Source organism: Bacillus sp. S71 (assembly GCF_016625265.1).
In the GTDB taxonomy this organism is placed as follows: Bacteria; Bacillota; Bacilli; order Bacillales; family Bacillaceae_G; genus Bacillus_A; species Bacillus_A cereus.
This window is the reverse complement of record NZ_JACVUW010000013.1, coordinates 57,672-112,757: the sequence shown is the minus strand read 5'-3', so window position 1 is coordinate 112,757 and position 55,086 is coordinate 57,672. Positions and strand designations below refer to the sequence as shown.

The window sequence follows — 55,086 nt, the reverse complement described above, 5'->3', positions numbered from 1 at the left end:
TTGGCTCGGTAGCTCAGTCGGTAGAGCAGAGGACTGAAAATCCTCGTGTCGGCGGTTCGATTCCGTCCCGAGCCACTCTCAGGATATTAAGTGGGCCCACTTAATATCCTTTTTATTTATGTAATTTTACAAAACTGAGTAGTTATTTTAAAATAGAACGAGGAGCCTCTAGCAGTTGAAGCTAGAGGTTTTTCTATAGATCGTATAGGATTCCGTGTAAAAGTGGATCATACATGAGTCTATGAGAATAGAGGAGAAAATACTTAAACAAAGGATGCGGTCATATAGGACATACTATGTAAACATCAATATGTTTAGGGATTATTGACCATATTTTTATAAGGAGGAAATAGACGATGATGGGAAAGAAAATTTTAGTAGTTGATGATGAAAAGCCGATTGCAGATATTTTGAAGTTTAACCTAGAAAAAGAAGGTTTTGAAATAGTAATGGCGCATGATGGTGATGAAGCAATTGAAAAAGCTAATGAAGAACAACCAGATATGGTTTTATTAGATATTATGCTACCAGGTAAAGATGGCTTAGAGGTTTGTCGTGAAATACGTAAAAGTTCAGAAATGCCGATTATTATGCTTACAGCAAAGGACTCTGAGATTGATAAAGTATTAGGGCTTGAGCTTGGGGCAGATGATTATGTAACGAAGCCATTTAGCACGAGAGAATTACTTGCTCGTGTGAAGGCGAATTTACGCCGTCACCAACAAGGTGGTGCTGCAGAAAAAGAAGAAAATACAGAAATGGTTATTGGACCAATTGTTATTAATCCAAATGCATATAGTGTAACGAAGCGCGAGGAAAATATCGAGCTTACACATCGTGAATTTGAGTTGCTACATTATTTAGCGAAACACTTAGGACAAGTTATGACACGCGAACATTTATTACAAACAGTTTGGGGTTATGACTATTTTGGAGATGTGCGCACAGTAGACGTAACAGTACGTCGTTTGCGTGAAAAAATTGAAGATAATCCAAGCCATCCTACTTTAATTGTAACTAGACGTGGAGTAGGGTATTACTTGCGTGACCCAGAGCAGGAATAGTATATGAAGAAAGTTGGTTTTTTTCAATCTATTCATTTAAAATTTGTGCTTATATATATGCTATTAATATTAATAGCGATGCAAGTTATTGGGGTATATTTTGTAAGGGAATTAGAGAAGAGCCTAGTACAAGGTTTTAGGGATTCTTTAACGCAGCAAACAAACTTATTATCATATAACTTGAAACAAGAATTTAAAAAAAGTTATACAAAAGCAGAAACAGAGTCAACAGATGAAACGATTAAAACTTCTATTCGAAAGTTTGCCTCTGATCAAAAAAAAGTTATACAAGAGGTAAGTGTATTTGATTCGCATAGAAAGTTACTGGCTATTTCAGATGAATCAAAGCAGAATAAGGTGAATAGAACATCAACTGATATAGCTGTTCAGCGAGTGTTGGTGCAAAAAAAGCCAGAAGTGAAAATTGAGAAGGATGGTAGTACAGGCCATCGTGTTCAAGTTATGCTTACTCCGATTCTCGATGATAACGGCAAGGATGCGCTTGGTGTTATATACATCGTTGCATCTATGGAAGATGTATATAAACAAATGAAGGATATAAATCAAATTTTTGCTACGGGAACAGTAATTGCCTTATTAGTAACGGCCGTACTTGGGATTTTATTGGCTCAAACAATTACAAGACCAATTTCAGATATGCGGAGACAAGCAATCGAAATGGCAAAAGGAAATTATTCGAGAAAAGTAAAGGTGCATAGCCATGATGAAATTGGACAACTGGCATTATCCTTCAATAATTTATCAAAAAAATTACAACAAGCTCGTTCTTCTACAGAAAGTGAAAGGCGTAAACTATCATCTGTTTTATCTCATATGACAGATGGAGTAATTGCTACTGACCGAAAAGGGGATATTATTTTACTAAATGACCCTGCGGAAAAGATGTTAAATGTTTCTCGTGAAACAGCGCTTGATCAATCTGTTTTAGAGGTATTAGGGATACAGGAAGAATTTACGCTCGATCATTTATATGAAGAGCCAGATTCTGTTTTATTAGATTTTAGTACGAGAAATGAACCATATATTTTACGTGCTAGTTTCTCTGTTATTCAAAAAGAAACAGGGAAGGCAAATGGTTTAATTGCCGTATTATATGATGTAACAGAGCAGGAGCGTATAGAAAGGGAACGCCGTGAGTTTGTAGCGAATGTCTCTCATGAATTAAGGACGCCATTAACGACGATGCGCAGTTATTTAGAGGCACTTACAGATGGAGCATGGCAGGATCCGAATATTGCGCCACAATTTTTAACGGTTACACAAGAAGAAACAGAAAGAATGATTAGACTTGTAAATGCGTTGTTACAGCTATCTAAACTTGATAGTACAGAGCACCGTTTAATGAAAGAATGGGTCGACTTTACTGATTTCTTTAATAATATTATTGATCGCTTTGAAATGTCTAAAGAACAAAATGTAAGTTTCAAACGATCTTTCTCTAAGAAGTCTAGGTTTATTGATATGGATACTGACAAAATTACTCAAGTGCTGTATAACATTATTTCTAACGCATTAAAGTATTCACCAGAAGGTGGAACAGTAACATATCGCTTACGTGATCGCGGTGATTTATTAGAAATTAGCGTAAGTGACCAAGGAATGGGTATTCCAAAAGAAAACGTTGATAAAATCTTTGAACGTTTTTATCGCGTAGATAAAGCTCGTTCAAGACAAATGGGTGGTACGGGACTTGGATTAGCAATTGCAAAAGAAATGATCGAGGCACATGGTGGCTCTATTTGGGCGAAGAGTGAAGAAGGAAAAGGGACAACTATTTATTTCACGTTACCAATGGCAGCAGATGAAGAGGACGATTGGGAATGAGTATGGAAAACTTTAAAACAATAGTTTTAATTAACCTAGTTGTAATTAGCCTGTTTCTTACTTTTAACCTATGGACGTATGTGCCAGATTCTACATCCATGCAAAATGCAAAATTTGTACAGGGCAATGAAGGAACGAATCAAACTAAAATTTCCGATGTTGTCCGTCCTACTTCTATCATCGTGCATAAAGATAAAAATCATTATGGGAGCAGAAGAGAGGCAGATATAGAATCAATCTATAAGCCTTTGGAAGTAGGGGAACTACATGAGTTTAGAGAGATATCAATCACTAAGGGTGATTTCCTATCCTATGTGCATGGTGAAGGGAAAATTGAACTTGTTTTCCCTACTGATATCCCATTTGATGCAGTTAAATCTATGTTTAACATGAAAGAGAAAAGTACAGATAAGCCTAAACATTTTAATCGTATTCTCCTTGATCCTTCTAGGAGTAAGGATCAAGAAATTAAAATTAACTTTGTTTCTGATGGTGATAACTTTAAAATATATGAGGCAAAATTAAGTGGTGTGTATTTAAAAGATATTGTAAATGCTCAAAATCAATTTATAGTATCAGCAAAGCCCTATTTTGATTATCAAATCAATGATATGAAAAAGTTATTTTTACCAGATGGCACGACAGAGTTAAACAATATAACATATATTTCATCTAATTTAGCAGTTGATACGTTTAAGAATGCTCTGTTTAGTGATCCTCGTTATTTAAGTCCGATTACTGAGATATCGAAAGAAACATTTACAGATGGTATTAGATCCATGGAAATTGAAAACGATCGTCACATGCTAAAGTATAAAAACTCTTCTGTCTTAACTGAGAAAACGATAGATAATTTAATGCTGTTACAAAAAAGCTTTGAATTTGTAAGTGGTCACAGTGGAAGTTTGGATTCATATCGTTTGGACTATATGAATAAAGGAGAGACAGTATTTCGCTTACATGAAGATGGATATTCCGTATTCAATACAGATGGATTAGCTGAATTGAGACAAAAATGGGGATCAGAAGAAGTAATGGAATATGAAAGACCGTTGCTGTCTTTAAATACTAAAGGCATAGAACAGAAAGTTACTCTTCCGTCAGGGCATGTTGTAATAGCATCCCTAGAAAATAATCCAGAGATAAAGAAACAAGTAATTAAGGATATTGGTATTGGATACAAGTTATCACTAGATGGGCAAGTAGTTCGACTACAACCAATTTGGTATGTAAAGCTTGTTGAAGGTGAAACGGGTAAACAGCAAATCTATGAGTGGAGTGAGGGAGGACTAAATGGATTGGGATCGAATTAAAACCATATTTATTGTGACCTTTTTTGTTTTGGACCTCTTTCTCATTTTTCAATTCATTCAAAAGCAAGATAGTAATCAATTGGAGCTTATTGCAGAAACAAAGATAGATCAAGAATTAAAAGCAAATAAAATTACTATAGGGAATATCCCTAAGGAACCGAAGAAAGAGTCATTTATTAGAGCGGAAAATAAAGCCTTTAAAGAAGATGATATACAGTCTTTGAAAAATCAAACGGCGCATATACAAAATATGTACACGATAGAAAGTAAGCTAAAAGAGCCTTTTTTAAATACGAAATCATTATCAAAAGATAAGTATAATGAATTTTTGAAGAACTATGTATTGGATGGACAAAAGTATGAATTTGGAGCGGTGAAAGACTCTAAAATTTATTTCTTCCAAAAATATAAAGATAAGCCTATTTTCTATAATAATCAGGCGATGATTGTTGTGGAATTAAATGAAAAAAATGAACTTGTTTCATATACGCAGACAATGCTAACTGATTTAAAAGAAATGGGCGAAGGTGAAAAAACGAAAGAGCAAGAAATTATTACGGCTCAAACAGCTTTAGAAAATTTGTATTTAAAAAATAAAATTCATGGAAATACACATGTTAAAGAAGCGCAAATTGGTTATGCCACTCTTACCGCATCTACTTCTAATAACCAAGTACTTGCTCCAACGTGGAATTTAAAAACGGAGCAAAAGCAGGACTTCTTTGTGAATGCAATTGAAGGACAAGTTATGGAATTAGGGGAAAAGGAAAATCAAGTGGTTGATGAACATACTGGAGTGAGAAATAATGGGGTTGCATTTTAGCGTACTTGCAAGTGGAAGTACAGGAAATATGCTATACGTAGGAACCGATGAAAAAAAATTACTAGTCGATGCAGGTTTAAGTGGTAAAGCGACAGAGGCTTTATTTAAACAAGCAGAACTGAATATAAATGATGTATCAGGTATTCTTGTAACACATGAGCATAGTGATCATATTAAAGGGTTAGGTGTATTGGCGCGAAAATATGATTTACCCGTTTATGCGAATGAGAAAACATGGAATGCAATGGAACATTTAATAGGAAATATCCCAACTGAGCAAAAATTCATTTTCTCAGTTGGGGATGTGAAAACATTTGGTGATATTGAAGTCGAATCATTTGGAGTTTCTCATGATGCGGCAGAACCGATGTTTTATGCTTTCCATAACAATAATAGGAAATTAGCGCTTATTACAGATACGGGATACGTAAGCGACCGTATGAAGGGCGTTATTAAGGGAGCTAATGCTTTCGTGTTTGAAAGTAATCATGATGTGGAAATGCTTCGTATGGGACGTTACCCATGGAGCATTAAACGACGCATTTTAAGCGACGTTGGGCATGTTTGTAATGAGGATGCTGCATTAGCGATGGCAGATGTAATTACAGATGAGACAAAGCATATTTATTTAGCCCATTTAAGCTTAGATAATAACATGAAAGAACTAGCTCGTATGTCAGTATCACAAGTACTAGAGGAAAAAGGATTTGGAGTGGGTGAATCCTTTGAAATTCACGATACAGATCCAAAAATGCCTACAAAAATTCAATACGTATAATTCTTCATTTTAGTAAACAATAAAGGTGAATATAGTTGTTTTCAGGAAGATGGGTGAACAAATATGTCCTTTATTGATGAAGAAAATTATCGTATGAAACGTGCAGGGAAAAAGAAGCATAAAGGTATAGTTCTTTCTAGTATAGCGGGAACAATTGTAGGAGCTTCTTTATTTGCGTTTGGAGCTCCTTTATTTTCAAATTCTGCTGATACGCTTCCGCAAGCTGAAGCAAGCGGAAGTAATATGGCCGAAGCTCAAGGAATTAAACAGATTAGCTTTGTAGATGCTGTTGATCGTGCATCTGAAGCTGTTGTGGGTGTTATTAACATTCAACGAGATAACTTTTCAGAGGCAGATTCAGAGGCTGGTACAGGATCAGGAGTAATTTATAAAAAGACAGATGGTCAAGCTTATATTGTAACGAATAATCATGTTGTAGCTGGAGCGAATCGTATTGAAGTAAGTCTAAGTGACGGTAAAAAGGTTCCTGGAAAAGTATTAGGAACCGATGTAGTCACAGATTTAGCTGTATTAGAAATAGATGCAAAGCATGTGAAAAAAATAATTGAAATTGGCGATTCTAATACTGTTCGCAGAGGAGAGCCAGTTATTGCGATTGGAAATCCACTTGGACTGCAATTCTCTGGAACTGTTACGCAAGGTATTATTTCAGCTAATGAACGTATTGTCCCTGTAGATTTAGATCAAGATGGACATTATGATTGGCAAGTAGAAGTGTTACAAACAGATGCGGCGATTAACCCAGGGAATAGTGGCGGTGCGCTTGTAAATGCAGCAGGACAATTAATTGGTATTAATTCAATGAAAATTGCTGCAAAAGAAGTAGAAGGAATCGGACTGGCTATTCCAGTGACTAGGGCTGTTCCGATTATGAATGAACTTGAGAAGTATGGAAAAGTAAGAAGACCGTATGTTGGGATTGAACTTAGGTCATTAAATGAAATTCCAAACTATTATTGGTCAAAAACATTACATTTACCAGGTACTGTAACAGAAGGAGTTTGTATTTTGGATGTGAAAAGTCCTTCGCCAGGCGCGGATGCTGGTTTAAGAGAACATGATGTTATTGTGGCAGTAGATGGAAAACCGATTCGCGATATTATTGGATTCCGCACGGCCTTATATGATAAGGAAATTAATGATAAAATGACTCTTACGTTTTATCGTGGTACAAAAAGAGTAACAACAACAGTGAAATTAGGCATTCAAAAGTATTAAAAACAGGAGGGCCTACCTCCTGTTTTCTATTGTAGAAAAGTGAGGTGAAGAAAATGAATTTACCTTGTTGTTTAGAACATGTTGAATTAGCGTTAGATATTATTGTGGATGAGTGTGAAGTTGCACCGGTTATCAACAGTGTGGATAACTCAGAAAAAGAGAAAAAAACATGTGAATTTTGTCAAAATGAGGCGACATATGTTGTATCGAACACAGATTCTCACACAATATGTGGGTAGTGTTTGTGGATATGTGGATAAGTTTTGTGGATAACATGTTTGTAAGGTGGAGGATACGTGTGAATATCTCGATTATTTCAATTGGGAAATTAAAAGAAAAATATTTGAAACAAGGTATAGCAGAATACTTAAAACGATTATCAGCATACGCAAAAGTAGAAGTAATTGAATTGCCAGATGAAAAGGCACCAGAAAATTTAAGTGAAGCAGAAATGTTAATTGTAAAGGAAAAAGAAGGTATACGTATACTGGATAAGATTTCTGATGACACGCATGTGATTGCATTAGCTATAGAAGGAAAGCAAAAGTCATCAGAAGAATTTGCGGTCAGTCTAGATCGCCTTGCTACATATGGAAAGAGTAAAGTCGCATTTGTAATTGGTGGATCACTCGGACTAAGTTCAGAAGTAATGAAGCGTTCAAACGAATCACTTTCTTTTTCAAAGATGACGTTACCACACCAATTAATGCGATTAGTGTTGCTTGAGCAAGTGTATAGAGCGTTTCGGATTAATCGTGGTGAACCTTACCATAAATAAGGTATTCTATGTAAAACAAAGGTAAGACGCTGATATTATCATATTTATTTTATTATGCCTATAACTGGAGGCTATGTGAATGGTAAGTGATCAGACGAGATATTCTAGGCTCGCGAATATAACAAAAATAATAAATACAAAATTAGAACTACGTGAAGTATTACAGCGTGTGACAATGGCGATATCAGAGGAGATTGTTAGGTGCGATGCTGTTGGAATTTATTTACCCCAGGAAGATGGAACATTTAGAGGGTTTGCAGGAAAACCAGAGACCATAAATGGCGTAACGCTCGATACTCAGGTAATTGATCCTGAAGTAGATTTACTGGCAAAAGAAGTTATTGAAACGAAAAAAACCATCTATATTCCTGATACCTCAAAGGATCATCGACCAGATCCGAGACCCGTTGATGCGTTTAAAATTAAGTCCTTATTAGCTCTGCCTATCTCATTTAGGCAAGAGTTATTTGGTCTGGTTTTTTTATTTGATTATGGGATTCCGATGAACTTAACAGATTCAGAAATTCAAAGTGTTGAAGCTTATGTAAATATGGCCGCGGTCGCAATTCAAAACGCAAATAATTTAACACAAAAGGAAAACCTTATTGCTGAGAAGCAGCTGTTACTAAATGTTACCCGTGATTTATCAATGTGTGCCTCAATACAGGAGAGTTTTGATAAATGCTTTTTTTACTTAGATCAGATTTTAGAGAGTAAAAATATGACTGCCCATCTTCTAGATCCGCTAGACAAAACAACGATTAAAACAACGAAATTAAGTAAGGGCTGTGATTGGACAGAAGCGGATTGGACAGAGAAAAGCTATGAAGCCAAGATCCAAGAAGTTATTCAAACAAAAAATATAGATAGTAAGGATTTATTGATGATTCCATTGGTTTCAATGGGAGAAGTATTAGGGGTAATCGTCGTTGGTAAAGAAGGAAAAGCTCACAATTACGATAATTCTCAAATTCAACTAGCAAAATCTATTGTTGATGCCACAGCCCCTACGTTTTCAAATTTGTTATATATGGATAAACTAGAAAGTATAGTGGAAGAGCGAACGGGAGAGCTAGCTGCTGCTAATGAAAAAGTTACAAGTGTGATTGAATGTATTACGGATGGATTCTTTACTTTAAATAATAAATGGGAATTTACGTACGTAAATAAGCACCAATATTTTCCGCAAAGAAAAACAGCAAAAGATGTATTAGGAAAGAATATATGGGATGTTTTCCCGAGTGACATCGACACAGTTATGTATAAGGAATTTCATCGTGCAATGTCAGAGCGAACTACAGTTCATTTCGAATTTCTTTCTACTGCAGATGAATATTGGCACGAAGTTATTGCATACCCGTATGATGATGGTATTTGCTGTATTTTTAAAAACATAACGGAAAAAAAGAAATATGAACAGGAATTGAAAAGATTATCTAACATTGATTTAATAGGGCAAATGGCAGCAGGTATCAGCCATGAAATTAGAAATCCAATGACAACGGTACTAGGATTTTTGCAGTTATTAAAAGAAGAGAATACCTATGAGAAACATAATAAGTACTTTCATTTAATGATTGAAGAACTTAACCGTGCCAATTCTATTATTACTGAATTTCTCTCAATGGGGAATACAAGGAAATTGGATTTACAGATGTTAGATTTAAATTCAATTATCCGCGATATTATTCCTTTAATAAAGGTTGATACGCACAATCAAAATAAGTATATTCAAGTCGATACAAATGACATTCCGGAATTACTTTTAAATCGTAATGAGATACGGCAATTATTAATGAATCTATATCGTAATGGCTTAGAAGCGATGGATACAGGGAAAGTTCTAACCATTAGCACCTACAAGGAAGGTCAAAATTGTGTGGTGCTTGCAGTGCAGGATCAAGGAAAAGGTATTAGGCCTGAAGTATTAGAGAAACTGGGTACGCCATTTTACACGACCAAAGATAATGGAACTGGATTGGGGTTAGGTGTATGTTATGCCATTGCTGCCCGCCATAATGCAAAAATAGAAATTAAAACAGGATCAGAAGGCACTACCTTTTTTGTTAAATTTAATTATGAAAATAATAAAAAATAAGCTTATTTAGAATAGTTATGATGAACCGTATCATAAATAAATTTATTCTTTGCATATAAAAAGGATAAAGAGACCATTGGACAAAAATTACCGATGGTCTTTTAAATATTATTAGATGGTATGTAGATTTCCTAAAATAAGTATGTTTCTATTTCCATAAAAATATGCTGTAATATGAAGAGGAAAAAAGTATAAGTAGTTAGAGAAGTGAGGAATTAAAGGTGAAGAAGTTTAAGAAGTTTTACTTGGAGATTACGAGTGTATGTAATCTTGCGTGTAGCTTTTGTCCGCCGACGGAAAGGCAGAAGCAATTCATTTCTGTAGAGGATTTTGCTAAAAGATTAGACCAAATTAAACCTCACACAGACTACATTTATTTGCACGTGAAGGGTGAGCCGTTGCTCCATCCGAAAATAGATCAACTATTAGACTTAAGTCATGAAAAAGGGTTTAAAGTTAATATTACAACGAACGGAACGTTAATTAATAAGAGAAGGCATAGGCTGTTAAATAAGCCCGCGTTAAGACAAATGAATTTTTCACTGCATAGTTTTGATGGACACCCAGGTTCGCAAGATAAAGAGGGCTATGTAAGGAGTATACTTTCCTTCATTAGGGAAGCGACAAGTCAATCAGATTTAATTGTATCGTTAAGGTTATGGAATTTAACTCAGGATAATAAAACAAATGCTGAAATTCAGAAAAATAGGGAGTTATTATCCATAATTGAAAATGAATTTGATCTATCTTATCAGATTGAAGAGAAGCTTACACCAGGAAAAGGTATAAAAATTGCAGAACGTGTCTTTATTAATCAAGACTATGAATTCCAGTGGCCAGCATTACATGAAGAAGAGGATGATGGGAAAGGATTCTGTCATGGACTTCGTAATCAAGCAGGGATTTTAGCGAATGGGACGGTTATTCCTTGTTGTTTAGATGGTGAAGGGATTATTAACCTTGGAAATATTAATAATGATTCATTTTCTAACATTATAGAAGGTGAAAGAGCAACAAACATTGTCGATGGATTTTCCAAAAGAGTTGCGGTTGAAGAGCTTTGTAGGAAATGTGGATATCGTAAAAGGTTTGGGAAGTAAATATGAAATAAGCCCTCATAAAGCGAGGGCTTATTTTTTATTCTTGATAAGAATGCTCTAATTCATCAATTAATGAACCAACGTAAGAAACAGCTTGACGGATTGCATCTGGTTTTGACATATCTATTCCGGCATGTTTCATTAGTTCAAGTGGTTTCATTGTACCACCAGCGCGAAGCACATCTAACCAGCGATCAATAGCAGGTTGTCCTTCATCTTTAATCATTTGAGCTACTGCAGTAGATGCAGTGAGGCCTGCGGAATATGTGTAAGAATATAGACCCATATAATAATGAGGCTGACGCATCCAAGTTAAGCCCGCACCTTCATCGATTTCTACAGAATCTCCCCAGAATGTCGAAAGGACATTTGTTTTAATTTCAGTTAAAGTTGTAGCTGTAAGGGCCTGTCCTCCTTCTGCTAGAGCATATACTCTACGTTGGTATTCACCCTCAAGTAAATGGGTAACAAAGTTGTGATAATATGTGCCGAGTAGTTGTAGAATGACCCATCTGTGCATCCTCTTATCGTCAGTAGTCGCTAGTAAATGCTGAGCTAATAGTAATTCATTCATAGTTGATGGTGCTTCAACAAAGTACATAGATGGGCGTACGTTCATGATACGTTGGTTTTTATTTGCTAGATAGAAATGACCAGCATGTCCAAATTCATGTGCTAATGTGAAGCATCCACGCATCGTATTTTGCCATGTAATTAAAATATAGGGATGAGAGCCGTATGGACTTGAGCAAAATGCCCCTGTTGATTTGCCTACGTTATCTGCAAGATCTACCCATCTTTCTTTGAATCCTTTTTCGATTATGGAACTATATTCATCGCCTAATACTTTTAAAGAATCTTGAATGAGCGTGGCTGCTTCTTCATAAGTAATCGTCGGATTAAATTCGGGATCTAAAGGTGCATGTAAGTCGCAGAAAAGCATTTGATCGAGTCCTAATGCTTTCTTTTTTAAATCTGCAAAACGGCGCATATGAGGTGCTAATTCTTTATAAATAATATCAAGTTGGTTGTTATACATTTCAAGTGGAACCTTTTGTGGTTCTAATAGCATATGGGTAACGGATTCATATTTACGTAAACGAGAAAGTGTTACTTGTTTTTTTACTTCGGTAGCATATGTTGTCGCAACTGTATTTTTATATCGTTTCAAGGTGGAAACAAATGATGAGTATGCTTTTCTACGTATGTATGCGCTTGGAGAAAATTCATATTTGCTTTCAAATAATGCGAAAGAAACAGGGAGTTCGTTTCCTTGTTCGTCTTGTATAGAAGTGAAATCCATATCTGCCAATTTAGTCATGCCGTAAATTTTGTATGGAGAACTATGAACTTCGCCAAGTGCAGCAAGTGCTTCTTCTGTTTCAGGAGAGAGTGTGTGCTGCCTTTTTTTGAGTATTTCTAGTAACGACTTACGGAAAGGTTCGAGTTTTGTTTCTTCAGTTAAATATTTTTCAATTGTTCCTTCGTCGAATGAGAGGATTTCATTATGAATAAAGGATAGTGCAGTATGTACTTTCGTCCATAAAGCAGAAATTTTGGAAGAGTTCGCTTGAATAACTGGATTTGTACGATCAGTAGATTCTTTTAAATTTGCATATGAGTACAGTTTTGTTAACTTCATTAAAAGCTCTTCTTCTAAAAGTAGGCAATTTAATAAAGTTGTGGAGTTAGTATGTAAACGTCCTTTAAATGCATCAAGTTTCTGTATATCATTTTCTAATATGTTTAATGCGGTATGCCACTCATCATTGGACTTATACAAATCAGACAAATCCCATTTTAGTTCGTTAGGTACTTCCGCACGAACAAGACGATTCTCAATTATAGTTTTCATGTCTTATATCCTCCTTATTAAAAGCATCTAAAAATATGATACTAGAAAATTCAGTAAAATAAAAATATTTAACATTTTTATATATAAAAAAGAAGGAGAAGCAATTCTATGCTTCTCCTTCTTTTTAATTTTAAGAATTAATATACTTTGTCACCATTAAAAATTGAGTTTTTCACGACAACATAATCTACAGTACGAATAGCATCTAGTTTTGTTCCACCAGCGTAAGAGATAGAAGATTGAAGATCTTGTTCCATTTCGATTAACGTATCTTCTAAAGAACCTTTATGCTCAACGAACATTTTCTTACCTTCAACGTTTTTCTTCTCACCCTTTTGGAATTCAGAAGCAGAACCGAAGTATTCTTTATAAAGTTTGCCATCTCTTTCAATTGTTTCCCCTGGAGACTCTTCGTGACCAGCGAATAGAGAACCGATCATGACCATAGTTGCCCCAAATCGAATAGATTTAGCTACGTCGCCGTGTGTACGAATACCACCATCAGCGATAATTGGCTTACTTGCAGCTTTTGCACACCAACGAAGTGCAGCTAGCTGCCAACCACCAGTTCCGAAGCCTGTTTTAATTTTAGTAATACAAACTTTACCAGGTCCAATACCAACTTTTGTTGCATCGGCACCAGCATTTTCTAATTCTCTTACCGCTTCGGGAGTTCCAACGTTTCCAGCGATAACGAAGCTCTCTGGTAAATGTTTTTTAATATGTTGAATCATGTTAATCACAGCATTAGAATGACCGTGTGCGATATCAATCGTGATATATTCAGGTGTAAGTTGCTCAGCAGCTAATTGTTGTACGAATTCATACTCGTCCTCTTTTACACCAACGCTGATAGAAGCGATTAATCCACGTGATTGCATATCTCTAATGAATGAGATTCGTTTCTCTGGTTGGAAACGATGCATGATATAGAAGTAATTGTTTTCAGCTAAATAAGTTGCGATTCTTTCATCAATAATCGTTTGCATATTTGCAGGCACGACAGGTAATTTAAATTTATGTTTTCCTAAAGTGACAGTTGTATCACATTCAGAGCGGCTATTTACAATACATTTTGCAGGAATTAATTGAATATCTTCATAGTCGAATACGTTTTCCATCATTTACACCCCTAAAATACGAATATTTTATTTTTATTAATCAAAAATGTTCGTCCATAGGATAATTTACATTATTTTTATTAAGAAGTCAAAGGATTTCTTAACATTTTTTTAAAAAGTAGATTTTATATCTGAAAAAAAACGTTAAAAACGAATTTAAAACGTTTTTTTAATTGTATTGTTCGTTTATGAAAAAAGGTTGAAAAATTTAGATAATTATACAAGGTTGTATGTATTCTTTTTATTTTTTGGTAGGGTGAGGGTACTATGAAAGGGTTAATGCTAACAATACGAGCAAAAGATGTCAGCAATTAGTTGAACAATATATGAAATGATAAGGTTTATTTCTATATAAAAAGATGAATCTGATATGATCCACCTTTTTATGTGAGGTTTCAAGTATAATAAGTAGGGTGATAGTAACGTATACAAAAGATAAAAAAGAAAATAATACAGAATAAAATGAGGTTAATATATGAGTAAAAAAAGTTTTTCTGATTATAAATTAAGTAAGGAAATTGTAAGGGCGCTTACTGGGTTAGGATATGATCATCCAACAGAAGTACAAGGTGAGGTTATTCCAGTCGCATTACAAAAGAAGGATCTTGTTGTGAAGTCCCAGACTGGAAGTGGAAAAACAGCTTCATTTGGTATTCCGCTTTGTGAAATGGTGGAGTGGGAAGAGAATAAACCACAAGCATTAGTTTTAACACCGACGAGAGAGCTTGCGGTACAGGTAAAAGAAGATATTACAAATATAGGTCGATTCAAAAGGATTAAGGCTGCGGCAGTTTATGGGAAATCTCCATTTGCACGTCAAAAATTAGAATTAAAGCAAAAGACACATATTGTAGTTGGGACTCCTGGTCGTGTGTTGGATCATATTGAAAAGGGTACCCTTTCTTTAGAGTGTTTGAAGTATTTAGTTATTGATGAAGCAGATGAGATGCTAAATATGGGCTTTATCGATCAAGTAGAGGCAATTATTGATGAATTACCTATAAAAAGAATGACAATGCTATTCTCAGCAACACTTCCAGAAGATGTTGAAAAATTGTCTCGTACATATATGAATTCACCAACTCATATCGAAATTAAAGCAGCTGGGATTACAACGGATAAAATTGAACATACTCTTTTTGAGGTGATAGAAGACGAGAAGCTTTCACTACTTAAAGATGTAACAACGATTGAGAATCCTGATAGTTGTATTATTTTCTGCCGTACACAAGAAAATGTAGATCATGTATATAGACAGTTAAAACGAGCTAACTATCCTTGCGACAAAATACATGGTGGTATGGTACAAGAAGATCGTTTTGAAGTCATGGATGATTTTAGAAAAGGGAAATTCCGTTATTTAGTAGCAACAGACGTGGCTGCGAGAGGAATTGATATTGATAATATTACACATGTTATTAATTATGATATTCCACTTGAAAAAGAAAGCTATGTACATCGTACTGGAAGAACGGGGCGAGCTGGAAATAGTGGAAAAGCTATTACATTTATAACACCATATGAAAATAGATTTTTAGAAGAGATTGAGGAGTATATTGGTTTTGAAATTCCAAAGGCAATTGGACCTTCAAAAGAAGAAGTTATGAAAGAGAAAGCTGCATTTGAAGAAAAGATATATGCTAAACCAATTATAAAGAAAGATAAAAATGCGGACATAAACAAAGGCATTATGAAGCTGTACTTTAATGGCGGGAAGAAAAAGAAAATTAGAGCGGTAGATTTCGTCGGGACAATTGCTAAAATTAAAGGTGTTACAGCAGAAGATATAGGCATTATTACGATACAAGATAACGTTTCTTACGTTGAAATATTAAATGGAAAAGGACCACTGGTTTTAAAGGTTATGAGAAATACAACGATAAAAGGTAAACAATTAAAAGTTCATGAGGCAATTAAATAAATGAAAATATCCACTTTAAAGGTGGATATTTTTTTGGGGCTTACTTATAGAGTGGATAATGTGAATGGACTTTAACCAATACGTGATTGACGATTGTTTTTTTGTATGTTAGTATTTTTAATTGGTTTTTTCTACCGTTTAATAGGAAAATTGGTAATTCATTTAGGAGTATATTTTTATATAAGTAAATCAATTTTATTTTAATTGTTGTAAGCTATAAAAAATAAGGACGGTGTTTATGAAATGAATTTTACTCAAGATAGGTGGAGTTTTAAATGGCTTCATTTTTATTTGATGGTAGTAGTTGTTGCATCTCTTTTATTACGAATATATTTAGCATTTCATTTAGAAGGATATGAACGAGATCAACTATTTTTCGTGGATTGGATGAACACGGTAGGTAAATATGGATTAGGTGATGTGTATGCACATGGGGATTTAGTAAACTACCCTCCGTTTTTCTTAGCTCTTTTAGGTATTTATGGAGTGATATTGTCATTTTTTAATATATCCGTGGATGCTGCTGGTGTTTTAATTCGAGTCCCATCAATTGCATTTGAAGTAGTGGCTATAATTATTTTTGCTATAGCTTCTAAAAGGATAGAAAATTCGATTGTGAGAGCAGCATTAGTGACATTTTTTGCATTTAGTCCAGCAGTTATAGTGGATGGGACTATTTGGGGTCAAGTAGACATGTTACATAGTATATTGATGGTTAGTTCTATTTTATTGCTAATGTATAAGCCAACTTGGTCTGGTGCTATTTACGCTATAGCGTTACTAGCTAAATTTCAATCAATCGTAATTGCGCCTGTATTTGCTATGTATTTCCTAAAAATCATTTTTGAAAAAAGAGAAGGTAAGCAATTAATTAAATTTATAATAGGGTTCTGTATCCCGTTATTAATATTCGGCCTTTATTTCGCAGCACATGGAACATTTATTACTATGTTGACACAAGCATATTTAAATGCGGTGGGTACTTTCCCAACGGTAACTGTATTTGCTATGAATATTTGGTATTACGCGATTGGTACGGATCCTAATACGGTAGATACTATTCAAGTTTTACCACATATTACATTGAAAACAGTTGGATTAATACTCTTGTCTATTGCAGCGGCATTAACTTGTTTATATGTCTTTTTCCATCGCCATATGAATACGGCAGTTCTATTAAAAGCAGCGACTTTTATAAGTTTTGCATTCTTTATGTTACCTACGCAAATGCATGAGAGATATGCTTTCCCAGCATTAGTATTTGTCATCTTTTTATTGCTATATGAAATGAAGTGGACAGGAATAGCTTTAGGATTAACGTTAACAATCTTTTTAAATCTAGTAATGGTTCTGTATGCAGGCTCTAATACGAATATGGGAATGTTTATCGTTACTATTAATGTTTTTATTTTCTATGCTATGTGTAAATTATTAGTAAAAGAGTATTGTGATCGCTTTGAATTACTAATAAAGAAACAGTAAAAATTATAATTTTAGAGAGAAGTACATTTTGCCAGTATGCAAAATGTACTTTTTTAGTTTGAAAGAGTAAAATTCCAATAGAAAAATAAACATGAGAGGATACTTAGAAAATATAATTTCTAAAATACTACAATCATTCGGATAGTTATTAGGACTCTTTTAAATCATCAATCAACTTCTCAGCTAAGCGTCTGTACATATTACTCATCGACACAAATGATGTTAGTAATAAAAATTTCTCTAGGTTCGGATTTTCTAAGGAAGAAATCTCACTTACTTCTGAAACACGGTTATTTACGTCTTGTGTAAAGTTTTCAACGTTGTTTTCGGTAAGGGTAAGATAATCTTTATATAGCGTATTTAATTCGAAGGAATCATCGCCTAATAAGGATTCATTTATATTTTCTAAGGAGCTTTTTATGTCATTAATGGAAAGGGCCCCTTTTAATTGATAAATTAGGCTAATTAAAATCATATGCTCTTTTGAGTATTTTTTATTTTTGATTGGAATAAACAGTTTCCCTTTTGCATAATTGTTAATCATTGTTTTTGTTAATACTTTTTCATCATCGTTTCTTGTTGTATCCGCATAAGTATTTTCAAATAGTTGGACAACCTGGTCTACATACAAGTCGACATTTGGAATATCCTCAAGCGTAATATTTTTTTCTAAATGTAATGTTTCAAGCAATTTATTTATATTTTTCACGTAGAACCCCTCACTTTTATAACTTAGTGGAGCATAAAGTTAAATTTATCTCTAAATATGGTATTACGAAACAAATGAATTGTAAATGTTGACCTCTAATAATAATGCGTATATAATTACATGTAGTTATCGAAACTACATGTAATTATATGAGGGGTGTTTATATGAATGCTTATATAAGGGAACCGGTTAATGCTTTTACCCACTTGGGGGGAGCTGTATTATCATTTATTGCATTATTAGCTATGCTTGTAAAAGTTTCTATTAAGATGCCATCTTTTGCGGCAATTACAGCTGTTATTTTGTTTGGCATCGGAATGATGGTTCTGTATACAGCATCAGCTGTATATCATAGTGTGGTAGCCAGTGAACGAGTTATTTATTTCTTTCGAAAGCTTGATCACTCTATGATTTTTATATTAATTGCAGGTACATATGCACCATTTTGTTTAATTACATTACATTCCGCAAACGGTTTATTATTATTTTGTTTAGTTTATGCAACGGCCATTTGTGGTATTGTTTTTAAAATGTTTTGGTTTAGTTGCCCGAGATGGTTATCAACAGCAATTTATATTACAATGGGCTGGTTAATTGTTCTGTTCTTTGCACCGTTAGCTGCTAACTTAAGTGCAGGAGGTATCGTGCTTCTAGTACTTGGAGGCATTCTTTATACAATTGGTGGATTTATTTATGGAACAAAGCCAAAATGGTTAGAGTTTAAACATATAGGGCATCATGAAATTTTTCATGTTTTTGTATTATTAGGTAGTCTTGCGCATTTTCTAAGTGTATATTGTTACGTAATTTAATAAAAAAACGCCGCATAATAAAAATTATGTGGCGTTTTTTTGTTACCTGATTAGAATCGTATATGTTATAAAATCATTATGGGATAAAATGTAAGTTTCTGTGTTCGCATGTTAAACATAGGATAAGAAATATGTGATATACTTTGAGAAGTTTATAATGAATGAAATATGGAGGACTATAATTATGGCAATACTTGTAACAGGTGGAGCAGGATATATTGGTAGTCATACATGCGTAGAATTACTAAATAGCGGTTACGAAGTTATAGTAGTGGATAACCTTTCGAATAGCTCGGTAGAATCTATAAATCGAGTGAAAGAAATAACAGGAAAACAATTTAAGTTTTATAAAGAAGATGTTTTAAATCATGAAGTGCTTGACGCAATTTTTGAAGAAAATGCAATTGACGCAGTTATTCACTTTGCAGGATTTAAAGCTGTAGGGGAGTCAGTAGCGATTCCATTAACATATTATCATAACAACATTACAAGCACGTTAGTGCTATGTGAAGTAATGCAGAAACATAATGTTAAGAAGATGATCTTTAGTTCATCTGCAACTGTATATGGTATCCCGGAAACGTCACCGATTACGGAGGAGTTTCCATTAAGTGCAACAAATCCATATGGTCAAACGAAATTAATGATTGAGCAAATTATGCGTGATGTAGCATTTGCAGATGCAGAATGGAGTATCGCGTTACTTCGTTATTTCAATCCATTTGGTGCACACGAGAGTGGGCGTATTGGAGAAGATCCAAATGGAATTCCAAATAACTTAATGCCATACGTAACGCAAGTAGCAGTAGGTAAGTTAAAAGAATTAAGTGTATTCGGAAATGACTATCCAACGAAAGATGGAACGGGAGTCCGTGATTACATTCATGTTGTGGACTTAGCAAATGGTCACGTAAAGGCGCTTGAGAAAGTACTGAATACAACAGGAGTAGATGCTTATAACCTAGGCACAGGCATGGGCTATAGTGTACTAGAGATGGTTAAAGCGTTTGAAAAAGTTTCGGGCAAGAAAGTTCCTTATAAAATTACAGAGCGTCGCCCAGGTGACGTGGCAGTGTGTTTTGCTGATGCATCTAAAGCGAAGCGTGAATTAGGCTGGGAGGCAACACGCGGATTAGAAGAGATGTGTGCAGATTCTTGGAAATGGCAATCAAATAATAAAAATGGCTATTTAGAAGTTTAATGATGAATAAAAAAATGACCTTTGCATAAAAGCAAGAGGTCATTTTTTATTAAGTTTATTAGCGAACCTAGAAAAGAACGTTTGCTGTTTTAAATGATATGATTTTACAATATCTTATGCTAGAAGATAGTAGAATGAGATAGAGGAATGTATTATTTTATTAATTTTTTATAGAAATTGAAAGCGTATTATTGAAAAGTATTCCAACACTTGTATCATTGCTAGAGTCCGTTTATAATCAAGGAATCCTATTTCATATTTTGATAGGATTATTTATTATTGAAAGCGTTTTAAGTTTCCTCTTTTTTGAGGTAGGAGGTCTGACTTATTCAGATGAAAAATTATGTATGTAGTTTTAAATGGGAAGAAAAATAATATCAGTATCACTTTATAGTGTGGGGAGGTTAAAAGTGTGAAAGGTAAAGATTTTCACACGAATATATATGGGTTATATAGGATTATTACTTTCAGGGGCAGCTTTATTTTTAAATAGTCTTGTTATATTAGGGAAAGCAGAGATGAAAAGTGCGGGTGTTTTTAATTTATTTGTGGGTGCACTACAAATTATTATTCCGTTTTATTTGATCATGATTTCTGACCAAAGCAATTGGACAGTGTATTCATATGCGGCTACTTTCTTATTTGGATTAACTTATTTATATGTAGGTGTTACTTTTATAAAAGGAATGGATAGTAGTGGTCTAGGATGGTTTTGTATTTGGGTAGCAATTATTGCTTTATTCTATATGGTTGTTTCATTTGTTCAATTCCATGATGTTGTTAATGCATTAACGTGGTTTATGTGGGCATTACTTTGGTATTTATTCTTTGTATTAAATACACAAAAGAAGAACATCAATCAATATCTTGGAAGGATTGCCTTCGTACAATCATGGGTAACATTGACTTTACCTTCACTATTTTATTTTATGGGAGTATGGGGAGAGGGATTCGTATATGAACTATGGGTTTATGTATCAGTAATTTCTATTTTGTACTTCTGTTATTGTATTTATAAATATCGAGTACGTTAATATATGATCTGCATAAAAGCATGGAATCGTTAAACTGATTTCATGCTTTTTTATATATTAGCGTTTTATAATAAAAGAGGTGGTATCTCATAAATCATGAAAATGGGGATGATGAAATTGAAGAAAGTGTTGGTGCTAGGAGGAACAAGGTTTTTTGGTAAACATTTAGTAGAGTACCTTTTGCAAGCTGGACACGATGTAACAATTGCCACAAGGGGAGTTACTGAAGATTCTTTTGGTAGCGCAGTAAAAAGAATAATTGTCGATAGAGAAGATAGAAAGCTACTAGAAGAGCGTCTAGAAGGAAAAAGTTATGATATTGTATACGATAATTTATGCTATAGTTCAAATGCAGCGAAAATGGTATGTGAAGTTTTGAAAGGAAAAACAAAGAAGTATATTATGACATCTTCAATGGCTGTCTATGAACCTGCATTAAGTTTGTTAGAAGAGGACTTTAATCCATACGAATATGCAATTACATATGGAGATAGAAATGATTTTAATTATAGTGAAGGAAAGCGATTAGCCGAAGCGGTTTTATTTCAATATGCAACATTCCCAGTCGTTGCAGTGCGTTTTCCAGTTGTTATTGGAGAAAATGACTATACGAAAAGGTTACAATTTTACGTTGAATGTGTTGTGAACCAAAAACCTATCGTTGTGGATCATGTAGATGGAACTTTGTCATTTATACATGAAAAAGAGGCAGGAGAGTTTCTAGCTTGGTGCGGAATGGAAAATGTGAAAGGACCAATTAACGCCTGTAGTAACGGGGTAGTTTCTACGGAAGAAATTATTCATTTCATAGAAGAGAAGACGGGAATAAAAGCACTCATCCAGGAAGCTGGAGAAAATATAGCTCCTTATAATGAGGTAACTAACTGTACGTTACATAATGGAAAGGCTCGTAAATTTGGATTTTTGTTCCGAGAGCTGAAACTAGAAATAAAAAATGTTTTAAAACATTATATAAATACAATGAAGTAATCATAAATCCCCCGGTGGCAATCCGGGGGATTCTGGAGGATTTCGACAATACTGATTTTACATTACCAAATTTACCTTATACATACGACTAATGTTTTTGTGATTGAATTGCTTGTAAATACTTCTCGTTTACTTGGTCCCAGTTTACTGTATGCCACCAATTGGTAACAAACTCTGGGCGCCGATTTTGATACTTTAAATAATAAGCATGTTCCCATACATCAATTACGAGTAAGGGGATTTTCCCTTCTTGCAAAGGCGTATCTTGATTTGGTGTACTCATAACAGAGAGTTCCTCACCGTCAAGAACAAGCCATCCATAGCCACTTCCAAAACGACTAATAGCTGCTTTGGAAAGTTGATCTTTTAAGTTGTCAAAGGTATTGAAATAATAATCAATTACTTTTGCAACGTCTCCATTAGGCTCACCGCCACCTCGTGGGCTCATCACTTCCCAAAAAAGACTATGACAATAGTGACCACCACCGTTATTTCTTACAGCTGTAACAATTTCCTTCGGTAAAGCATCTAAATTACATAGCAATTCTTCTAAAGATTTATTATGTAATTCAGTATAATTTTCTAAAGTAGCATTTAAATTGTTTACGTATGTCGCATGGTGCTTTCCATGATGAATGGAAAGTGTATTGCTATCGATATGTGGCTCTAGTTCATCATAGTCATATGAAAGCTTTGGCAATTGAAATGAAGACATAACATTACCTCCTTTCTATTTAAAAAGTTGGTCTAGGTAAAAATACTTTACCTGAGTCAAAAATACACCCATTTTCCATATAAGTCAATAGTAAGTCTGTTAATTTTCTGAAAAATATTACAATAAAAGTAACACTCTCAATTTCATTTGTGACTCCTATCCTTTTTGCTTATACTGTAAAGTAGCAAGGTTTTGTTGAAATAGAAGGAGATTGTTTATGAGTAAAACGAAACAATTAATAGAGGAAGCAAGTAATTTTATTACGATTTGTTATAAGGAGCTTCATAAAGAACAATTGATAGAAGAACGTATAAAAGAAATTCAAATTGAGATAGAGAAGACAGGGACATATGAGCATACATTTGAAGAACTTGTTCATGGTTCACGAATGGCATGGCGTAACAGTAATAGATGTATTGGAAGACTATTTTGGAGTAAGATGCACATATTAGATGCGCGCGAAGTAAATGATGAAGAGGGTGTATATAATGCATTAATTCATCATATTAAATATGCAACGAACGATGGAAAAGTTAAACCAACCATTACGATTTTTAAGCAATATCAAGGTGAGGAAAATAATATACGAATTTATAATCACCAATTGATTCGATATGCAGGATATAAAACAGAAATGGGAGTGATCGGTGACTCGCATTCCGCTACATTTACGGACTTTTGTCAGGAGCTTGGCTGGCAAGGAGAAGGTACGAATTTCGATGTATTGCCACTTGTATTTTCTATAAACGGGAAGGCGCCTACATATAAAGAAATTCCGAGGAAAGAAGTAAAAGAAGTGCCAATTGAACACCCAGAATACCCTATTTCATCACTTGGAGCAAAATGGTATGGGGTTCCAATGATTTCAGATATGCGCTTAGAAATTGGCGGTATTTCTTATACAGCCGCTCCGTTCAATGGATGGTATATGGGAACAGAAATTGGGGCGCGCAACTTAGCGGATCATGATCGTTATAATTTACTTCCGGCTGTTGCGGAGATGATGGATTTAGATACATCGAGAAACGGTACGTTATGGAAGGATAAGGCGCTAATTGAGTTGAATATTGCCGTACTACACTCTTTTAAAAAACAAGGAGTTAGTATTGTTGATCATCATACTGCTGCACAACAATTTCAGCAATTTGAGAAGCAAGAAGCTGCTTGTGGTCGTGTTGTAACAGGTAATTGGGTGTGGCTTATTCCACCATTATCTCCAGCTACCACTCATATTTATCATAAACCGTATCCGAATGAAATTTTGAAGCCAAATTTCTTTCATAAATAATATTTAGTGCAGTTTTTTTCTGCAAAATATATTTTTTTTAATTACTGTTATGTAGCAAATGGAAGCCTTTACTCTCGGTTATTTTTGGAAGAGGATTTTTGAACCAAGGAGTTCCTTATGTTATAATCAAATTTCTGTTTCGAAGACCTTATAGAAATATAAGGTCTTTTGTTTTGCTTTTTTATGTAAGAGAAAGAGATTTTTTTCTTTTTAATAAGGGATTTGGCATATTTTTAGGGACAACATAAGTATGTGGGAAGTCGATAAAATGTTATGCATATATAATTATTGTGTTTTGGGTTTAAACAATAAAACATAATAAAGTTGTTTTTTTAGATTGCTGAGGAAGGAGGAAGTGTAAATGAGGATGAAGAGTCGAAAAACTGATTGGCCTGTGTTTATTATTAGCGGTGGTTCACTTTTATTATTTGTAATTGCAGTTTTTTTGAACAAGGATTATGTAGAGAGTGCGATTAATAACAGTTTCGCTTTTTCAATTAAATATTTTGGTGCCTTCTGGCAAGTTTTATTATTAGGTACATTTATTGTTGCGATGTGTATGGCGTTCTCCAAATATGGGAGAGTTAAACTTGGGGGATTAGAAAAACCTGAGATTAGTACGGCAAAATGGCTTGCTATTATTATGTCTACATTACTTGCCGGAGGTGGCGTTTTTTGGGCAGCAGCAGAGCCAATGTACCATTTGATGACGGTGCCACCAATACATGATGGTATATCTGCTGGAACGAAAGAAGCAGTTATGCCTGCTTTAGCACAAAGTTATATGCATTGGGGATTTTTAGCATGGACGATTTTAGGTACAATTAGTGCGGTAGTTATGATGTATGGACATTATCATAAAGGTATGCCGCTAAAACCTCGAACGCTTTTATATCCTATTTTTGGGGAAAAATTAAGAAAGAGCCTGCTTGGAACGATAATTGATGCAGCTGCAATTATTGCAGTAGCTGCAGGTACAATTGGCCCAATTGGATTTTTAGGTTTACAAGCAAGTTATGGGTTACAAGAATTATTTGGAATTTCTGATGTATTTACTACTCAATTAGCAATTATTGTTTGTGTAGTGGCCGTGTCTACCATATCGGCAGTAACAGGTATTGATAAAGGGATTCAAATTATAAGTAATTTAAATGTTAGATTAGCAATTTTGTTAATGGCATTCATATTACTATTTGGGCCAGGTGGATTTATTATTGATTCGTTTGTTTCTTCGTTTGGATTTTATGTAAGTGAGTTTATACCGATGAGCACATACCGTGGTGATACAAGTTGGTTAGGATCTTGGACAATCTTTTTCTGGGGATGGTTTATTGGATACGGACCAATGATGGCAATTTTAGTGAGTCGAATTTCAAGAGGGAGAACGATTCGAGAAATCATCGTTGCAATTGGAATTATCGCACCTATTATTACAACGTTTTGGTTTACTATATTAGGTGGATCAGGTGTGTTTTATGAGTTAATGAATCCTGGTTCTATCTCGGACGCATTAAGTGAATCTGGTATGCCGGCAGCTATGATTGTAATTACAGGACAATTGCCACTTTCTAATATTATTGGACCAGCATTTCTTTTATTAACAATTTTATTTGTAGTGACAACAGGAGATTCAATGGCGTATTCCATTTCAATGGCAGTGACTGGAGACGGAGATCCTAGAATTAGTTTGCGAATTTTTTGGTCGCTTATTATGGGAGCAGTTGCAGCAATTCTTTTATATATGGGTGAAGGAAGTATTAATGCGCTACAATCGTTTATCGTAGTGACGGCAGTTCCGGTATCAATTTTGTTATTCCCGATGCTATGGTTAGCGCCTAAAGTTGCGGGAGAATTAGCATTAAAACAAGGTATTGTAAAAGAAGAAGATAAAACTGCATTCTTATTTCAGAAGGCTAGTAAATCAAAATAAATAAAAACGTAAAAGAGGAAGCATCTTAAATGAGATGCTTCCTCTTTTACGTTTAATCTAATACTTTTCCCTTTGTTTCTGGTACACATAGTAGCATTGTAATTAACCCGATTGGGTAGATGATAAAAATCAGGGACAATGCTCCAAGTAGGTTGCCACCTGTAGCGAGTAAGCCGATAATAACAGGCCCAAATCCAGCTAATCCACGCCCTGTACCGAAAATAAAGTTTTCTGCGGTAGAGCGAGCTTCAGCAGGATAGTTTTCAGCTAAAATTGCCCCAAATCCTCCCATCATTCCATTTGCAAAGAATCCAAGCAATGCACTTCCCCATAATAATAATGTTGAATCTGTGAATAAGAAGAAGTAAATGAGACAGTATACTGTACCGCCAATATAATAAATTGCAAAAGTTTTACGACGACCAATTTTATCAGCTAGAATACCAAAGGTTGCAATTCCAATTAGCATACCGATGGTAGAAATGAACATCCAGCCACTTGCTTTTGCTAATGTATAGTTATATTTATTTGCTAAAATAGTTGGCATCCATGTGAAGATTCCGTAATATCCGAAGTTCTGGATAAATGACATAATAATAAGACCGATTGTTGTGATTGTTACTTTTTTACTGGCAAATAACTTTCGAAGTGGGAATTTTTTTATATGTTTTAGTTGTTCTGCTTCAGTAGGTGTTAATTTACCTGCAGCTTCTTTTTGTAATAGTTCTTTTTTGTAGCGTTGTTTTTGCTCCCATATTTTCGGTTCACTTAAACTTTTACGGACATAGACAGCTAGTAAAGCTGGAATTAATCCAAATAAGAAAACGGCTCTCCATCCAAAATGCGGGACAATAAATGCTGGAAGGAGTGAAGCAACCAGTACACCAAATTGCCATCCAAGTGCAACAACAGATGTCGCTTTAGCGCGCATTTCTTTAGACCATGTTTCTGTTACAATGGCCATTCCGATTCCGAATTCACCACCAACTCCCATTCCAACTAAAAAGCGAAGAATTAATAATTGCCAGTAGTCTGTTGCGAAATAAATGAGTGCGGTTGCTAGTGAAAACAGTAAGATTGTGAAGGCCATTGTACGAATACGTCCAAATAAATCAGCAATAAATCCAAATAAATAAGAACCAATTAACATCCCTATTGTGGTAGCTAATGTTAAGTTTCCACCTTCAACAGGACTTAAGTGAAACTCTTTTAAAATATAGACAAGTACGAAAGATAATAGCAACATATCTAAACCTTCTGCTGCATATCCTAGCGCAGAACCAAATAATGTTTTATATCTTTTCGCTTTCGTCTCCTCTGTTATTTGTTGTACATCAGTAGTGACGTTCATTATTACTCCTCCTTATTTTCTACAGTCGCTATGGAAGAATAACAAAAGGCCTTCTCACCTGATATGATGAGAAGGCCAAAAAAGCATACGTATCCCTAAGAAAAGAACATACGTATATTGTATTCCGACTTCCTTCTCAACCTCACGGGGTTGGGTTAAAGGACTGTATTATATTACTTTATTTTTAGCACTCTTCTATTGTATTGTCAAATAAAGAGGAAGTTATTATGTGTAAAATATTTCAAAAAACATTTCGTTCTTCTTGACGCCGACTTCATTATTTTCCCATAATAAAACTAACTAAATAAAAAGGAATGAATCAAAGATGCTAAATTTAGTACTCATGATGATTGAACGAGTCGGACTTATAGTTATTTTAGGATTTTTACTCTCTCATATTAAAACTTTCAGACGTCTCCTTCATAAACAGGATGGCTATGTAGATAAGCTTAAGCTTATTTGTATTTTTTCGGTATTTACAATTGTAAGCAATTACACTGGGATTGAAATAGCAGGAAATACGATTATGAATGAAAATTGGTTACAAGGTGTTTCTTCGTCAAGTACAATTGCGAATACGCGTATTATGGGTGTTGGTATTAGTGGCTTACTTGGTGGCCCTATCGTAGGGGTTGGAGTAGGGTTTATTGCTGGTATTCATCGTTATATGCTTGGTGGTACGACAGCGCTAAGCTGCGCAATCTCTTCTATTTTAGCGGGGATTATAACGGGTTATATCGGATATATTTTCAAAAAATATAATCGTACAATTACTCCTAAGTTTTCAGCAGTTTTAAGTGTTTTTATCGTATCTTTAGAAATGGTTATGATTTTATTAATTATAGAGGATGGAATTAGCGTTGTGAAAACAATAGCGATACCGATGATTCTTGTAAATAGTTTTGGAAGTTTTATTTTACTTTCTATGATACAAGCTATTTTGCGTCAGGAGGAGAATGCAAAAGCACTTCAGACTCATAAAGTATTGCGTATTGCTGATAAAACGTTACCGTATTTTCGTCAAGGTTTAACAGAAGAATCGTGTAAGCATGTGGCACAAATTATTCACCGCTTTACAGGAACGGATGCGGTATCTTTAACAGATACAGAGAAAATATTAGCGCACGTTGGATTAGCATCAGATCACCATATTCCTTCACATAGTTTAATAACTGGTTTATCAAAAGAGGTTTTACATACAGGGCAAATAATGAAGGCGAAATCACGTGAGGTTATTAATTGCCAACATGAAAGCTGTCCCTTACAAGCCGCTATTGTTATTCCACTAACTTCACATGGAAATACGATAGGTACATTAAAACTGTATTTCAAAAATTCTAACCAGTTAAGTCGCGTTGAAGAAGAATTAGCAGAGGGGTTAGCAAAGATATTCTCCACGCAGTTAGAGTTAGGAGAAGCTGAGTTGCAAAGTAAATTACTTCAAGATGCGGAGATAAAAGCATTACAAGCACAAATTAACCCGCACTTTTTATTTAATGCGATTAATACAGTATCAGCTTTATGCCGAACAGATGTAGAAAAAGCAAGGAAGTTATTATTACAGCTGAGTGTGTATTTTCGTTGTAATTTGCAAGGGGCACGTCAGTTATTGATTCCACTAGAGCAAGAATTAAACCACGTACAGGCATACTTATCATTAGAACAAGCAAGGTTCCCAAATAAGTATGAGGTAAAGATGTATATTGAGGATGAGCTAAAGACAACTTTAGTACCACCATTTGTTCTTCAACTATTGGTTGAAAATGCACTGCGACATGCTTTTCCGAAGAAGCAACCAATATGCGAAGTGGAAGTGCATGTTTTTGAAAAAGAGGGTATGGTTCACTTTGAAGTAAAAGATAATGGACAGGGAATTGAGGAAGAACGTTTAGAACAATTAGGAAAGATGGTAGTTTCATCAAAGAAAGGGACTGGAACAGCTTTATATAATATTAATGAACGTCTTATTGGGTTATTTGGGAAAGAAACGATGCTTCATATCGAAAGTGAATTAAATAAAGGGACGGAGATTACCTTTATTATTCCAAAAAAAGTAGGGGAGGAAGAGCCGGGTGTTAAAAGTATTAGTAGTTGACGATGAAATGTTAGCACGTGATGAACTAAAGTATTTATTAGAGAGAACGAAAGAAGTTGAGATAGTTGGTGAGGCTGATTGTGTGGAAGACGCATTAGAAGAACTAATGCAAAGTAGACCAGATATTGTGTTTTTAGATATTCAATTATCCGATGATAACGGATTTGAAATCGCGAATATATTAAAGAAGATGAAAAATCCACCTGCAATTGTATTTGCTACTGCCTATGATCAATATGCGCTGCAAGCATTTGAAGTAGATGCGTTAGACTACATTTTAAAACCATTTGATGAAGAACGTATTGTGCAAACATTAAAGAAGTATAAAAAACAAAAACAAGCGCAAATAGAAACGAAGCACGAAATAAAGGGGACAGATGTAGCAGCAGAGATGCATAAATTAGCATTACCAATTGAAGAATCAATCGTACTTGTGAATATTGAAGACATTATATATGTAGGGCTTGTAGATGGGAAAGTAACAGTAAAAACAATGAGGGAAACGTATGTAACACATGATACACTTGTAATTTTAGAGAAGAAGTTACCACAAGCAAGCTTCATGCGCATCCATCGTAGCTTTATTGCGAATATTAATCATATTACTGAAATTCAGCCATGGTTCAATTCTACTTATAATTTAATCATGAAAGAAGGATCGAAAGTACCTGTTAGCCGTACATATGCAAAAGAACTCAAGAAGCTGCTTCGTATTTAAGAAGCAGCTTTTGTATTTCATCCTTTTATATTTGTAACTGATTCTGTATATTTGACGTTCTGTTATGTAAACGCTTACTTTAGTGTTTATATCCTATACAATAAAGGTACCAAATCGAAAGAGGTGGCCAAAATGAGTACGAAAAAAGTATATAGTTTCTTATCACAAGCATTTATATTCTCAGCTATTATGTTAATTTCAAATATTATTGCAACGCATTTACCAATTCCAATGCCTTCATCGGTAATCGGGTTAGTTATTTTATTTAGTCTATTATGTTTAAAAGTAATTAAATTGGAGCAAGTTGAATCACTTGGAACAGCTTTAACCGGCATTATCGGATTCCTTTTCGTCCCATCAGGTATTTCAGTTATTAATTCTCTTGGTGTAATGGGGCAATACTTTGTACAAATTTTAACTGTAATTGTTGTAGCAACAGTTATTTTACTCGCTGTAACAGGATTATTTGCACAATTCATTTTAGGAAAAGATGAAAAAGAAACAGAAGATACAAAAGAATTGAAAATAGTAAATAAAGGACGCAAGCACGGAAAGGTTGCGTAACCATTGAATTTATATATTGTTAGGAGGTAATGAACATGGCAAGCACAATGACTCCATATTTCGGAATCGTCGTTTCATTAATCGCATACGGAATCGGAACATTATTATTCAAGCATTCAAAAGGGTTCTTCCTATTTACACCATTATTCGTAGCGATGGTATTAGGGATTGTCTTTCTAAAGGTAGGTAACTTTACTTTTGAAGAATATAATACTGGTGGAAAAATGATTAGTTTCTTCTTAGAGCCAGCAACAATTGCATTCGCTATCCCACTATATAAACAAGTTGATAAGTTGAAAAAATATTGGTGGCAAATTTTATCAGCTATCGTGGTTGGATCTATTTGTTCAGTAATTGTCGTGTTCATTGTTGCAAAAGCAATCGGTTTAGATACAGCAGTAATGAATTCAATGCTACCACAAGCAGCAACAACAGCAATTGCGTTACCAATTTCAGAAAGTATTGGTGGTATTCCTGCAATTACATCGTTTGCGGTTATTTTCAACGCAGTTATCGTATACGCATTAGGAGCATTATTCTTAAAAACATTTAGAGTGAAGCATCCGATTGCAAAAGGTTTAGCACTTGGAACAGCGGGCCATGCATTAGGAGTTGCAGTAGGAATTGAAATGGGTGAGGTAGAGGCAGCGATGGCAAGTATCGCTGTAACGGTAGTTGGGGTTGTAACAGTAGTTGTCATCCCGATGTTCATGCCATTCATTGGATAGTAAAACTTACTTAAAAAATAAGAAAAGCAAGCTATTTGTAGGACAGATTTCTACTGATAGCTTGCTTTTTATGTTACAGTAGTGGTAAGACCTATTTAAAAAAATGTAAGTTTCCTTAAATCTTCATTAATACTATGTAGAATACGTTTTGAATTAGGTCATTGTATTGTAAAATAAGAAGTAAGCTACTATATACCTGTTAAGGTAGGCATATAATGAGTTTATAAAAATCTTAATATGAATGAATAATTAAAAGTAGAAAAGAGAGAGAAATCTACTTATTAACGTTTTAGTTTATAGGACAGGAGAGAGTATTCGTCGATTATGCAAATAAAAAACCTGTTTCAAAGCAAAGGATTTCAGAGGTTACTCGTATTAGTAATACTTGCTCTCGTGTTATACGGGCTGCAAAGTATGTTGAATTTAATATTAATTACGTTTATTCTCACGTATTTAATGGATCGATTCCAAAAGTTTATTTCCCGCAAATTAGATCATTTCATGCCTATTAATCGAAAAATTATTATAGCATTTCTATATGTAATGTTAATTGGTGGAATTGCTATTACGCTATTTAAATATTTACCAGTATTAACGATACAAATTTCACAATTGATTTACCAATTCAATGTATTTTTAAGAAACCCACCAGATAGTGAATTAATTAAGTATGCAGTTAATGCTGTCAATCATATGGAGCTTTCTAAATATGTAGGACAAGGCGTAGACATTTTGTATAAATCAATTACGAATGTTGGTAAATTTGGTCTTCAAGTTTTACTTTCTTTAATTTTGAGTTTGTTTTTCTTACTAGAAAAATCTCGTATTGTTGGTTTTACTGCAAAGTTTAAAGAAAGCAGGCTTGCAATTTTCTATACTGAAATTGAGTACTTTGGTAAGAAATTTGCACGTTCATTCGGAAAAGTAATCGAAGCACAATTTTTAATTGCAGTTGTTAACTGTGTTTTATCCGTGATTGCACTATGGATATTAGGATTCCCGCAATTATTAGGTTTAGCATTAATGATTTTCTTGCTTGGATTAATTCCAGTAGCGGGGGTTATCATTTCGTTATTCCCACTTTGTATGATTGCTTACAATATTGGCGGTATTATGTACGTTGTTTATATTTTAGTTATCGTAACAGTGATTCATGCGCTTGAAAGTTACGTATTAAATCCGAAGTTTATGTCGCAAAAAACAAATTTACCGATTTTCTATACTTTTATGGTATTAATTTTCTCAGAGCACTTCTTAGGTGTATGGGGACTGATTATCGGTATTCCAATCTTCATTTTCTTACTAGATGTTTTAGACGTGACAAGTGATGAAATTGAGAAGGATGTTGGAACAAAATAAAGTGAAGTAGAGAAAAAGCATCGATGTTCGATGCTTTTTCTTTTATAACATTATGTTTCTTATGCCATACTGTAAGGAGAATATAGAATAGGGGTGAAGTAATGGCTGTAAATGAAAAGGTAGAATTGGCTACATTTGCTGGAGGGTGTTTCTGGTGTATGGTTTCTCCATTTGAAGAGATGGAGGGAATTATACAGGTTGTTTCAGGTTATACAGGCGGTCATAAAGAGGACCCAACGTATAAAGAAGTGTGCTCAGAAACAACAGGACATTATGAAGCAGTACAAATTACATTTGATGCAAATAAAATGCCGTATGAGGAATTGTTAAATATATATTGGAGACAAATTGATCCGACTGATATTGGGGGACAATTCCACGACCGCGGGCAGTCTTATGAAACGGTGATTTTTTATCATAATGAAGAACAACATAAAAAAGCTGAGGCCTCAAAAGAAGAGCTTGAGCAGAGTGGACGCTTTTCAAAACCAATTGCGACAAAAATACTACCAGCAGCTACATTTTATCCAGCTGAAGAATATCACCAAGGATATCATAAGAAAAACACATTCCGCTATGAGTTATATCGTAAAGGCTCAGGACGAGATGCTTTTATTAAGCAACATTGGCCAAAGGATAATGCTCATTTAAAAGAAAAACTCAATGAGATGCAGTTTTATGTAACACAGGAAAATGGTACAGAACCACCATTTCGAAATGAGTATTGGAACCATAAAGAGGAAGGTCTTTATGTAGACATCGTTTCAGGTGAGCCGCTGTTTACTTCTCTAGACAAATTTGATAGTGGATGTGGATGGCCTAGTTTTACAAAACCAGTTATGTCAGCAAGTGTGAAAGAAAAGATGGATGTGAGTCATAATATGACACGTACAGAAGTGAGAAGTAAAGAAGGAGACTCACATCTTGGGCACGTATTTCCAGACGGTCCAGGACCAAATGGCCTTCGTTACTGTATTAATTCCGCAGCTCTTCGATTTATTCCAAAAGAGGAATTAGAGAAAGAAGGCTATGGCGATTTCCTAATCTTGTTTGGAAATAAAAAATAACCTCGCAGTTAGCGAGGTTATTTTTTTGTTATTTTGCTTTTTTCTTTTTGAACTTGCTTAATACTTCATAAACGATTGGAACAATAAGAAGTGTTAATAACGTTGAACTTGTTAATCCACCAATTACTGTTACACCAAGTCCTTTAGAAATTAAGCCACTACCTTCAAATCCTAATGCAAGCGGGATAAGAGCACCGATTGTTGCAATTGCAGTCATTAAAATTGGACGAAGGCGTGTTGCACCAGCTTCTAATAAAGCTTCACGTGTTGATAGACCTTCATTTTCTTTATGAATAACGCGGTCGATAAGCACGATTGCGTTTGTTACAACGATACCGATTAACATAAGCGCACCAATCATTGCAGATACACTTAATGTTTCACCAGAGATTAATAAGGCAACAAGAGCCCCAATAATTGTGAATGGTAGCGAGAATAAAATTGCGAATGGTGCAAGAGCACCGCCAAATGTAACGACAAGAACGAAGTATACAATGGCAATCGCAGCTAACATCGCTAAGCCCAGTTGTTTGAATGATTCTTCAATATCTTTAGTAACACCGCCCATAGAAACATCTACACCGGAAGGAAGATCCATTTTATCTACTTCTTTTTGGACTGCAGCAGATGCTTTTGAAACGTCATCAGATGTTAGTTTTGCACTAACCTCTGCATAAACACGTCCATCTCGGTGTGTTACTGTATTCGATGTTTCACCTTCTTTTACAGTCATAACATCTTTCACAGCTACTTCATTACCAAGTGGTGTTGTAATTTTGCGATTTGTTAAGTCATTGATTGTTTCATAATTTTGTTTTTCAGCTTCTACATATACATTGATATCTTTACCGTCTTTTTTAATTGTTGTCAGAACAGGGCGATCATGTTGATTAGAAAGTCCCATTCCAATTTGAGCAGCCGTTAAGCCCATTTTACTTAGCTTTTCTTGATCTGCGACTAAAGTGTACTCTGCATATGTTTTTGCAATACTAGAATCTATATCTTTTAAGTCTTTATTTTTCTTCATGATATTTTGAATATCTTTTACGACAGGCTTAATGTCTTCTGAGCTATCTCCGTAAACGTATAGTTTAATTTCATTACTACCGCCACTTGCTCCGAAGTCTTGGTTTTTCCATTCGCCTTTGCCAGACATCTTCTGTAAATCTTTAACGACTTGTTCTTTCTCTTTTTCGAAGTTTTTCGTGTCGTTATCATATTGCACGAAGAACATTGCTTGGTTTGATTGACCAGGACTCATTGGATTCTCTCCACCTAATGAGAACTGAATTGTTTTGACGTCTTTATTATCTTGGAAGTGCTTCTCAGCTTTTGTTGCAATTTTTTCAACGTCTTCTAACGTTTGACCTGGTTCAGGATTATATGTTGCAATAATCATTTTTTCTTCTTCAGAAGGTAAGAAACTTACACCGATAACTGGTACAAGTGCAAGACTACCAACCAATAGAAGGACAGCGATACTTGATGTAATAATTTTGTGATTTAAAGCCCATGCAAGTATGCGTTTATAACCATTTGCTAATTTGCTTGGTTTTTCTTCATGATGTACTTCTTTTTCCCTCATACTCTCTTTCTTAAATAAAGAGTGAGCTAGCATCGGTACGATTGTAACAGCTACTAGTAATGATGCTAATAAAGCGAAGACGATAGTTAAGGCAAATGGTAAGAACATTTCACCAATCATACCTTTTACTAGTCCAAGTGGTAAAAATACAGCAATTGTTACAATGGTAGAAGACATAATTGGGATAAACATTTCTTTCGTAGCTTCACGAATTAAATCTTTTCCGCGCAATTTCTCTTCTGATAACGACATACGTCGGTAAATATTTTCAATAACAACAATTGAGTCATCGACAACGCGGCCTATAGCAACGGTCATTGCTCCAAGTGTCATAATGTTAAGCGTAATATCCATTTGCTTTATGACTAAAACAGCAATTAATAAAGAAAGTGGTATTGAAACGACAGAGATTAACGTTGTTCGAATATTTCGTAGGAACAGCATAATAATAACAATCGCAAAGATAGCACCGAAAATTGCTTTGCTTAGCATTGTTTCAACTGATTTTTCAATAGGTGCACCTTGGTCGAATGTTGAAATGATCTCTAAATCTTTATATTTTTTCTCAAGATCTTTTACTTTATCTTTTACTGCATTTACAACATCAACTGTATTTGCATCAGAGGCCTTCACAATTTGAATTCCAATTGCTTCTTTTCCATTTGTTCGAGAAATGGATTCTGCTTTCCCAATTTCTTTAATGTCAGCAATTTCGTCTAATGTAACTGTTGGAATCCCGTTCATAGCAGCTGGATTCATTTGCGGCGTTTGTGCACCAGCGCCAGCATTTTGACTACCTTGACCGTTAGGTGAGGAAGGTATAGCTGGAATTTTAAGTTCTTTTAATGCTTTAATCGTTGTAATATTGCCATCTACAACAACTGATTTTTCCGTGTCTTTAAATGTGTATAAGCCAAGTGGTAAAGATACATCCGATCCCTTAATCACATTTTTTACAGTATCTTCACTTAGTCCTAGTTCTTTCATTTTATCTTTCTTGAAGACAAGCTGTACTTCATCTACTTGTTGGCCAGCAATTTGGACAGATGCAACACCATCAAGTCCTTTTAATCCTGGTACAACATTTTTTTCTACATTTTCAGTTAAGGTAGCTAAAGATTCATTCTTGCTTGCTACGCTTAACGAAATAACTGGGAAAGCATTGAAGTTTACTCGTGAAACTTTAGGATCTTTAACACCTTCTGGGAGTTTTACATTTGTGAGAGCTTCTTTAATTTCTGTTTCTGCTTTTTCCATATTTTTATCAAAATCGTATTCTACTTGAATAGAAGATGCGTTTTGAAAAGATGATGAGCTTACAACGTTAACACCGCTTAAATTTTGTAGTTGTTCTTCCATCGGCTTTGAAACTTTATCAGCTACTTCTTCTGGTGTAGCACCAGGATAGACCGTAGTTACTGTTACAATCGGTGTTGTAATATCAGGAATTGTTTCCAGCTTCATATTGAGTCCAGAGTAGATCCCTGCAATAGTAACAATAATGGTTAGTAGCCAAACTGCGAACTTATTTTTTAACGAGAAATTGATGATTTTGTTCATGTTTGCGCTCCCTTTATATTGTATTGACCAACTGGTCAGTCTAATACATAATATAACTGACCAGTTGGTCAATCGTCAATAAAAAGAGATGGTATAATACATTTATAATAAGATGCGAGATTAAATTTAGGAGAGAAGATATGAAAGAAAAAGAGCGTTTAATTATAGAAGCGGCTATGAAGTTATTTGCGACTAAGGGTGTAAATGCAACGTCGGTACAAGAAATCGTCACCACTTGTGGTATTTCAAAGGGAGCTTTTTATTTGTACTTTAAATCGAAAGATGAGCTTTTATTAGCGACGCTTCGATATTATTATGAAAAAATCCAAAAGAAAATGCTGGATATTGAAAAAGAGTCTTTACTACCACGTGAAAAATTTGAAAAGCAATTATACTTTCAGTTTACTGATGTGCAAAAACATAAAGAGTTTATTATTATGCATGCAAGAGAAAATGCCATTCCGTTTAATAAAGAAGTGGAAGAATTTATGATGCGGATGAAGTTAGAGTCTCATGCATTTTATCGGAATAGTTTATTGTCCATTTATGGTGAAAAGGTTATGCCATATTTATTGGATTTAGTAATTATGGTAGAAGGTATATGCCGTGGGTATTTAGAATTAATTATTTTACAAGCACTAGAAATTGATTTGTCCTATGTATCGATATTTATTTTAAAAAGGATAGATCATTTAGTAGATGGGCTCATAGAATCTTTGGAAGAACCTGTTCTACACGAAGAAGGGCTTGGGGAGTTTGTTTGTAAATCAGAGCTTATTAAGGAGCAAGTTAAAGAACGTTTTTTAAAAGAAATCATTGTGTTTAAGCGAACATTAGCTGATCAATTAGAAGATGATGAATTGCTTGTTACATTAGATGTTTTAGAGTCAGAAATGAGGTCAAACCCTAGAATTCCAGTCATTCAAGGGATGTTATCTAACTTAGAGGTATATCCAAATTTAAAGGAATTTCGCTTGCGGATTATGGAGTATTACAATATAAAAAGGTAACAATGATGGCTTTCATTGTTACCTTTTTATTATATATTCACTATTTCTTTTTTCTGTACAGTCTCTTCTTTTTCAAGGTTAATTGTTTCTTTCACGATATAAATTGGACGGTTTTTACTTTCGTCATAAATACGAGCAATATATTGACCGACGATTCCAAGGCCAAGTAACTGAATACCGCTAAAGAATGTAATAGCGACCATAATAGATGCCCAACCTGTTTGCGTACCAGAGCCAATAATTTTCACAGTAATTGTATATACTAAGACAATTATTGAAATGAGAACTGATAATAAGCCTAAAGTCATAACTATACGTAACGGTTTTGTTGAAAACGCAATAATGCCATCAGACGCAAATTTAATCATTTTCTTCAATGGGTATTTTGTTTCACCAGCAAAGCGCTCGTCACGTTCATATTCAACATACGTTTGGCGGAAGCCAACCCAAGACATCATCCCACGAATGAAACGATTGCGCTCAGTCATTTGATTGAAAACATCAGCTACTTTACGATCGATGATTCGGAAATCACCAGTATCTTTTGGGATATCGATATCGGACATGTAATTTAAGAATTTATAGAAATACTTAGCTGTTAAAAGTTTAAACCAAGTTTCACCTTTACGTTGTTTACGTTTTGCATAAACAACTTCATATCCTTCTTCCCATTTTGCAATAAGTTCAGGAATAACTTCAGGTGGATCTTGTAAGTCTGCATCTATAATTACAATAGCATCACCTTTTGCAGCAGCAATACCAGCTGTAACGGCTACTTGATGTCCAAAGTTACGCGCGAAATTAACGATTTTTGTACGGTAATCATTTGATGCAATCTCAGATAAGATTTCCATTGTACGGTCTGTGCTACCGTCGTTTACAAAGACAAACTCGTAATTAATATCATTTTGAAGCATAACGGACTTTAAACGGTTATAACATTCCTGCGCTACTTCTTCCTCGAAGTACATAGGAACTACAACCGAAATTAATTTTTGCATGTTATATCCTCCGTAGTTTTAATAAGTTGTTTAAGTTTAATTAGTAGCCTTTTCAGTTTGGTTGAATGTCCAAATTTTATTAAGGACAAAATTGATAACCATTCCGACACCAATTGCGAAAATCTGTGCAATTAGCGCATTAAAGGCAAGTTTATCTACTAATATAAATAAACATAATGTATTAAAAGCCAATACAATTAAATTTACAGTTAGAAATTTAAAGAACATTGACGTGCTTTTATTATTAGGTTTAAACACCCAATTTTTATTCCAATAGTAGCTATTGGCAACACCAATTAAATAGGCAATGGTATTCGCAATAAGGTAGTTCATCCCAAATTTTAATAATATCCAAAAGCTAATAATTGTAATGAGCGTATTAAAGATTCCTACTAAACCAAACTTTAAGAGTTTCTCCATAATATTATCCTCATTTTTATAAAATATATAAATTTAGGTGGTATAGGAAAAAAGATACCAGTAGATAGTATAACATATTTTTGAACTTCATATTATTTATTTATAAGAAAGTATCTCCAAGGTTGAAAAGGAGGTACTTTGCACTTAATTTCTTTTGAATTTTCGAACGTATTGAAAACATACGTATATCCCATAACTTTGTATTATGCTGAAACTTGGTATTATGAAATACCTGTATCTAGTTTGGTATTCAATTAATAGATGAATTAATACATATCCAACAATTAGTAGTAAGAATAATGTGTAATGAAGATTGTCTTGTTTTGTTACTATAAGGTAAAGAATCGCTATTATTCCGAAGAACATCGCAGCTGTATACATATAGCGCTCATATAGAATAGCATTCTCTTTTAAATCTTGCATCCCATCCAGAATTTCAAAGTTAGATGTATATAAGCTCCATGATGGTGAAGAATCGGTATCACCCCACATAAGTGCAAACTTCTCTTCAAATAATGATATAACCTTGTCCTTGTCAGCTAATCGTTCTTTAATAATTTTCTTTTCTTCTAAAGTGCGTTCTTCGCCAACCTCTAGAGACATAATATGGCCTGCGTCTTCATGGGAATACCCACCCTTTGTTTCATGGTTAAGACCGACTACAAATTTCCAAAGAGGATCGCGATTCGATAATGGATATTGTGTAATTCCAGAGGAGATAAATGCAAAGCTTATCATGTAGTGAACTAAGTAGAAAACAATAAAAATCCCACATAATTTCTTAAAAGAATTGAAAATGATTTTTTTAGGTTTCCCCAGCATTCCATGTAGGAAGATGTAAATAGCGACAGCAATTAAAATTAACATACCAAGTGGTCGCATAATGTCCCCTAAAGATAATAAGATACCAATAAAAATCCACATGTATTTACTTTGCAATCCTTTAGTTACTAATAAATAAAATCCAAAGTAAAAGAAGAAAGTAGCTAGATGTTGATTTGTTAACACAGAACTTAGCATAATACTTGGAATATATAATGCATACATCAATCCAGCGATACGTCCGGACCATTCATTAAATGTTTTCGCAGTGATTTTATAAACAAATATTGTAGTTCCCGTACAAAATAGGACATTTAAAAATTGTAAAGCGAATATTCCTTCTCCAAAAATCTTTATAATGAGCGCTTCATACATCGTAAATCCAAGTTGATACACCCACGAAGTGAAATATGTAGTATGTGTAAAACTAAAATCACCGTGGGCAGCTTGAATAGCGCTATTATACATTATTGCAAAATCTGATAAAGGTACGCTTGGTATTTGTAGAATCCAAATTAAGCGAACGATAAAAGCTAATAAAGTAAGTGAAATCACGAATGTTAGCGATGACATATATTTATTTATTAAGCACGCTACTATAAGAAAAACGAGCCCAATTCCAATCATAATAGGAAGACTTACTGAATTTGGAATGTCTAGTTTATCGCTAATTGTGAGATATGATTCCCACGTAATCCATGACAAGATAATGAGACATAGTATTAATAAAGATTTAGTCAAAAAAGAATTGATTCTATTAAATGCTGTAATCGGCATTAAATTTATACACTCCTTCAAATCAATTATATTTTAGTAGTTGAGAATATTCTATTCTTGGTATGTAGAGTATCACCTAAAAGAATACCATGATTAGTTTACTTATCAAAATACGCCCGGGGCTATATAGGAGATGTATTTTATATTTTTATTAGGACGGAATATAAAAATACATTTTTCTTACATAGAAATTAATATGTAAGAAAAATGTAGTGGAAAGTTATGAATTGTGTTGCGACCATTCTTCAACATTCCAAACTTTTGTTATCCAATCTTCATAAAAGTCTGGTTCATGACACACTAAAAGAATTGTTCCTTTGTAAGCTCTCATCGCTTTCTTCAATTCTTCTTTTGCTGTAACATCAAGGTGATTTGTTGGCTCGTCAAATAGTAACCAGTTGCTCTCTTCCCCCATTAGCTTACATAAACGGACTTTCGCTTGTTCGCCACCACTTAATTGGCTTAGAGGACGAGAAATATGTTCGTTTTTTAAACCGCACTTTGCCAACATTGCACGTATTTGATGTTGGTCTAGGCTAGGGAACGTGTTCCAAACATCATCAATCGGTGTTATATTATCAGCTTTCACTTCTTGTTCGAAGTATGATGGGTTTAAGAAATCACCAAGGCTTGTTTTTCCGCTTAAGGGTTTGATTTTACCTAAAATCGTCTTTAATAGTGTAGACTTACCTACGCCATTACATCCGACGATTGCAATTTTTTCACCGCGTTCAATTGTCATTGTTAGTTTTGGTAATAACGGGTGTGTATATCCAATTTCTACATTTTCTCCTTCAAAGACGAATCGGCTACTTGCGCGACTTTCTTTAAACGAGAATTCAGGTTTAATCGCCGTCTCAGGACGATCGATACGTTCCATACGATCGAGTTGTTTTTGACGACTTTTTGCACGACCTGTCGTTGAGTAGCGCGCTTTATTCTTCGCAATAAAATCTTCTTGTTTTTTTATAAATTCTTTTTGTTTTTCATAAGCATTAATATGTTGGTTTTTATTAATTTCCGCTAGCTCTAGGAATTTTTCATATGTCGCTGTATAACGCGTCATCTTTGTGAATTCTAGATGGAAAATAACATCGACACATTTATTCATAAATTCCGTATCATGGGAAATTAATAGGAATGCGTGTGGATATTCTTTTAAATAATTTGTTAACCAATGAATATGTTCAACGTCTAAATAGTTGGTAGGCTCATCTAATAGTAATACTTCTGGTTGCTCAAGTAGTAACTTTGCAAGTAATACTTTTGTACGTTGTCCACCACTTAATGCAGCAACATCACGATCTAAACCAATTGCGTCAATTCCAAGACCGCGCGCTGCTTCCTCAATTTTCATATCTAATAAATAGAAACCGCCTGCTTCAAGAGCATCTTGTATTTCCGCCATTTGCTCAAGAAGTTCTTCTAATTCTTCAGGTGTAGCAGTTCCCATTTTTTCTGTAACTTCATTTAAAGCTTTTTCTTTTTTAAATAAAGGTAAAAATGCATCTGCTAATACGTCACGAATTGTACGGCCAGGTGTTAAAATTGTATGTTGGTCTAAGTAACCATAATTTGTGCCAGGTGTCCATTCGACACGGCCTTCATCATGGATAAGTTCACCAGTAATTATATTCATAAATGTTGATTTACCAACACCGTTTGCTCCAACTAATCCAACATGTTCTCCTGCGAGTAAGCGCATGGATACATCTTTAAATAATGTACGATCACCAAATGTATGGCCTAATTTTTCAACAGTTAATAAGCTCATAATGTCCTCCGTTCAATTCTAAATAGTGTCTTGAATCATGATACTAAATTCTTCGATATAATGCTATCATTTCAAAAAATGTATATAAGTAAACAAAGCAAGTTTCTCCTCATAATTTGGAAGAGAAACTTGCTTCGTTGTTGTTTATCTGCCTAGCTTTTTATTCACAAACCCTAAAAGTAACCTGCGTATTTGTGGGTCAATTGCAAGACCGATAATGCCGTACAATATACCAGTAAGTGTTAAAGCTACTAGTGGTGGTAAGTTAATTAACACAGTACGATATAGAGCGTAACTGATTATAAATGCTAGTGCATTGAATATTGTTCCTTTGAATAGTAATGTAAAGCCTTTACGAGCGAATAAAGTAAAGCCGATTAATAATGTAATCTCGGTAAGGATAGCAGCTACAGCTGCTCCCATCATTCCAAATTGGCTACCTAATACGATGTAACTTATGACAGCAACAGCTAACCCAATCCCCATCGTTGTCGCACGCTTCCACTGTTGACCAATTGTCGTTAAATTATCAGCAAGTGGGTAGTTGATAGATTGTAAAATGACCATAAAGGCTAAAATTGCAAGAGCGTCACCAGCTGGGGCATACTCTTCACCTAATAAAGTAACAATCCAAAATCTTGGATTAGCGATGAATGGGATAGAAATCCCCATTCCTAAGAAAGACATAAGCTTTAATTCAAACAGAGATAGTTTTCTATGTTCATCAATATTTTTTTCATTTCCAAAAGCAAATAACTTTGGATAAAAGGCTGCTGCAATTACACCGGGTATTTGATAAAGTACAGCGGGTATTTTAGAAGCAGCTCCAAAGAATCCAACTTGCTCGTACGTTGAAACTTTTTCTAATATAATAGGCCCTAACTGTGGCAAGAGCATAATGATAATGCCATTGATTGTGAAAATCAGTAGTTGATCTAAAATCCCTTTGTCCCAGCCCTTATGAACTGTCGTATGGCGAATTACCATTATAAAGGCGATGACACCTGTTACAAGACTGGATATTCCGTACATGGCAGCGACCATCATAAGTGACCATTTAAATGACATTCCTAGTAGAAGAGCAGCTGCGGCTGTTACACCTTGTATTACAGAAATAATGGCTGTAAATTGCATACGTTCTGTTACTTGGAAGTAAGCCATCCCGACACCTTGTAAAGTTGCTCCAAACATTGTTGGTAGTACAACCCAATATACCATGGCGCGTAAGTAGGCATCTGTATAGAAGAACTGAGCAAAAATAGCGAAGAGTACAGAAATTACGACAGCTAATACGAAACGAATGCGTAAATAACTACTGATTAGTACGCTAATATTTGCATCCTTTCTCGTTCCTTCACGCATAAACGTATGTGTCAAACCTGCATCTGTGAAATAACAAATAACAGCGGAAACTGCTAATGCAGTTGTAAACATCCCATACTCACCAGGAGAAACGTATCTTGCGAAGAGAATCGTCGCGATAGCAAGTACAAATCGAACAGTAATATTTCCTACAAATAGGTAGGAGGCATTTTTAAGAATCTTATTTGTTTTCATGAGAAAAAACCTTTCTATTCTTTAGGACCTTTTTCGTTTGTCCTATTTGTAAATTTGATTTGTTTACGGAAAGAGAGATGAGTACTATATTTTCAGTTTAAGAAAACAGAAATTTAATTCGTACAAACCACAGCATTGCATATAGTTTTTTACTACGCTTTCCGTTTTTTGAATAGATTTTACGGCAATATTTCTTTATATCTTTTTTGATTAATTGAACTTGGGCATTATTTAATTGAGTGTTTTCTTTAATGTATATACAAGCATTATTGATAACCGTATAAGGGAATAAATAAGTCTCAAGAATCTCAATAAGTGACTGAGGGTCTTTCGTAATGAAGTCTTGAGATTTATTATGTACCCAGTCTTTCATACGATTGAATATTTCCAGTTCTTTAGTTGTTTTTAATTCGTAATCTTTATATTTAGAAGAAAGATTTCCTTCGGATAAGATTCTATAATATGTTAAATATTCATCGACATAGCATACATTTGTCACACTCATTAGTTTAAATAAAAACTCCAAGTCTTCTCCCCAGCTACATCCTGGTGTAAAACGGATATTATGATTCATTGCGATAGAGCGTTTGAAAATCCAAGTACTTGTTTGAGCAACAACTTGGTGTGTTAAGAATGCTTTTGCCATATCACCTTTAATAAAGTTTGTTGTATGCTCAACCTTTTCGCCTGTTTCTTCGTAGAAATTCATATAACCACAATAGCACGCATCCATGTTGTTTTTATGCATACTCTCGATTTGTTTCTCAATTTTAGTTGGATGCCATAAGTCATCACTATCAAGGAAAGCGACGTATTCCCCGCTAGCATTTTCAATCCCTGTATTACGAGCTACTGAAACGCCTTGGTTTTTTTGGTGAACGTATTTTACTTGCCCCGGATATTTTTCTGCAAGATTTTTTACGATAGAAGGTGATTGATCTTTACTTCCATCATCTACAATTACAATTTCAATGTTTTTATATGTTTGATCCAGTATTGACTGCATTGTGTCTTCAATATATTTTTCTGTGTTATACAGAGGTATGACAACAGAAACAAGTTGTTTTTGTTCCATCATAGAATTTTTATCTCCTCAAATTTTTTATGTCTTGCACCATATATACAAGCCTTTTGAAAGGAAGAAGATTACAAGAACATCTGTATCAGTTTAACGCATATAAACTTTGTAAATCAACTTTCTATTATTGTACTTTGTATACAAAGTACAATAATAGAATATATTTTCTTGTGAAAATATATAAATAAAATTTGAAAATTATGTATTTTAAGGGGAAATATGAAATGTTAAGGCGATTTGCGCTTCGTTTTGCAACTTTACAAACACATGGTGCAGATTTGACTCTAGCTAGCGAAGATATAGGTTATCAAAAAATGGAAACTATTTTATTGGAAACAGGAATGTTAATATATCATGAGCTTGATAAACCACCTATTCATATTATGCCAGGTTTTCCAGTGTTTTTAGTTACTGTATTTTACTTTTTTGGAAATGGTAATAAAGGCCTTTTTGTAGCTAAATTAATTATTATCCTATTAGGAGTACTTATTATTTTACTAACTTATAAGATTGGTACTTATTTATTGAATCCCGCTGCAGGATTAATAGGTGCTTTCTTATTAGCGGTGTATCCTCCAGAGATTGTTGTGGAAAATTTAACAGAAGGACAGTTTCTATTCTTTTCATTGGGATTATTATATTGGAGCTTAAAATTAGCTGATACTCATAAAACGAAACATTTTCTACTTTTTAGCATTGTACTTACGCCTACAAGTTGCTTTATATCCAATACTATTATTTATATATCTTTTAATGAAGCGCTATCCATTCCGCATTATGATGAAGCAAGCGATAGTATTTTTTATAATAAAAAATACATGCAAGGAAGGACCTGTGCATGTATGATGAGAAGATTATGTTAAATATTCCAAGGCTTACTTAAAGTTAAAACTTCAGCCATCTCTTTACTTTTTAAACGTCCCTTTTTTCGGTTTTCCGCGCGTTCTAAACCGGTTGTGTGTAACCAATGTTCTTCCTGAGTTTCAGGTAGTACTTGTGGTACGGACGAAGGTTTTCCATCTTTTATAGCCACAAATGTAATGAAGCAAGTAGCAGCAATTCTACGCTCGCCTGCTAATAAATTTTCTGCGATTACTTTTACGAAAACTTCCATTGAAGATTTCCCTGTATAACACACAAATGCTTCATAACAAACAGAATCAGCTTGGTGAATTGGAGTTAAAAAATCAACTGAATCAATAGATGCTGTTACGCAATGTTTACGACTATGTCTTGCAGCCGCAATTGAAGCAATACTATCAATTTCTGCTAATAATTTCCCTCCAAAAAGTGTTTGGTGATTATTTAAATCGTTAGGAAAAACACGTGTTGTCTTAATTGCTTTAGATTCTCGCATGAATTTCTTTTCCATATATTCAGCCCCTATAGTCTGTTTTCAATCAGAATAATATGTGTAAGTGGAGTACTCATATTAGATATTTAATGAAGTAAAGTGTATTCCAAAAGAGGATTATTTAAACTTCTGTATTTGTATTCATGTAACTGAAAGAAAATTTATTTTATCTAAAATGTAGTGTAAAAGAGGATTCGCTTACATTGCAAGTAAAAAGTAATGACTATGTATTCGTCATAGAAATTCCCTATCAGCCGTGTACCCATTCATGATAGAATCATTTTGTTATGAATGGAAATAGAGGTGCAATGGACATATGAATCATATACAAACAAATTTTTCATCTTTCTTCAATAAAATTACGATCGGTGCGATGCTCGCATTTTTCGTTTATAGTTGTTGGGTAGCATTTGAGACAAGTAAGCAATTCTTTGGAGGAAGTACAACAAGTGTAACAATCATATTGGCAATTTTCGTCATACTTATTTTGTTAGTGGCATCAATTCTACAATATCGTTTTACAGATAAACAATTTCTTATTTTTCTTATAAGTATATCTATAGTTGTGAGGCTTAGTATGCTGTTATTTGTAGATGCTCCAATAATTGGTGATATGAAAGTGATGTATGAGTCTGCAAAGCAGATTGCAATTGGTAATAATATAGGGACTGTAACTCATTTGCCTTTTATTATATATGAGTCAGTAATCATTCGTATATTCGGTGATACATTATTCGCTTTACAACTATTTAATGTGTTATTTTGCGCAGGAACCGCATTTTTTATTTATCGTATTGCGGCAATGGTTTTTGGAGAAGAATGCGGTCGTATTGCTTCTATATTTTATGCTCTATATATTCCAAATATATTGCTGAGTTCCGTATTAACTCCTGAGTCACTTGCAATATTTTTATTTTATTTTGCTTGTTACATACTTTTATATAAAGGGTTAGATCATCCTTATATGTGGGTGTTTTCAGCGGTTTTATTTGCATTTAGTAATATGATTTTCCCGATAGGATTATTTCTTCCTATTTTTATCACTGTATATGTATTATTAATTGAAGTGTCTCAATCAGCAACGAAACAAAAAGTGTTACTAAAGATGGTAGGGATACTTATTCTATTTTATAGTACTCATTTTGGTGTGAATTATGGAATTAAGGCAATGGGATTGTCACAATATACGATTTCGAATGAGACGTATGTTCAATCTGTCTTAATTGGAAAAACGAAACACGAGGAAAAAATATCGAAAAATCAAAGTGTCACAGAGCATATTGATCAAAAGTTAAAAGAGATTGAGGGAGAAAGATTTAAACTTTTAGAACCGATGATAAATCAGTTTTCAGATGAGGGGATAAATTCTATTCTTTTCAAATGTGAAAAACTGATATATATAGCCGTAACATTGTTTATGACTATAGCTCTATTGCACTTCCTTATTAAGAAACAACAAAATGAAGGATATATGTTGTTCTTATTTTTAATTAGTGGCTACGTATTGTTAAGGCTTTTCCAAGTAGATATGGCATATTACAATGTAATTATGCCGGCATTGTTTATTTTGCAGAGCTTTGGTGTTTATATGAGTTATGTGTATTGTCAAAAAATATTTTTCAGAAAATAAAAAGAATCCATTCTGGATTCTTTTTTTGATGGAAGATGAAATTTAGTAGTCAGTGCAAAATGGAAAGTATGCCGGACCTGAATTTTATTCCGCTATTTTCCGGACAGTCAGCCCCCACCTCAAAATCAGCGAAAGCAAAGAAGTTAGGTGGGGGCGGACTGCCTGTAAAAGCCCGATTGTTGAGGGCTGATTAAAGTTTCACTTTATCTTATCGATTTAGTTCTAGTTGTAAATTATCGGCTGTTAGAGCCATTTGTGAGGAATCATCTTGAATTCCTTTCATTACTTGTGAAATAGCTTGTAGCTCATGTTCAATTTTCTTATTCTGTTCTTTTGAGTTAGACATATCTTTTACAATTTCTTGGAAGTATCGATCTGTTGCCGACATACTATCCGTTCCTTCTGATACGAGAGAGCTAATTTGTTTTACGGAAGACGAGACACGGATAATTTGTTCATTTGTTTTTTCGACGAGCTTTGTAACGTTAAAGATAGATTCTTTCGTTTGCTCTGATAATTTTCGGATTTCACCAGCAACAACAGAAAACCCCTTCCCAAATTCTCCAGCACGTGCAGACTCGATAGCAGCATTTAGTGCGAGTAAATTTGTTTGCTCCGCGATTGATTTAACGATATCTATGATTTCGTTAATTTTGTTAGAAATATCAAGAAGTTCATGAGTATCTGTAATAATCGTTTCCATATTCATTTGAATAGATCCCATTCGTTTGTTTTGCTGGTTTAATTGTTCTTTCCCTTTATTCGCTTTTTCTTCAGATGTTGTAGCTAATGATGTACCTGTTTTAGCAATCTCTACAATAGTTTCAGACTTAGCGGTTAGTTTTTGAATAGAAGAGCTTGTCTTTTCAGATACAGCAGCTAGTTCTGTTGCAATATGCGTAATTGTCATAGCAGTTAGTTCTTTTTCTTTCTCATGCTCTTTTTGCATTCTTTCATATTCAGATTCATAAGCTGCAAGAACAAGTTCTTGTTCAAGAGTGAATAATTTATTTATGACATTTATAGAATAGGAAAAATCATCGATTGTTGTTATTTTTGTTTGCAAAATCTTCATGATAGAGCGGAATAATTCTTGATAAGCAGCAGTATACCATTTTCGATGTAAACCAATTTGCACATGTCTTTTGGCGATTCTAACACGCTGTTCAATGAAATCTTCATGCATATTGCCGCTGAATAATTCTTTAATATGTGTTTTTAAAGTTTGTTTTAGTTTTGGAATAGAGCTGTAACGTTCAATAATAGTAATTAAATTAGGTTGTTTTGTAATGTTGGCATAGAATTTTTCAGTAATCCAATCAATTTCTGCATAAATAAAAGGCTGTAGTACTTTTACAACTTGTAAATCTTCTTTTGAAATATGTAGCATATCCATTTGAATTTTCAATTCAGAATTAGTAGGTACATTAAAAGTTATTTGTTGGTCCTTACTTAATTCGATTATACTGGCATTTGTTTTATTAATATTTTTTCTGAAAACCCCAAGCATCATTCTTCCCCCTGTATATAAAACGTTTTCAATTTTAAAACTAATATAGAGTAATTATATATGCTTATATATAATTACTCTATATTAGTTCGTTGAATAGTATATAAATTAAGAGAATTCTATCTAGAATTCTCTTAATGGCCTTTATTAATTTTAGCATGTGTTTTAAAGAAAACAGGGAAATGCACATTATATATTACAGTGACGACACGAATAACGAATGTTACTAATAAACAAACATAGAAAGCTAATACGTGCGCCCCCATAGCGTATGTGATTAGGAAGCTAATTGCTCCTAAGATAGAAGCGATTGCGTAAATCTCTTTTCGGAATACGTAAGGGATATCTTGAGCACAAATGTCACGCAAAATACCGCCTCCAATACCTGTAATGACTCCCATTGAAACAACTAGAAATGAGGCGTCAACATGATGTGACATTGCCGCATTTGCACCAATAGCTGTAAAAACGCCTAATCCAACAGCATCAGAAAGCATAATAACGACTTGAAGTTTATTGATACGCTCAAAAAACATACAAGTAAATAATGCTGATAATACACTTACGAAAAAGTAAATGGGTTTTACAAATGCGACAGGGGGCAGGTTACCAATCATGATATCACGAATAATACCGCCGCCGAGCGCAGTAGCTACAGCTAAACAAAGGACACCAAATAAATCTAAATCTTTTTTTAAACCAACTAATGTACCAGAAATGGCAGCGGCGATAATGCCAAGAAACGTAAATATATCGATTAATAACATGGCCTTAATCCCTTTCTCTTAAAGATGTTCCAGAGAAAAAATATACACTAAAGTATTGGAAATAACAATTACTTTTCGTTACATGTATAAAAACGGATAAAATACATAAAGAAAGCGTTTGAAAATGCTTAGGAGAAAACGAAGCAAGGTTAATCTTTAGTTGTAGGATAGCCGAGTGGGTGTTTGTATGTAATTATTAAATTTTATATACTTATAAATAAATTAACAAATGTTACTATAATGCTGATAATAAGTGGAAGAGTGTTAGATAGTTTTTATAGAGATAGGGAAGAATAGCTAAAGGATAATGTTTTCTAGCACTACTTAAGCTGGATTTGGTTAGTTTCGGCATAAAAATAAGTTCTCAATTTAAATATGAGTTATGTTATAATTGCTAGGTGTGTTTTAACGATAATAAATTATGATTAAAAGATAATGTTAAGATTTTGTATGGAGGTCTTGGAATGTTAGCAAATCAAGCTAGGGTTAGATTTGAGCATTTTTTGCTCTTTTTTATTATTTTACAGCCTGTTTTAGATTTATTAACGTCTCTTAGCATCACTTTATTAAAGTCAAATGCTACCGTTGGAATTTTAGTAAGATTCCTTATTATGGCTGTTGGTGGTATTTACATTTTAATTCAGGCAAAAGAGAAGGAAAATAGAAAGTTTTTAATTTATCTTATATTATTAGCCGGCGTTTTAGGGATAGGATTTATTAATAACAAACTAGTTAAGGATCCTATTGTACTTGGTGAAGAAGTTAAATTCGTTGCGAAAGCATTATATATATATATTATGCTGGGATCATACATTTTAGCTTTAAAATCATTGAAAACGAAAGTTAATATTAGTGATAAGGTTCGAAATAGTATTGTATATTCTACATTAATCATTAACGCAATTATGGTTATTTCTATTTCAACATCTACTGACTTTGGTAGTTATGAATGGATGAAGGTTGGTTCTCGAGGTTGGTTCTATGCAGGGAATGAACTAGGTTCAATCTTAGCTATTATTTTCCCTATTGTGGTACTATATTCTATTCAAAAAACAAAGAGCTGGAAACATATTTTATATTGGATTCCATCACTTTTAATGATTTACTCATTAATTCAAGTTGGTACAAAAGTAGGAATGGGCTCAATTGGTGCTACGTTGGCAGCAGCAATCGGGATCATTGTACTACAATTATTATTTAATAGAAAAAATCCGAACAAAAAATCTCTTGCACTTAACGCAGTAATTGCTATTGTCCTATTAGCTGGTGTAGTTGGGACGTTTAAACAAACACCATTAGCACAAAATATGGGCATTCATAATAATTATTTATCAGAGCAAAATGTGGCTCAGCAAGGCCAAAAAGAACAAGAAATTAAAGATAAGTTGAAAAAAGAACAAGAACTTAAAGCAAAAGAAGAAAATCATCATAAAGTTGAAAAGCCAGAAGAAAAGGCGAAGATAGAAGAGGAAGTTAAGAAAGAACTTGAGAAAGAGCAAAAGAAAGAAAATCAAGAAAACCTTATTTTCAGTGGACGTCAAGTATATGAAGAAAGACATAAGCAGTTCTTTAAAGAAGCGCCAATGTCACAAAAGTTATTAGGAATGGGTTATGCAGGTAACTTTAAATACAATGAACAAAAGCAGCCAGATCCAAAACTAATTGAAATGGACTTCCATGATTGGTTTTACGATTTCGGGATTATTGGCTTTGTATTACTAATGATTCCATTTATTTATTACGGGCTAAGAATTCTACTAGCATTTGCTACGAGATTTAAGGACATATTTAATATAAAATATGGAATGATTTCAGCAAGCTTATTGTTAGCGTTAGGTATTGCTTATATTGCAGGACATATTTTAACAGCACCAGGAGTTGGAATTTACTTTGTAGTGGTGTTAGCTTATCTAATAGTAGACCTAGAAATTGAATGATAAAAATAAAAGCTAACTTTTGTTAGCTTTTATTTTTTAGTACAGTAAAATAAAAATAGATGGAAACGTAGCGAGGATTTAAAGGAGGAAAAAATATGAGAATATTGCATATGAATGCAGGAGCAGAAGATGGGGGAGGGAAAACACATATTATTTCACTTCTCGATCAGTTTCCAACTGGTGAAGTAGAATTAGCAGTATTTGAAGATGGAATTGTTGCGAAGGAAGCAAGGGAGTTAGGGATAAAAGTCCATGTGTTTTCACAAAAATCGCGCTATGATTTATCCATTTTAAAGAATATAAGTGAATTTATTAATAAAGAAAAATTTGATGTAGTTCATACACATGGTCCTAGGGCTAATTTCTATGTTTCTTTAATGAAAAAGAGAATAAAGGCAAAATGGGTAACGACTATTCATAGTGATCCATTTCAAGACTTTACTAAACAGGGCTTAAAAGGTTGGATTTTTACGAAATTAAATTTGAAAGCCTTAAAAAATATAGACTTATTTTTCGTTGTAACAAATAGATTGAAAAAAAGCTTGGCAGCATTAGGCATTTCAAATGACAAGATGCATGTTATTTATAATGGAATTGAATACGATCAGGAAAAAGCAGAAGGCTATAATAAAAAAGAAATGTTCAATATTGATGAAGATGTATTTACGGCAATCCAAGTAGCACGATTACATCCCGTCAAAGGACATGAAGTTTTATTCAATGCGTTACAACAAACAAAATTAGAGAAAATTAAAGTATTGTTAGTTGGCGATGGCCCATTAGAAGAAAATCTAAAGTCATTAGCTACTGAAAAAGGGATTAACGATAAAGTAGAGTTTTTAGGACATCGTCAAGATGTAAAACAATTATTTGCGTCGTCACATGTAAATTTATTAACTTCCCATAGTGAAGGGTTCCCACTAGTTTTATTAGAAGCGGCAAACCAACGTGTACCATCAATTGTGACTAGGGCTGGAGAAATTGAGCCATTAATCGTAGATGAAACTTACGGATGGATTGTGCCAACAGGTGATGGAAAGGCATTAGCATTAGCTTTAGAAGAAGCGTATGATAAGTGGAAAACGGGAGAATTAGCAGCAATGGGTAAACATATTTATGAGCATGCTACTATGAACTTCTCACTTCAAAAACTATATGAAGATACAAAAGAAACATATAAGCAATTAATAGCGAAAAACTTGTAATGATAGAGAGGATAGTTAACTATGGCAGTACAAACAGTTGATATTCTAGGCGTTCCTTTTTCTACAATGACAATGGATGAAACGGTCCAATATTTAAAAGAACAACTAGAAGCGGAACGAACTCATACGTTTCAGGTAGTAACAGCAAATCCTGAAATTGTTATGTGCGCAAAAAAGGATGAAAAGTTCTATCAAACATTATTGAATACAGATTTAATTACACCTGATGGTATTGGGGTTGTAAAGGCAAGTGGTATGCTTGGTAAACCTTTAAAAGAGCGTGTAGCAGGTTTTGATTTAATGTGTAATTTACTTGCGAAGTTATCAGAAGATAGTAAACCAGTATCTGTTTTCTTATTAGGTGCAAAGCCGCATGTTGTACAAGCTGCAGCAGATCATTTAACAAAGACATATTCAGCTGTATCCATCGCCGGTACACAAGATGGTTATTTTAAACAAGAAGACGAAGAGAATATTATTTCTCGCATTCAAGAAGCAAAACCAGATTTATTACTTGTTGCACTCGGTTTCCCGAGACAAGAGAACTTTATCCAAAACAATAAGCATCGTTTAGAAACGAAAATGGCTGTTGGAGTGGGTGGAAGTTTAGACGTATGGGCTGGAGAAGTAAAACGTGCACCAAAATGGATTCAAGCGATTCATTTAGAGTGGTTTTATAGATTATGCAGTAATCCAACACGCTGGCGTCGTCAGTTAGTATTAGCGGAATTTTTAAAAGAAGTAATGCGTTCGAAAAAGTAGCGAAATATCGCTGCTTTTTTTATTTGTTCATTTTTAATAAATTGAAACTTTAATCAGTGAGGCATCCCTACTGATTATTAGCCCTCACCAATCGGGATAGACGTTTTACTTTTTGGGAATGATGAAGGAGAAATTTTTTACACAAAAGTATTTTACTTATACAATTCACACATGTAAAATGATGTGTAAAGACACCTGTGTAAGGAGGACTTCTAGTGGGTAAGGTAAAAGAAATTTCGAAGCGCAAACTACTTGGTATAGCTGGGCTTGGATGGCTATTTGATGCAATGGATGTTGGAATGCTTTCATTTGTAATGGTAGCCTTGCAAAAGGATTGGGGATTAACGAGCCAGGAAATG

General features: G+C 34.2%; 45 protein-coding genes, 1 tRNA gene and 2 pseudogenes (1 of these 48 cut by a window edge). 32 read left to right on the top strand and 16 right to left on the bottom strand.

From position 1 onward, the window contains the following. The first annotated feature begins 2 nt into the window (after positions 1-2). From IBT51_RS22775 to IBT51_RS22725, 11 genes are all read left to right on the top strand, one after another. A tRNA-Phe gene (locus IBT51_RS22775) sits at positions 3-75 on the top strand. A gap of 281 nt (positions 76-356) precedes the next feature. Further along, positions 357-1,064: a cell wall metabolism DNA-binding response regulator WalR gene (walR, locus tag IBT51_RS22770; RefSeq protein ID WP_000971865.1), complete on the top strand. Its 708-nt coding sequence runs from the start codon at positions 357-359 to the stop codon at positions 1,062-1,064. 3 nt (positions 1,065-1,067) lie between these two features. Beyond that, positions 1,068-2,909 (top strand): cell wall metabolism sensor histidine kinase WalK, encoded by a 1,842-nt coding sequence (gene walK, locus IBT51_RS22765; RefSeq protein WP_000755367.1) that lies wholly within the window; start codon positions 1,068-1,070, stop codon positions 2,907-2,909. Continuing rightward, complete coding sequence (locus IBT51_RS22760; RefSeq protein ID WP_000061569.1) at positions 2,906-4,222, top strand: YycH family regulatory protein; 1,317 nt, start codon at positions 2,906-2,908, stop codon at positions 4,220-4,222. Before walK ends, IBT51_RS22760 begins: the two co-directional genes overlap by 4 nt. Continuing rightward, the gene (locus IBT51_RS22755) at positions 4,203-5,045 is read left to right on the top strand and encodes a two-component system regulatory protein YycI (RefSeq protein ID WP_000383720.1); all 843 of its coding nucleotides are present in this window, start codon (positions 4,203-4,205) and stop codon (positions 5,043-5,045) included. The genes IBT51_RS22760 and IBT51_RS22755 overlap by 20 nt, the downstream gene beginning before the upstream one ends. Next, the gene (locus IBT51_RS22750) at positions 5,029-5,823 is read left to right on the top strand and encodes an MBL fold metallo-hydrolase (RefSeq protein ID WP_000522837.1); all 795 of its coding nucleotides are present in this window, start codon (positions 5,029-5,031) and stop codon (positions 5,821-5,823) included. Before IBT51_RS22755 ends, IBT51_RS22750 begins: the two co-directional genes overlap by 17 nt. 63 nt (positions 5,824-5,886) lie before the next feature. Next, a complete protein-coding gene (locus tag IBT51_RS22745; protein ID WP_000008031.1) occupies positions 5,887-7,062 on the top strand; it encodes a S1C family serine protease in 1,176 nt (391 codons plus the stop codon). Positions 7,063-7,115: 53 nt separating this feature from the next. Then, positions 7,116-7,301 carry a CxxH/CxxC protein gene (locus IBT51_RS22740; RefSeq protein ID WP_001052833.1) on the top strand — a complete coding sequence of 62 codons (186 nt, stop codon included), beginning with the start codon at positions 7,116-7,118 and terminating at the stop codon, positions 7,299-7,301. Between the two features lie 59 nt (positions 7,302-7,360). Beyond that, positions 7,361-7,840, top strand: a complete 480-nt coding sequence (rlmH, locus tag IBT51_RS22735) for a 23S rRNA (pseudouridine(1915)-N(3))-methyltransferase RlmH (RefSeq protein ID WP_001027003.1) — start codon at positions 7,361-7,363, stop codon at positions 7,838-7,840. Positions 7,841-7,919: 79 nt separating this feature from the next. Further along, positions 7,920-9,938: a GAF domain-containing sensor histidine kinase gene (locus IBT51_RS22730; protein WP_069356595.1), complete on the top strand. Its 2,019-nt coding sequence runs from the start codon at positions 7,920-7,922 to the stop codon at positions 9,936-9,938. 221 nt (positions 9,939-10,159) lie between these two features. Continuing rightward, a complete protein-coding gene (locus IBT51_RS22725; protein ID WP_000713633.1) occupies positions 10,160-11,038 on the top strand; it encodes a radical SAM/SPASM domain-containing protein in 879 nt (292 codons plus the stop codon). A gap of 37 nt (positions 11,039-11,075) precedes the next feature. On the opposite strand, the gene pepF is transcribed toward IBT51_RS22725, so the two are convergent. Next, positions 11,076-12,893 (bottom strand): oligoendopeptidase F, encoded by a 1,818-nt coding sequence (pepF, locus tag IBT51_RS22720; RefSeq protein ID WP_069356593.1) that lies wholly within the window; start codon positions 12,891-12,893, stop codon positions 11,076-11,078. A 137-nt stretch (positions 12,894-13,030) separates the two neighbouring features. Next, positions 13,031-14,014 carry a GMP reductase gene (gene guaC, locus IBT51_RS22715; RefSeq protein ID WP_000432447.1) on the bottom strand — a complete coding sequence of 328 codons (984 nt, stop codon included), beginning with the start codon at positions 14,012-14,014 and terminating at the stop codon, positions 13,031-13,033. A gap of 475 nt (positions 14,015-14,489) precedes the next feature. Here guaC and dbpA point away from each other — a divergent pair, with 475 nt between their 5' ends. Continuing rightward, positions 14,490-15,935 (top strand): ATP-dependent RNA helicase DbpA, encoded by a 1,446-nt coding sequence (gene dbpA / locus IBT51_RS22710; protein ID WP_053563264.1) that lies wholly within the window; start codon positions 14,490-14,492, stop codon positions 15,933-15,935. 243 nt (positions 15,936-16,178) lie between these two features. Continuing rightward, positions 16,179-17,417 carry a hypothetical protein gene (locus tag IBT51_RS22705; protein ID WP_053563265.1) on the top strand — a complete coding sequence of 413 codons (1,239 nt, stop codon included), beginning with the start codon at positions 16,179-16,181 and terminating at the stop codon, positions 17,415-17,417. Between the two features lie 148 nt (positions 17,418-17,565). On the opposite strand, the gene IBT51_RS22700 is transcribed toward IBT51_RS22705, so the two are convergent. Continuing rightward, on the bottom strand, positions 17,566-18,126 hold the full coding sequence (locus tag IBT51_RS22700) for a DUF1836 domain-containing protein (protein ID WP_088022546.1): 561 nt from the start codon (positions 18,124-18,126) through the stop codon (positions 17,566-17,568). Between the two features lie 164 nt (positions 18,127-18,290). On the opposite strand from IBT51_RS22700, the gene trhA reads away from it, so the two are divergent. The 4 genes from trhA to IBT51_RS22680 all read left to right on the top strand — a co-directional run bounded on the left by trhA (position 18,291) and on the right by IBT51_RS22680 (position 22,163). Continuing rightward, the gene (gene trhA, locus IBT51_RS22695; protein ID WP_053563267.1) at positions 18,291-18,938 is read left to right on the top strand and encodes a PAQR family membrane homeostasis protein TrhA; all 648 of its coding nucleotides are present in this window, start codon (positions 18,291-18,293) and stop codon (positions 18,936-18,938) included. A 184-nt stretch (positions 18,939-19,122) separates the two neighbouring features. Further along, positions 19,123-20,139, top strand: a complete 1,017-nt coding sequence (galE, locus tag IBT51_RS22690) for a UDP-glucose 4-epimerase GalE (protein WP_053563268.1) — start codon at positions 19,123-19,125, stop codon at positions 20,137-20,139. A 443-nt stretch (positions 20,140-20,582) separates the two neighbouring features. Then, positions 20,583-21,173 (top strand): AmiS/UreI family transporter, encoded by a 591-nt coding sequence (locus tag IBT51_RS22685; RefSeq protein ID WP_000540540.1) that lies wholly within the window; start codon positions 20,583-20,585, stop codon positions 21,171-21,173. A 96-nt stretch (positions 21,174-21,269) separates the two neighbouring features. Then, the gene (locus tag IBT51_RS22680; RefSeq protein WP_100910525.1) at positions 21,270-22,163 is read left to right on the top strand and encodes an NAD-dependent epimerase/dehydratase family protein; all 894 of its coding nucleotides are present in this window, start codon (positions 21,270-21,272) and stop codon (positions 22,161-22,163) included. Between the two features lie 88 nt (positions 22,164-22,251). Here IBT51_RS22680 and sodA read toward each other — a convergent pair whose 3' ends face one another. After that, a complete protein-coding gene (gene sodA, locus IBT51_RS22675) occupies positions 22,252-22,878 on the bottom strand; it encodes a superoxide dismutase [Mn] (protein ID WP_000094037.1) in 627 nt (208 codons plus the stop codon). Between the two features lie 217 nt (positions 22,879-23,095). Between sodA and IBT51_RS22670 the strand changes: the two genes are divergently transcribed. Both IBT51_RS22670 and IBT51_RS22665 read left to right on the top strand, forming a co-directional pair. Continuing rightward, on the top strand, positions 23,096-24,166 hold the full coding sequence (locus IBT51_RS22670) for a nitric oxide synthase oxygenase (RefSeq protein WP_000047620.1): 1,071 nt from the start codon (positions 23,096-23,098) through the stop codon (positions 24,164-24,166). Positions 24,167-24,527: 361 nt separating this feature from the next. After that, a complete protein-coding gene (locus IBT51_RS22665) occupies positions 24,528-26,096 on the top strand; it encodes a BCCT family transporter (RefSeq protein WP_200458663.1) in 1,569 nt (522 codons plus the stop codon). 52 nt (positions 26,097-26,148) lie between these two features. Here the strand turns inward: IBT51_RS22665 and IBT51_RS22660 are convergent, their stop codons facing one another. Next, positions 26,149-27,447: an MFS transporter gene (locus tag IBT51_RS22660; RefSeq protein ID WP_016513283.1), complete on the bottom strand. Its 1,299-nt coding sequence runs from the start codon at positions 27,445-27,447 to the stop codon at positions 26,149-26,151. A 325-nt stretch (positions 27,448-27,772) separates the two neighbouring features. On the opposite strand from IBT51_RS22660, the gene lytS reads away from it, so the two are divergent. The 6 genes from lytS to msrB all read left to right on the top strand — a co-directional run bounded on the left by lytS (position 27,773) and on the right by msrB (position 33,978). After that, positions 27,773-29,542 (top strand): two-component system sensor histidine kinase LytS, encoded by a 1,770-nt coding sequence (lytS, locus tag IBT51_RS22655; RefSeq protein WP_000933592.1) that lies wholly within the window; start codon positions 27,773-27,775, stop codon positions 29,540-29,542. Continuing rightward, on the top strand, positions 29,520-30,260 hold the full coding sequence (locus IBT51_RS22650; RefSeq protein WP_000921848.1) for a LytR/AlgR family response regulator transcription factor: 741 nt from the start codon (positions 29,520-29,522) through the stop codon (positions 30,258-30,260). The genes lytS and IBT51_RS22650 overlap by 23 nt, the downstream gene beginning before the upstream one ends. A 132-nt stretch (positions 30,261-30,392) precedes the next feature. Next, positions 30,393-30,824, top strand: a complete 432-nt coding sequence (lrgA, locus tag IBT51_RS22645; RefSeq protein ID WP_053563271.1) for an antiholin-like murein hydrolase modulator LrgA — start codon at positions 30,393-30,395, stop codon at positions 30,822-30,824. A 35-nt stretch (positions 30,825-30,859) separates the two neighbouring features. Continuing rightward, positions 30,860-31,552 (top strand): antiholin-like protein LrgB, encoded by a 693-nt coding sequence (lrgB, locus tag IBT51_RS22640; RefSeq protein ID WP_000168869.1) that lies wholly within the window; start codon positions 30,860-30,862, stop codon positions 31,550-31,552. 324 nt (positions 31,553-31,876) lie between these two features. Beyond that, a complete protein-coding gene (locus tag IBT51_RS22635; RefSeq protein WP_001166009.1) occupies positions 31,877-32,911 on the top strand; it encodes an AI-2E family transporter in 1,035 nt (344 codons plus the stop codon). A 101-nt stretch (positions 32,912-33,012) separates the two neighbouring features. Next, positions 33,013-33,978, top strand: coding sequence for a peptide-methionine (R)-S-oxide reductase MsrB (msrB, locus tag IBT51_RS22630; protein WP_000290179.1), 966 nt, complete (start codon positions 33,013-33,015; stop codon positions 33,976-33,978). 28 nt (positions 33,979-34,006) lie between these two features. On the opposite strand, the gene IBT51_RS22625 is transcribed toward msrB, so the two are convergent. Then, a complete protein-coding gene (locus tag IBT51_RS22625) occupies positions 34,007-37,123 on the bottom strand; it encodes an efflux RND transporter permease subunit (RefSeq protein WP_200458664.1) in 3,117 nt (1,038 codons plus the stop codon). 140 nt (positions 37,124-37,263) lie between these two features. On the opposite strand from IBT51_RS22625, the gene IBT51_RS22620 reads away from it, so the two are divergent. Then, on the top strand, positions 37,264-38,133 hold the full coding sequence (locus tag IBT51_RS22620) for a TetR/AcrR family transcriptional regulator (RefSeq protein ID WP_069356582.1): 870 nt from the start codon (positions 37,264-37,266) through the stop codon (positions 38,131-38,133). 29 nt (positions 38,134-38,162) lie between these two features. Here the strand turns inward: IBT51_RS22620 and IBT51_RS22615 are convergent, their stop codons facing one another. From IBT51_RS22615 to IBT51_RS22590, 6 genes are all read right to left on the bottom strand, one after another. Further along, positions 38,163-39,134 carry a glycosyltransferase family 2 protein gene (locus IBT51_RS22615; protein ID WP_001170716.1) on the bottom strand — a complete coding sequence of 324 codons (972 nt, stop codon included), beginning with the start codon at positions 39,132-39,134 and terminating at the stop codon, positions 38,163-38,165. A gap of 36 nt (positions 39,135-39,170) precedes the next feature. Continuing rightward, the gene (locus tag IBT51_RS22610; RefSeq protein WP_000413280.1) at positions 39,171-39,554 is read right to left on the bottom strand and encodes a GtrA family protein; all 384 of its coding nucleotides are present in this window, start codon (positions 39,552-39,554) and stop codon (positions 39,171-39,173) included. 144 nt (positions 39,555-39,698) lie between these two features. Further along, complete coding sequence (locus IBT51_RS22605; RefSeq protein WP_200458665.1) at positions 39,699-41,153, bottom strand: glycosyltransferase family 39 protein; 1,455 nt, start codon at positions 41,151-41,153, stop codon at positions 39,699-39,701. Positions 41,154-41,373: 220 nt separating this feature from the next. Continuing rightward, positions 41,374-42,927 carry an ABC-F family ATP-binding cassette domain-containing protein gene (locus tag IBT51_RS22600; protein ID WP_000055383.1) on the bottom strand — a complete coding sequence of 518 codons (1,554 nt, stop codon included), beginning with the start codon at positions 42,925-42,927 and terminating at the stop codon, positions 41,374-41,376. A 144-nt stretch (positions 42,928-43,071) separates the two neighbouring features. After that, positions 43,072-44,484: an oligosaccharide flippase family protein gene (locus IBT51_RS22595; RefSeq protein ID WP_053563277.1), complete on the bottom strand. Its 1,413-nt coding sequence runs from the start codon at positions 44,482-44,484 to the stop codon at positions 43,072-43,074. 97 nt (positions 44,485-44,581) lie between these two features. Then, positions 44,582-45,562 (bottom strand): glycosyltransferase family 2 protein, encoded by a 981-nt coding sequence (locus IBT51_RS22590; protein WP_069356580.1) that lies wholly within the window; start codon positions 45,560-45,562, stop codon positions 44,582-44,584. Between the two features lie 200 nt (positions 45,563-45,762). Between IBT51_RS22590 and IBT51_RS22585 the strand changes: the two are divergent. Beyond that, a pseudogene (locus IBT51_RS22585) lies at positions 45,763-46,360 on the top strand (4-amino-4-deoxy-L-arabinose transferase); the annotation flags it as partial. 61 nt (positions 46,361-46,421) lie between these two features. On the opposite strand, the gene IBT51_RS22580 reads toward IBT51_RS22585, so the two are convergent. Next, positions 46,422-46,934, bottom strand: a complete 513-nt coding sequence (locus tag IBT51_RS22580) for an acyl-CoA thioesterase (RefSeq protein WP_000412126.1) — start codon at positions 46,932-46,934, stop codon at positions 46,422-46,424. 298 nt (positions 46,935-47,232) lie between these two features. On the opposite strand from IBT51_RS22580, the gene IBT51_RS22575 reads away from it, so the two are divergent. After that, complete coding sequence (locus tag IBT51_RS22575; RefSeq protein ID WP_053563280.1) at positions 47,233-48,546, top strand: ArnT family glycosyltransferase; 1,314 nt, start codon at positions 47,233-47,235, stop codon at positions 48,544-48,546. Between the two features lie 208 nt (positions 48,547-48,754). Here the strand turns inward: IBT51_RS22575 and IBT51_RS27475 are convergent, their stop codons facing one another. The 3 genes and pseudogenes from IBT51_RS27475 to IBT51_RS22565 form a co-directional block, all read right to left on the bottom strand. After that, entirely contained in the window at positions 48,755-49,456 is a 702-nt protein-coding gene (locus tag IBT51_RS27475) for a methyl-accepting chemotaxis protein (protein WP_372430521.1), read from the bottom strand. A 54-nt stretch (positions 49,457-49,510) separates the two neighbouring features. After that, positions 49,511-50,056, bottom strand: a pseudogene (locus IBT51_RS27470) (protoglobin family protein); the annotation flags it as partial. 134 nt (positions 50,057-50,190) lie between these two features. Then, positions 50,191-50,823 carry a trimeric intracellular cation channel family protein gene (locus IBT51_RS22565; RefSeq protein WP_000924377.1) on the bottom strand — a complete coding sequence of 211 codons (633 nt, stop codon included), beginning with the start codon at positions 50,821-50,823 and terminating at the stop codon, positions 50,191-50,193. A gap of 464 nt (positions 50,824-51,287) precedes the next feature. On the opposite strand from IBT51_RS22565, the gene IBT51_RS22560 reads away from it, so the two are divergent. The 4 genes from IBT51_RS22560 to IBT51_RS22545 all read left to right on the top strand — a co-directional run. Next, positions 51,288-52,760: an O-antigen ligase family protein gene (locus IBT51_RS22560; RefSeq protein WP_053563281.1), complete on the top strand. Its 1,473-nt coding sequence runs from the start codon at positions 51,288-51,290 to the stop codon at positions 52,758-52,760. Between the two features lie 95 nt (positions 52,761-52,855). Beyond that, positions 52,856-53,965: a glycosyltransferase family 4 protein gene (locus tag IBT51_RS22555; protein ID WP_200458666.1), complete on the top strand. Its 1,110-nt coding sequence runs from the start codon at positions 52,856-52,858 to the stop codon at positions 53,963-53,965. Between the two features lie 21 nt (positions 53,966-53,986). Continuing rightward, the gene (locus IBT51_RS22550) at positions 53,987-54,727 is read left to right on the top strand and encodes a WecB/TagA/CpsF family glycosyltransferase (protein ID WP_200458667.1); all 741 of its coding nucleotides are present in this window, start codon (positions 53,987-53,989) and stop codon (positions 54,725-54,727) included. 215 nt (positions 54,728-54,942) lie between these two features. Further along, positions 54,943-55,086 carry the 5' portion of an MFS transporter gene (locus tag IBT51_RS22545; protein ID WP_063549207.1) on the top strand. 1,056 nt of this gene lie beyond the right edge of the window, so the window shows 144 of its 1,200 coding nt (coding positions 1-144); the start codon lies at positions 54,943-54,945; its stop codon lies off the right edge, out of view.

Coding starts and splice junctions, on each gene's coding strand:
- IBT51_RS22635 (WP_001166009.1), top strand. CDS start 31,877: ATGCAAATAAAAAACCTGTTTCAAAGCAAAGGATTTCAGAGGTTACTC.
- IBT51_RS22595 (WP_053563277.1), bottom strand. CDS start 44,484: ATGAAAACAAATAAGATTCTTAAAAATGCCTCCTACCTATTTGTAGGA.
- IBT51_RS22590 (WP_069356580.1), bottom strand. CDS start 45,562: ATGATGGAACAAAAACAACTTGTTTCTGTTGTCATACCTCTGTATAAC.
- IBT51_RS22750 (WP_000522837.1), top strand. CDS start 5,029: ATGGGGTTGCATTTTAGCGTACTTGCAAGTGGAAGTACAGGAAATATG.
- IBT51_RS22680 (WP_100910525.1), top strand. CDS start 21,270: ATGAAAATGGGGATGATGAAATTGAAGAAAGTGTTGGTGCTAGGAGGA.
- IBT51_RS22745 (WP_000008031.1), top strand. CDS start 5,887: ATGTCCTTTATTGATGAAGAAAATTATCGTATGAAACGTGCAGGGAAA.
- IBT51_RS22555 (WP_200458666.1), top strand. CDS start 52,856: ATGAGAATATTGCATATGAATGCAGGAGCAGAAGATGGGGGAGGGAAA.
- IBT51_RS22575 (WP_053563280.1), top strand. CDS start 47,233: ATGAATCATATACAAACAAATTTTTCATCTTTCTTCAATAAAATTACG.
- IBT51_RS22605 (WP_200458665.1), bottom strand. CDS start 41,153: ATGCCGATTACAGCATTTAATAGAATCAATTCTTTTTTGACTAAATCT.
- galE (WP_053563268.1), top strand. CDS start 19,123: ATGGCAATACTTGTAACAGGTGGAGCAGGATATATTGGTAGTCATACA.
- lytS (WP_000933592.1), top strand. CDS start 27,773: ATGCTAAATTTAGTACTCATGATGATTGAACGAGTCGGACTTATAGTT.
- IBT51_RS22600 (WP_000055383.1), bottom strand. CDS start 42,927: ATGAGCTTATTAACTGTTGAAAAATTAGGCCATACATTTGGTGATCGT.
- sodA (WP_000094037.1), bottom strand. CDS start 22,878: ATGTCTTCATTTCAATTGCCAAAGCTTTCATATGACTATGATGAACTA.
- lrgB (WP_000168869.1), top strand. CDS start 30,860: ATGGCAAGCACAATGACTCCATATTTCGGAATCGTCGTTTCATTAATC.
- IBT51_RS22625 (WP_200458664.1), bottom strand. CDS start 37,123: ATGAACAAAATCATCAATTTCTCGTTAAAAAATAAGTTCGCAGTTTGG.
- lrgA (WP_053563271.1), top strand. CDS start 30,393: ATGAGTACGAAAAAAGTATATAGTTTCTTATCACAAGCATTTATATTC.
- IBT51_RS22730 (WP_069356595.1), top strand. CDS start 7,920: ATGGTAAGTGATCAGACGAGATATTCTAGGCTCGCGAATATAACAAAA.
- IBT51_RS22620 (WP_069356582.1), top strand. CDS start 37,264: ATGAAAGAAAAAGAGCGTTTAATTATAGAAGCGGCTATGAAGTTATTT.
- IBT51_RS22550 (WP_200458667.1), top strand. CDS start 53,987: ATGGCAGTACAAACAGTTGATATTCTAGGCGTTCCTTTTTCTACAATG.
- IBT51_RS22755 (WP_000383720.1), top strand. CDS start 4,203: ATGGATTGGGATCGAATTAAAACCATATTTATTGTGACCTTTTTTGTT.
- walK (WP_000755367.1), top strand. CDS start 1,068: ATGAAGAAAGTTGGTTTTTTTCAATCTATTCATTTAAAATTTGTGCTT.
- IBT51_RS22670 (WP_000047620.1), top strand. CDS start 23,096: ATGAGTAAAACGAAACAATTAATAGAGGAAGCAAGTAATTTTATTACG.
- IBT51_RS22565 (WP_000924377.1), bottom strand. CDS start 50,823: ATGTTATTAATCGATATATTTACGTTTCTTGGCATTATCGCCGCTGCC.
- IBT51_RS22760 (WP_000061569.1), top strand. CDS start 2,906: ATGAGTATGGAAAACTTTAAAACAATAGTTTTAATTAACCTAGTTGTA.
- IBT51_RS22740 (WP_001052833.1), top strand. CDS start 7,116: ATGAATTTACCTTGTTGTTTAGAACATGTTGAATTAGCGTTAGATATT.
- IBT51_RS22560 (WP_053563281.1), top strand. CDS start 51,288: ATGTTAGCAAATCAAGCTAGGGTTAGATTTGAGCATTTTTTGCTCTTT.
- msrB (WP_000290179.1), top strand. CDS start 33,013: ATGGCTGTAAATGAAAAGGTAGAATTGGCTACATTTGCTGGAGGGTGT.
- IBT51_RS22685 (WP_000540540.1), top strand. CDS start 20,583: ATGGGTTATATAGGATTATTACTTTCAGGGGCAGCTTTATTTTTAAAT.
- IBT51_RS22705 (WP_053563265.1), top strand. CDS start 16,179: ATGAATTTTACTCAAGATAGGTGGAGTTTTAAATGGCTTCATTTTTAT.
- IBT51_RS22580 (WP_000412126.1), bottom strand. CDS start 46,934: ATGGAAAAGAAATTCATGCGAGAATCTAAAGCAATTAAGACAACACGT.
- trhA (WP_053563267.1), top strand. CDS start 18,291: ATGAATGCTTATATAAGGGAACCGGTTAATGCTTTTACCCACTTGGGG.
- dbpA (WP_053563264.1), top strand. CDS start 14,490: ATGAGTAAAAAAAGTTTTTCTGATTATAAATTAAGTAAGGAAATTGTA.
- IBT51_RS22665 (WP_200458663.1), top strand. CDS start 24,528: ATGAGGATGAAGAGTCGAAAAACTGATTGGCCTGTGTTTATTATTAGC.
- pepF (WP_069356593.1), bottom strand. CDS start 12,893: ATGAAAACTATAATTGAGAATCGTCTTGTTCGTGCGGAAGTACCTAAC.
- guaC (WP_000432447.1), bottom strand. CDS start 14,014: ATGGAAAACGTATTCGACTATGAAGATATTCAATTAATTCCTGCAAAA.
- IBT51_RS22610 (WP_000413280.1), bottom strand. CDS start 39,554: ATGGAGAAACTCTTAAAGTTTGGTTTAGTAGGAATCTTTAATACGCTC.
- walR (WP_000971865.1), top strand. CDS start 357: ATGATGGGAAAGAAAATTTTAGTAGTTGATGATGAAAAGCCGATTGCA.
- IBT51_RS22660 (WP_016513283.1), bottom strand. CDS start 27,447: ATGAACGTCACTACTGATGTACAACAAATAACAGAGGAGACGAAAGCG.
- IBT51_RS27475 (WP_372430521.1), bottom strand. CDS start 49,456: ATGACAATTACGCATATTGCAACAGAACTAGCTGCTGTATCTGAAAAG.
- IBT51_RS22615 (WP_001170716.1), bottom strand. CDS start 39,134: ATGCAAAAATTAATTTCGGTTGTAGTTCCTATGTACTTCGAGGAAGAA.